We start from the raw sequence: 57,671 nt of genomic DNA, 5'->3' as shown, positions 1-57,671 counted from the left end.
CTGTGGGTTCAGGTATTGCTATTACTGAAAATGGTGATGTTGTTACCGCTTCAATGGACGTTGGCCTGATCCGGTACCCAACAAATGGACAACCCACGTCACTTTTACCAATCGCTACAGACCAATATTTTGATAACGATATGGCGGGACATTTCTGGAATGTTATTGTTCAATCTAAAAAAATAATCGCCACCAGCAGCGCCTGGCAATCTGAAGCAAACCAAATTGTCATCAGCGAAGATAGTGGCGTGACTTGGCAGCGTGTCAGTCAGGGACTTCCTTCTTATTATTCTACAGACTGGCCTATTTGGAGCAAAGGTTATGCTAGAGCTTTAATCGCTGATAAAAATGATCCAAACAAGTTCTATTTAGGCATTGATGGCCATGGTTTATATATTTCAACGAATGGAGGATATGAATGGCAGCGCTCGCTTACTAAGCCTCCAAGTAAACGAATTTATAATGCTTTAGATCAAGATAAATTAAACAATATTTTATACTGGGGTACAGCATCCAATGGGGTTTATAGTACCAACAATGAAGGTGAGACATGGGTTCATACTGGTCTTAAAAAGAAGTATGTATATGACCTTGTAGTTAGTCAGGATGGCGCTGTTTATGCTGGTTCTGCTAATTCTGAACAGGACGGACATGGAGCTGCTGTCTTCAAAAAGCAAAATCCAGAAAGTGAATGGGAACTGGTTAAAGACTTTAACGTCGTAGGTGCTGTTGATGCCATGGTAGTCGATCCACTTAATCCAGAACGAATTGTCGTGAGTTTAACCAATTGGATTCACAAAAACGAAGGTGAATTACATATCAGTAATGATGCTGGTATCAATTGGCAAAAAATTAATGCTGATGTCGGAATTGGTATTGCTGATTTAGTCTTTTCAACTTGTTCTCAGCAATTATTTGTAGCTGGATATTCCCAAGGGATCAGCCAAATAGATATAAGTGATTATTCAGCTATCCAGGATTTAAACGTTAACATTAACAATTTTTATAAATTACAAGATAGTTGGGCTTGGACTTATTACGAAGATGAACAAGCCAGATCCGTATGGAAAAGTGATGCTGCTATAAGCTGGAAAGTTACCGTAGAAAACACTAAAGATATTGCGATCAATTTTGAATCGATAAATAAACCTGGAGAAAGAAAACTACCTGACAACTACCCTGGCTTTATAATAGAAGTTATCGTAAATGGTGAGTCAAAGGCTCAGTTAACTGTGCCCGCCTCAGACACAGAGTGGCAACAATCGTCAATTCTAATTCCTATAGACACTACAGGTGAAAAAATCATACAGCTTAAATGGTTAAATAATATATCTAGCCCTGCAACTGACACCAATTGGGGCTTACGCAAGATTTCGATGAATCAGTAAGTTAAACACTATCAATCCAAAAATGCGCTAATCTAGAAAGAGTAATAGCTCAACAAAATTTATTGAGTGTTTTTTGTGATAAAAAAATCATGTCAAGCCTGCAGTATATGTAAACCTCAAGTCGTTATGGAGTCATACAGATTGTTTCCATTAGCAAATTGTAACGTCATTTCCGTTTGCGTTTTTCTTAAGTCACTTTTCATTATGTAACATCCGCATTTCCATTTTTCGGAATTCAAATTGCAAAAAATGAAATAGCCCTACGTAATAACTGCTCAACATCAAACTTTTATCAAAAATTATGCTCAGTTGAAACTGTCCTTAATTAGCATTAATTGATTAAAAACAAATCAACAACGATTGTTTCATAAAAAGTTCAATCAAGTGTTTCAACTTTGATTCAGGTCAATATTTAATCTATCCATCTCGTTATATTGGGATCAGGCAGTTTGTTCCTCCCAAACGGAATAGGTTATAACATGGATACACATTCAGCTTTATATCATCGGTGTAAAAGCCGTTTAGCAGAACTACGTGATACAGCGCCTCGACAAACCGTAACGTTAGATGAAAAACTAAAAGAAAACGGCATAACAAGACGCGAATTCATGACATGGAGTGCTTCAGTAACCGCATTACTTGCACTTCCCCTTCCTTTTACCAACTTAGTAGCTGAAGCCGCAGAGCTGGCTGACAGAGTTCCACTCATTTGGTTACATATGGCCGAATGTACAGGCTGCTCTGAGTCGCTAATCCGCACTGATACGCCAAACCTCGACAGCTTAATCTTCGATCATATTTCATTGGAATATCACGAAACATTAATGGCAGCTTCTGGCTGGCAAGCTGAAGAAAACCTTGAACATGCCATGGAAGCCTACAAAGGCAACTATTTATTGGCAGTTGAAGGTGCCATTCCAACAGCAAATAACGGTGCATTTCTAACTGTTGGCTGTAAAGGCCACACTGGAATGCAGATTGTCAAAGAGGCCGCTGAAGGTGCTGCGGCGATAATTTCAGTGGGAACTTGCGCAGCATTCGGTGGTGTTCAAGCGGCAGCGCCAAACCCTACGGGTTCCAAAGGTGTTCAAGACGTTATTGATAAACCTGTTATTAATCTAGGCGGTTGCCCGCCAAGTGAAAAAAACATTGTCGGCACTTTGATGTATTTCATCATGTTTGGAAAACTACCTGCGCTTGACATGTTCAATCGACCTAAATGGGCTTATGGTGCACGCGTACATGATAACTGTGAAAGACGTGGACGTTTTGATGCAGGCGAATTCGTTGAAACATTTGGCGATCAAGGCGCAAAAGATGGCTACTGTTTATATAAAGTGGGCTGTAAAGGACCGTACACATACAACAACTGCCCTACTGAACGTTTTAATCATCATACAAGCTGGCCAGTTTTAGCGGGTCACGGCTGTATTGGATGCTCTGAACCTAATTTCTGGGATGACATGGCTGATTTCGAGAAACCATTAGGGAGACAGTTATTGCATGGGATTGATGCAACAGCTGACACCATTGGCGCTGTAATACTAGGCGCAACCGTTGTTGGTATAGGTGCACATGCTGTCGCAAGTCTATTTGCTAAGCCTTTAGAGGAATAACTCATGAACAAACGTGTTGTAATCGATCCTATTACTCGAATCGAAGGTCACCTACGTGTAGAAGTCGAAGTTGATGAAAATAATGTTATTAAAAAGGCTTGGTCTTCTTCTACTTTATGGCGTGGCATTGAAGTTATTTTAAAAGGTCGTACTCCCATGGATGTGGGCCTTATTGTTCAACGTATATGTGGTGTCTGTACTTATTCTCATTATCGCTGTGGAACAGAAGCAGTAGAAAATGCATTAGGTGTGAAAATTCCTTTAAATGCAAAATATTTGCGCTCACTGATGCAAACCTCTTTGTATATGCATGACCATATTGTTCATTTTTATCATTTACATGGTTTAGATTGGGTTGATGTGGTTTCAGCATTGAGCGCGGATCCTGCATTAGCAGCACAAGAGGCAGGTAAATACACTGCAAATCCTATCGCTGCCGGTGAAGGTGATTTACGCGCTGCACAGGAGCGCGTTAAAGGTCTCGTGGATACAGGTAAGTTAGGGCCATTTGCCAATGCCTATTGGGGTAATAGAACCTATCGATTTACCCCAGAGCAAAACTTAATCGCTTTATCACATTATTTAAAAGCGTTAGAAGTTCAACGCGTCGCTGCAGAGATGTTAGCCATTTTCGGTGGCAAATCCCCTCACCCACAATCGCTAGTTGTAGGTGGCGTCACTTCTGTTCGAGACATGTTAAGCCCTGCTCGTTTGCAAGAATGGAAGCAAAAACATGCCATAGTGCAAGATTTTATTATTCGCGCATATAAAGCCGATATTGTGATGGCTGCAGCTGCCTTTGGTAATGAGCCAAGTGTGCTAGGGGGCGTTAATGTTAACAACTTCATGGCAACCAATGACTTTGTGCTGGCTGACGGTCAATACATGTTTGATCAAGGCGTGATAATGGCTGGCGATCTTGCTGGTGTGACAGACATTGACCCAGATTCAATCAAAGAAGATGTTACGCACGCATGGTATGAAGCTGACGGCCCACAACATCCCTATGACGGAACGACCGTACCCGATTATACCGGTTTCGTCGAACGAGAAACTGTATACGGAAAATTACCTACAGTAGATGGCGATGGAAAATATAGCTGGGTTAAATCACCTCGATACAAAGACGAACCCGTTGAAGTTGGTCCTCTGGCATCATTATTGGTGAGTTATGCTCGTGGAAACAAAGTCGTCGTTAGTGCAGTAAACGGATTACTTGAGGCAACAGGCTTACCTATTGGAGCCTTATTTACCACGCTTGGTCGAACAGCTGCTCGGATGCTACAAACTGTTATTGTCGCTGAAGAAGGGTTAAAGACATTTGATGCGATGGTTATCAACATGCAGTCAGATGAAAGTACTTACGTTACGCCTGAGATTGATTCAACGAAAGAGTACGTTGGTCACGCGATGATTGAAGCGCCGCGAGGCATGCTCAGTCATTGGTTAAGGATCAAAGACGGTAAAATTGAAAACTACCAAGCGATTGTCCCTACTACGTGGAATGCTGGGCCGGTAGACGCCAACGGTAAAGTTGGTCCGTATGAAGCTTCGTTAATAGGCTTAGAGCTTGAAGATCCGAGTAAACCACTTGAAGTCATTCGTATAATTCACTCTTTTGATCCTTGTATGGCATGTGCAGTTCACGTCATGGACTACAAAGGCACAAGTTTGGGTGAGTTCCGTATTGACCCTAATGGTCTTTAATCGTTTCGCAAACCAAAGAGGAATTGATTATGACTCAGGTTGCTACCCATCATAGAGAATTAATTTTCTCGCCTGCCATCCGAATATTTCATTGGATTAGGGCATTATCGATTGTAGTACTCATAGCTACTGGATTTTACATTTCTTGGCCATTTTTAGTGGCACCAGAATCATCCGATGTATTAGTGCAAGGATGGATACGTTTTGCCCATGTTATTTTTGGCTTTGCATTAACCAGCGTCACCATAGTGCGTTTTTATTTGTTTTTCTTTGGAAGGAGTTCCATTGAAAGACGTTCAGTTAAAGATGTATTAAGCATTAACAGCTGGATAACCCAAATTAAATCTTACATTTGGATGGGGCACCTTAATAAAGCTGGTGTATATGGTCCACTACAATTCGTCACTTATGTAGGTATTTCATTGGCAGCATTATTCATGTGTATAACGGGTTTAGTGCTTTACGCTAATGTGTATCATGAAGGATTCGGTGGATTAATATGGGAGATTTCAGCTTGGTTTACTGCCCTTATGGGAGGACTGGCACAAGTTAGAATTTGGCACCACATTATCACATGGGCATTTATTGTATTCATGGTTATCCATGTTTACATGGCTGTTTGGTCAGGTATTCGCTTTAAACATAACTCTGTTGACTCAATTGTCTCTGGTTATGATTACCATAAGGATCACTAAGCCTTGTCTACTACTCTACTCATCGGGATAGGAAACGTACTGTACGCTGATGAAGGTATCGGCGTACATTTCGTTAATTATATCCAAGAGAAATATCAGTTTTACCACCCAACAGACAGCATTGATTTACTCGATGGTGGCACACTCGCACAAGGGTTAATCCCTATTCTATGTCGCTACGATAACTTAATTGTTGTTGATACTGTCAACAGTCCAGGAGTTAATCCAGGTGAAGTATATTCTTTTAACTTTGATCAAGCGCCACCGGAAATCGATTGGCAAGGCAGCGCTCATGAAGTTGAGATGCTGCAAACCCTTATCATGATGGAAATGGTTGGCGATAGACCTGATACCCATGTTGTGGGGGTTACACCGACAGTGATAGAACCTATGACGTTGGGACTGACACCTTCTATCCAAGCAGCTGTCCCCACTATGGAAAAAGTATTGCTTAAGCACCTTACTGAACAAGGGTTTACTTATAAGCAAAAAGCTGAAGTCGATATTAACGCACTTATTCCTGATTCATATAAACGCGGAACACTAGCATATGCCTAAAATCAGTTTTAACTTTTTTTGCCATCGCGATATTCCTTTATATGCAGATCTCTGTAATTCATACCTCGCGGATAACCGTTTTGATTTTACTGTTGGCCATAATATTAATAATGGCCAAATCGCTCAACATGCCCAATTCACACCGATACATACTTACTTTATTGAAGTAGAAGCTTCACAGTCTGAATTAGCCCAATTAGCTGATGAAATAGCGGCTAAATTTTTATATTCAATTTGGCTTAAAAGCGCCGAAGTCATTGCTATCGACGTAAGAAAAGGCACTAAAACGTGTTTACAACACCAAGCAGTCCATCAAGGTTATTGCAGTGAATGTGAACCATTGATTTCGAACTTAGATAACAGCTTAGATAAAGACTTATATAAAGGCTTAAATAAAGAAATAGATATAGCCGTTCCTTGCCCCCACTGTTTAGGTGAGCGCAACCTTAAACAGTATGAAATTGGTTTCAATCTGCAAGATATATCAAACCTAGTCAACAGGATACTGCAAGGTGAAGAAGTTTGGATTGGCCAGCAAGATAACTCACTTTGTTTGAGCTTGAATCCCATCATTACTAATCAAACCACAGAATTACATCCTAATCTCTTAGAACTAAGTTCCTTACAGCAAGTGTTGATTACCCACCCAGCTGTTATTTCATCTTCATTTATCATTAAACAGCACCAGTCTCTTGCTTTATCTAGCTTCGAGAAACCTTTTTTAAAGCTTGCCCCGAATAAAAAATCAAACATCGACCGGAGTGAACTGAATCAAGATTTAAATGAAAGCTATTACAATGTGACTTTCGCTGACAGCCGGTTACTCATTCGTGTTGCAGCACTATTAAAAAGACAAAAAATTAATTGGTTATATATCAAAAAGCCACAAAATAACCTTAGCGTGTCTTGGGTCAATAATGTGTGGGTTCAAAACCAAACGACAACTGACATAAACTTTGAAGCCCCCATGCCAAAGCACGATGACAATCGATATCTTCAAGGTAATCTTTTATATAATGTATCGTGGCAAAAAAATACGTTGAAATGTACCGTTACTGAATCAAATGAAACATTAGCTAGCAGTCTGATTCAACATAAACCATTACAAGGTATAGACGCAGCAACTTGTGCTTTACATGCTGGTTTATTAAATACGGGTTGTGTTACTAGCATTAATAGTTCATTAGAGGCTTCATCTAGTCTTAAAAAGCTCGCTTGTATTTATTTATCAAATAGTCAATCAAGCTCTGTGATTACTCAAAATCAGCAAGGCGAAATTAGTTCATTTTTACAAATGCCTACACTGCCACAAAGTGGTCAGCAACTAATTAAAGAGTTATTCGCCTCTGATATGAACACTATATTTAACAAATATTGTGTAGCCTACCCTGAGGTCTTCAAGTTATTAGCTGATTTTACGTTAATTTCAGGGACTCAAGCAGATAGCTTGCAAACCTTTATGGCATACGCAGCGTTAATAGTATTACCTGATGAAGAAGTTAGAAAGAATGGTCCTAGTTCACCATTTTCTAACGCCCCTGTTTGTAATGCCCAAGAGTTAGCAGACAAATTCCACGCATTGGCGCAAAGTTATCATGGCAATAATGCTCCTAGAGTCGATTTTCCGCTGTGTGCGATTAATAGTGAAGATAACAATGCCCTACATAAACGTTCTATTAATTGGCGTAAAACACTCGCAAGTTTAATGAGCTTTAAATTAGCGGGTGCCAACCCTGCCATTTTAGCCTTTGGTTTTTTTGATTCGTTAACCGACTATTTGAGTAACTGGATAGATCATTTAGAACAAGAGCAAGGTATAGATGCGGTAGTGCTAGCTGGAAACGACTTTAGTTATGAAGTCATGGCAAACAGATTGTGTATCCGACTTGGCAAAAACTATCCTTTAGTTGTGAATCGTCAACTTGATTTAGAAGGTGCCAATATTGCTGTTGGTGGTTTGTACCTTGCTAAACGACGTCGATAGGAGCCATTGATGACAATACATAGTGGTTATCGACAACAAGTCAGGTTAAATATAAACGGCATCGTACAAGGGGTTGGGTTTAGACCTTTTGTGTACCGGCTTGCAACTAAATCTAACTTAGTGGGTTCAGTGTTAAATAACCAACAAGGTGTGTGTATTCATTTACAAGGTTTAAATACTGATATCAATAAGGTCGTACATCAACTAAAAGTCAATCCCCCACCTCTCGCACGTATCGACAAGTTGTTAATTAAAGAAGAAGCTATAGATAGCTCACTGCAACACTTTGTTATTGAAACAAGTACAAGTAGTGATGATGCTGTCGTGTCTATTTCTGCCGACAAAAGTGTTTGTGGTGACTGTTTACTGGAAATGCGCGATCCCAAAAACCGTCACTATCAATATCCATTTACCAATTGCACCAATTGCGGACCTCGTTATAGCATCATTAACAATCTGCCTTACGATCGCATCAATACATCAATGGCAAACTTCGTGATGTGCGATGAATGCGCGTATGCCTATAACGATCCTTTAAACCGACGATATCACGCCCAGCCGGTCAGTTGCCCCAAATGTGGGCCACAACTGAACTATATCGACTGTACAGCTAATTCAAACAGTTCTAGTGCTCTTACCAACCAACAAATAATCAGCAAAATTGTTAGTGAACTCAATAATGGAAAAGTTATTGCCATAAAAGGATTAGGTGGGTTTCATATCATTTGTGATGCCACTAATGACAATGCAGTTAAACGTCTTCGTCAGCGCAAACATCGTAAAGCTAAACCTTTAGCCGTTATGGCAACCAATTTACCTAATGCTCGTCAAATGGTTGAAGGTACACCTAAAGAGTGGCAAATCCTTTGCTCAGCAGAAAACCCTATTACACTGATGAAAAAGCGCAGTGATATGGAGATTAACCTAAGTCCTGCGCTTGCGCCTGATATTGATACTTTAGGTATATTTCTGCCATATACACCGCTACACCATCTATTAGTTGAAGCCTTTAGAAAACCGTTAGTTGCAACCAGTGCTAATATTTCTGGCTTACCTATCATTACCGATGGTAATGAAATCAAACAAAAGCTTGGCGAGGTGGTAGACGGAATTGTTGATCATAACAGGCCAATAGTTAATGCCTGCGATGACAGTGTGGTGCAAGTCATTGACGATAAGATCCAAGTCATTCGACTCGCAAGAGGTTATGCACCACTTAGCATCCCTTTAAGCAATAAATTACAGCATCACCTATTAGCTGTTGGCGCTCAACAGAAAAATACCCAGTGTTTTGCGTTTAACGAAAATGCATTTGTAAGTCCACATATTGGTGACTTACATAATCTAGAAACTAATCAATATTTCGAGCAAACAATCAATACTTTTCGCCGCCTTTATCAATTTACACCAGAACAAATCATCGCTGATAAGCACCCAGAATATACATCCTCACAATGGGCTAAGTCACAGGCCAATGAACAAAAACTCCCGCTTGCCAATGTTCAGCATCACTATGCTCACGTATTGAGTGTTCTCGCTGCCAACAATTATGATAAACAAGTCTTAGCATTTAGCTTTGATGGCACAGGGCTTGGAGATGACAACCAATTATGGGGCAGCGAATGTATGCTTGCTGATGCGCATAATTTTGAAATTAAAGCGCACTTTAGAACATTTAAACTGATAGGCGGTGAGCAAGCGATAAAGCAACCAGTACGTATTCTGTTAGCCTTGTTATTCGACACCATGTCTGTTGATGAAATCATGACATTGCCGATTAATGCCATACAGAAAATGGATAAATCAACAGTCAATAATCTTCACAACATGTGGCTTAATAACAGCGCTTGTATTGAATGCCGCTCGGTAGGACGTATTTTCGATGCTGTTGCAGTTGCCCTGAACCTTATCATAGAAAATGATTTTGAAGCACAAGCTGGAATGCTGATAAGCACTCACGCAAATATGGCTATTGAAACAGAACAATATAATGACGCTAACAATCTAATTAGTGCCCCATCGACCTCAGGTAAGTTGTCGATAATCTCAAATGAGGATCTTATTAATGATGTAACTCCCCTCACCAAAACAAAAACAAAAACAAAAACAAAAACAAAAAGTATTCAAATTTTTGAACCTTCACAACTTATCTATCAGTTAATCACACGTTTAATAAACACAAAAAATAGCAACGACCTGCCAGACGTGACTAACCAACTGTGTTTAGAGTTTATCGAAAGTTTAAGCCAAGTTGTTTGCTACATGGCAAAGCTATATCCGAGCTATAAGCTGATTTTATGTGGCGGTGTTTTTCAAAATAAATTGTTATATGAGATGACCTTACAACATCTAAATCATCATTTTAATTATTCACTAGATAAGGTGTTACCAAGCAAATTGGTTCCCATAAATGATGCAGGCATTTCATTAGGACAAATTTGGTATGCCTACCAACAACTGAGCAAATCACAAACCCAGCATTAGAAATTAAAGAGTTTCGATTTACTGATGTTAATCAAAGTATCAAATGAATGACGAGTTAATATTGAATAAACAATAACCAGTACGACAATGGTTAATAGGGTTTTTAAAGGAGTTAAAGTATGTGCCAAGATTGCGGATGTTCATTAACGGATCACTCAAACCTTCATACGAATCCACAGCTTAATGACACCAAAACATTATCTGTTATTCATAAAATCTTAGATAAGAACGATCACGAAGCGCAACATAATCGACAGCACTTTGAAGCGAATAAAGTGACAGCTTTCAATCTCATGAGTAGTCCAGGGAGCGGTAAAACAACCCTACTTGAGCACTTATATGAATACTTACCTAAAAAATATGCGGTAATCGAAGGCGATCTTGAAACCTCAAGGGACGCTGACAGATTAATAGCTAAAGGAATTGAGGCATACCAAGTTCAAACGGGTTCGGCATGTCATTTAGACGCTTTCATGGTGCATCAAGCATTACACCATATCGATCTAAAGCCTATCGATGTTTGTTTTGTAGAAAATGTCGGTAATTTGGTGTGTCCAGCCAGTTATGATGTAGGTACCCACCACAACATCGTCTTATTATCTGTACCTGAAGGTGATGACAAAATTGAAAAATACCCCGTCATGTTCCGCCGCGCAGATCTAGTCCTGATAACTAAAATGGATTTAGTAGAACACTTTAACTTTTCCTTAGTTGAGTGTCGTAAACAACTCGAAAAATTAAACCCTAATGTCACTTTAATGCCTGTTTCAGTAAAAGATCCACAGTCGATTACGGCTGTGGCTCAGTGGATCCTTAAACATCAAGAGGAATTGTAATATGTGCTTATCTGTTCCTTCACAAGTGACTGAATTACATGATGATGCAAGCGTAACCGTTAATACATTAGGTGTTAAGCGACGTGTCAGTGCTCATTTAATGACGGAACCATTAGCAATTGGAGATTTTGTTCTTATCCATATTGGTTTCGTGATGAATAAAATTGATAAAACAGAAGCCAACTTAAGTTTAGCACTCTACAAAGAGATAGTTGAAAAGCTAGCCCTTGAGGAGCAAGCCTAATGATACTCTCTGATTTATACCAGCAGTTCAGAAACCCTGAAACTATAAGAGCTTTGTCGCAATCGATAAAAAAAATCGCAAGTAAAATCGAAACGGATATTAATATCATGGAAGTTTGTGGGGGGCATACTCATACGATAATGAAATATGGTTTGAACCAACTACTACCTGCAAACATCAAATTTATTCACGGCCCTGGTTGTCCTGTTTGTATTATGCCAAAAGAGCGAATAGACCACGCCGCTGCCCTAGCCCAGTTACCCAATACGATTTTACTGACATTAGGTGACATGATTAGAGTACCAGGGTCTAAGGGGAACCTGGCTAAATTTCGGGCTAAAGGCGCAGATATTAGACCGCTTTATGATCCCTTAGATGCGATCACGATTGCCAAAGAGAATCCGAATAAAAAAGTCATTTTCTTTGCTATTGGTTTTGAAACATCTACCCCTATGACTGCAGTATTAATTGATCAAGCAGAGAAACAAAACATTGAAAACCTTTTGTTTCACATCAACCATGTGCTTGTTCCACCCGCCATTGACACTGTCATGGCTGATACAGAGTGTAAGGTTAATGCTTTTATCGGACCTGCTCATGTCAGTGTCATTAGTGGCGCTAAAGTATATCGACCTGCAGTAAAACAATATCAAACACCGCTTGTTGTATCAGGGTTTGAACCAGTTGATGTTATGGAATCAATTTTACGTATCGTTAAACAAAAACATGCCCAAATTGCTGAGCTGGATATTCAATATAGCCGAGCAGTGACTGAAGACGGCAATCTTGCAGCTCAACAGCTAATCAACAAATATTTGACCCTACGAGACAGTTTTAGGTGGCGAGGACTAGGCCCCATTCCCAATTCGGCTTTACGTCTTAAAGATGAATTTTCCCATCGCGATGCTGAAATTATTTATACAACAGTGCTGCCTACAGAAGAAATCAACGATCATAAAGCATGTCAATGTGGTGATATTTTACGGGGCATAGCTAACCCACCTGATTGCAAAGTATTTGGGCGTGGTTGTACTCCTGAAACTCCATTAGGTAGCTGTATGGTGAGCTCTGAAGGCGCTTGTAATGCTTATTATCGATATGCTGGGGTATCTCATGCTTAATAAAAAATTCGAACAAATACAACTTAGTCATGGCGGTGGTGGCAAAGAAATGAATGCATTGATTAACGATATGTTCTTTATTGCGTTTGCGAATCCAATTCTGACATCTCAAGAAGACTCAGCTCAGTTACAACTATCAGGCGCAACGGCTTTTACTACTGATTCTTTTACTGTCGACCCTTTATTTTTTGCTGGTGGCAATATTGGAAAACTAGCCATAGCTGGAACAGTGAATGATCTTGCCATGATGGGCGCACTGCCAGAATATTTAAGTTGTAGTTTTATTATTGAAGAAGGTTTTGCCATAAAGGATCTGCAAACCATTGTGACCAGCATGGCTGAAGAAATGCAACAAAGTGGCGCTCATATTGTTTGCGGTGACACCAAAGTCGTCCCTAAAGGCTGCGCCGATGGCATATTCATCAATACCTCTGGTGTCGGCAAAATTATCAAACAAGGCATATCAGTCAACAATCTTCAAAATGATGATGTGATCATTGTTTCAAGGGATATTGGACGCCACGGTGCTGCAATACTCATGGCCCGTGACAGTTTGTCTTTAGAATCAGATTTAACCAGTGATTGTGCAAGTCTGTGGCCTATTGTTGAGCAACTTATCACAGCAAATATTGACATTCATGCAATGAGAGATGCAACCCGTGGTGGCTTATCTGCAGTATTAAATGAATGGGCAATGGCATCTAATGTTGACATTAGTGTCGATGAAAAATTGATTCCTGTTTCGACCGAAGTGCAAGGTTTATGTGAGCTATATGGTTTTGAACCCTATGATTTAGCCAATGAGGGGACGTTCATCATGGCATTGCCACGAGCCGCAGCAGATAAAGCATTAGAAGTCATGACCCAGTATTGTCATTGCGATCAGGCCAGTATTATTGGTTATGTCACAGACGCGCACAATGGCAAAGTCATTTTAAATACCCCGTGGGGAAGCAGTCGATACTTAGACATTCCTCAAGGTGAATTATTGCCAAGGATTTGCTAATGCATGAATACTCCATCGTCATGTCACTAATGGAACAAATTGAGCAGTTAGCCAAAGATAACCAGGCCACCAGTATTGTGAGGGTTGATATTAAAGTGGGCGTTCTTAGTGGTGTTGAGCCAGATTTACTTCAGCGTGCATTTGATACTTTTAAACTGGAAACAATTTGTAAGTCAGCATTGCTTAACATCAAGCTACAGCCCTTAATAATTAAATGTAGGCAATGTGATAAAGAAACAACGCTTGAACAACGAAATGTTATCTGCCCTTTATGTATGAGTCATAACACTCAAGTGGTTGAAGGTGAAGAAATGATGTTGATGCAATTAGAGATGAATACGTAATAAAACAAACTAGGTACTTAGAATCAATTCTTACAAAAGGAAATTAATAATGAACACTAAATTAATTGCTCTATTATTCGCGACTGCACCGACGGCTGTTTTTGCCCATGAAGGTCATGGTGGTATGGGCTTATTTCATCATTTATATGAACTAGCACCAGCAATTACACTGGTTGCAATCGTCGCATTTGTTATTTATCAAAAACTAAATAAGTAACGATAGATATCTCTCGAAGAGCTCTAGATACAGGGCTCTCTCGTTTTAAAGTAGGTTATTTTTTTGCCCCATCTTTGAAGCAAACTTGTGTTTATTACATTGTAAAATTGAGATACACACAAACTGCAAACGCTTATGTCGAATCGTATTAATCTCCTATCGCTTTTTTTATTCCAACTTTGAACATAAAACAATCAGAGTCATGTCCATTTATGCAAAGCAATGCAAAGCTATGTCACTTTTTACTAATTAATAAAATAATGGGTTATGTTTAATCATGAAGTTCATACAGTTTAATCGAAGCTAATTAAGACATATTCAAGGAAGCGTGATGCCAGAAGAATTGCTAGATGATCCTTTTACTGTAAGTGAAGCTGCAGACTTCATTTCAACTAAAAATGCCATTTCACAAAATAATGCCGTAATTGCAGTAAATCGTTTTGGTCTCGGCGCAAAACCTAACGAATTAACACATGCGGAAAAAGATCCACAAGCCTTTTTGATTAATCAATTAGTCATACCTAAGTTTTTACCCACTCAATATAGTTCTGATTCTATAATGCAGCTTTTAGCAGACTATCAAAAACAGAAACAACGAGATAGAAAAGCGGTTGAAACGAGCACTGTAGGTATAAATATACCCACAGAAACTGCTAACAGTATGTCTATTGATACAAGTATGGCTAACTCAGATGCGACAGACAATGTCAAGGCTGCTCCTCTAAAGCCGAAAAACAAACCGCCATTTAGAAAAGCTTTTATTGAATTAACCACCAGTAGTTTACAGAGCGCAATTGACTCACCGAACTCCCTGAGTTGGCGGCTATTACAATTCTTTTCTAATCACTTCAGCGTTACAGCTCAAGGGCCTTTCATGACAGGACTAGCACCGACGCTAGAACGTGAGGCTATCGCGCCTAATCTATTAGGCTCGTTTGAAGATATGTTGCTTGCTGTTACAGCCCATCCAGCAATGATTAAATATTTAAACAATGAAAAGTCTTTTGGCGCTAATTCAAAATTAGGTAAAAGAGGCAAAGGGTTAAATGAAAATCTCGCCCGTGAAATCCTTGAATTACATTCCTTAGGGGTAAATAGCGGCTATTCACAAACTGATGTGATTGAACTAGCAAAAGGCATTAGTGGATGGAGTATTGCTAACCCAAAACGAGACAAACAAACCGGGTTTATGTTTCGCTCAAATGGCCATGAATCTGGCACAAGAACGTTACTTGGCAAACAGTACCCTCAATCCGGTATTGAACAAGGGCAAACCATGCTGGTAGATATAGCAAGGCATCCTCAAACTGCAAAACATCTTTGTTATAAGTTAGCCAAACACTTTATTGCAGATAAACCTTCCGTGTCATTACAAAATCAATTAGTGAAAACCTGGATTCGCACTAACGGGAATATCAAACAAGTGATGATCACCATGATTAGCTCAACAGAGGCATGGCAACCTATACGGCAGAAGTTTAAAACACCCACAGAGTTTGTTATCTCAGCTTATCGAGCATTTGATATTTCTGTGCCTAAAGGTCGAAAAATGATTCAGTTACTCACGGAGTTAGGTCAGCAGCCTTTTAAAGCTAATTCTCCAGCAGGCTTCAGTGACGATGAGAAAGATTGGAATGGAGCCAATGCGCTGATGACCAAAATTAACTGGTCGGTGAGATTAGCGGAGAGACAACGTAAACAAATGGCAGCAGATTTGATTGTAAATAATTTTGGTCAAACCATGACAGAGTCATCTTATAAGACCATTACCCGAGCTGAAAGTCGCGATCAAGCACTTGCATTACTGCTATTGAGTCCTGAGTTTTTAAGGAGATAACATGGAACGTCGCGAATTTATCAAAGGACTCGGTGCCAGTTTAGTGATGTTAAGTAGTGGAGTATCGACATCAGCACTAGCAACCGATATCAAAACCAATAAAAAGAATCTAGTTTGGGTAATGCTTAGAGGCGCTTTAGACCCATTGCACACTGTAGTTCCGCTAAAAGACGACAACTTACTCACGTTACGGCCTACTCTAGCTAAGAGCGTGATGAAAAGTGCCTTAGCATTAGATAACCAGTTTGGGCTTAATCCCGCTTTAACTCATTTACATAAATGGTACTTAGACAAGCAATTACTGCCTATTGTCGCTGTATCATCAGGTTATGAAAGTCGCTCACATTTTGATGGTCAAGATTACCTCGAAAGCGGCGGTAATTTAAATAACTTAGATTCTGGATGGTTAGCGAGATCTTTAAGTGGTCTTTCTAATTCTGCTATAAGTACGAGTAAATATAGTAAACAAACTTCATCAGCGATTGCCATTGCCAATAGTACGCCAATTAGCTTACGTGGAAGCAACGCTGTTAACACCTGGTACCCAGCAAATATCAAAGCTGCAGATGACGATATTTATCGTCAATTAAATAACTTATATCAAGATGATAAAAGTTTACTGCAGAATTTAACCTATGGGTTAGCACTTCAAGACACTGCCATGATTGATGATAGTAAAAAAACCAGTCGCAAATTTATCGAGTTAGCAAAAGCATGTGGTAATTTCTTAGTAAAGAGTGATGACATTGATTGTGCCATGTTGGAAATGGGTGGCTTTGATACTCACAATAATCAGCATAAGCGTTTATTGAAACAGTTAACTGAATTAGACAGTGGCTTAGCAGCCTTAAAGTCGTCTTTGGGTTCTCAATGGGATGACACTGTTGTGATTGTAGCGACAGAGTTCGGTCGCACCGTAAAAGAAAATGGCACTCAAGGAACCGATCACGGTACAGGCAGTGCAATGTTCATTGCTGGTGGCCAGGTAAAAGGCGGTAAAGTATTAGGTGATTGGCCGGGTCTTAAAACTGAGCAACTATTTAAACAACGTGATTTACAGCCAACAACTAATAGTTTTAGTTGGATAGCCAGTATATTGAAGCAACATTGGCAGTTAAGCGATGACGCCATCGCAAAAGTCCTTCCCTTACATAAGCCATATAGTAATCAAATAATGATGTAAAAATATGCGATAATTTTTCAATCCCTACTTAATACCAAGAGCCAAATACTAAAAAGCCTGACTATCATATTAAATAGTCAGGCTTTTTTTCTATTCACTTCAAAGCCAAATCTTTATGAAGTGGCTTTAATGATGCTAACTCTAAGCTTTAAGCGCTGCATCAATCATAACTTGTGCTTGACTGATTATTTCAGCAAGGTGATCTTCACTTATGAAGCTCTCTGCATATATTTTAAATAGCGCTTCGGTGCCAGATGGACGCGCCGCAAACCAACCATTTTCAGTCGTCACTTTAATACCGCCAATTGCCGCGTTGTTACCAGGCGCATGTGACAAAATAGCAGTAATAGTTTCACCTGCAAGCTCTTTGTCAGTAAAACTGTCGGAAGATAGTTTTTCAAACTTGGCTTTTTTCTTCAAGCTGATCGGGCTATCGATGCGAGTGTAAAAGCTTTCACCAAACTGTTCAGTAAGTTCAACATAACGCTGCGCGGGTGTTTTACCTGTTACGGCCAAAATTTCAGCGGCAAGTAAGGCTAAAATAAAGCCATCTTTATCGGTACACCAAGTGCTACCATCTTTATTTAAAAATGCAGCGCCTGCACTTTCTTCACCACCAAATGCAATTGTGCTATTTGCCAAGCCGTCCACAAACCATTTAAAACCAACTGGCACTTCTAAACATTGACGATTATGAGACTGACAAATTCTGTCAATAATCGCACTTGATACTAATGTTTTACCAATGGCTAAATCTGCAGACCAACCTTTGCGATATGTCAGCAAATAATCAATTGCTACAGCTAAGTAATGATTAGGGTTCATTAATCCAAAACCAGGACACACGATTCCGTGACGGTCGTAATCTGGATCGTTACCCACACAAACATCATAACTCTCACTATGAGCTAACAGACCCGCCATCGCATAAGGGGATGAACAATCCATGCGGATTTTGCCATCTTTATCCAATGTCATAAAACCAAATGACGGATCAACTTTTTCATTAACTAAGGTAATATCTAAACCATGTTGCTTAGCAATATGTTCCCAGTAATAAATACCTGAACCACCTAATGGGTCAACACCAATACGTATTTTAGCTTTAGCAATGGCTTCTAAATCAATCACGCTAGATAACGCATTGACGTAAGGCGCAATGAAATCAACCTCATCAATCCAACCTGAATCGAGTGCAACGCCATAATTAACTTTCTGCACACCAGATAGCTGTTTAGCTAAATATTGATTCGCCTTTGCTTCAATTTGTTTGGTGATGTCAGCTTCCGCTGGACCGCCATGGGGAGGATTGTATTTAATACCGCCATCTTGTGGCGGATTATGTGAAGGGGTAATAATTAACCCATCAGTTAATTCCCCACCATTTGCATTAGCTGCAATAATGGCTTGAGATACAACGGGTGTAGGGGTGAATCCATCGTCTTTTTGAACTTTCACAGCGACTTGATTAGCTGTCAATACTTCAAGTACAGACATATAAGCTGCGTAAGACAATGCATGAGTATCAAAACCAACAACCATAGGCCCTTTTATGCCAGCTTGTTGACGGTAATCAACTACGGCTTGAGTGATTGCCCAAATGTGGTTTTGGTTAAAACTCGACTTTAACGCACTGCCGCGATGTCCAGATGTACCGAAAGTGACTTTCTGTTGCACATCTTCAACGTTGGGGGTGATACGATAATAATAACTCATCAATTTTGGTAAATTGATCAAATCCGTTTGTAACGCCACCTTTCCTGCTCTATTGTGAATCGCCACCCATGTTCTCCCTATTTAGATTTTAAATTCTTTCTGAAATCGATTGTGCCAGTTCTTCATTGCAACCTAATTGCAATAACACTTCTGATAAAATAGTGCGCTTTTTAGCGGTGTTATTATTGGTTGTCACCCAGTAACCGCTCTCGCCAATTTCTTTTGGATTAGCTGATTGACTTGCTGATAATAACTCAGCCTTTGAACGTGCAAAATAAAGACGGCCGCGTCCTTGGATTTTTAAGATTTGTTCGAATGTCTTAGGTGTTAATGCAGACAATGATTCCAACAAGAACATAAATCGCCCTACTGCACCTTTTTGTTGAGCAAGCATATGTTCATGCACAACATCTTTAAAATCGACATCAACATTTTCACTAGTGTCTATGAGGTTTTCAGCTTCAGCAACTGGAACTTTCTCTTCTTTAACTTGAACGTTAGCAACTTGATTGTTTGTAACCGGCTTTATTTCAATGGCGTCATTGGTAGATTCTAAACTAGGGTGACTAATAGCAAGAGGCTCTGCAGGTTCAGATGTTTCAACAGAAAGGTCTAACAATCGGCGTAATATATCTGATGCGCTTTCACCGATACGTTCCGTTTTGCTTGCAATATAACGATAGAGTTCTTCGTCTATCTCAATATATTTCATATTAGTCTGCTTCCTTTGGTCTTAAAAAACGAATGCCGCCTAATGCTTTTAATCTTTTTTGTGCACTTCTTTTAACAAGATGCTGAATAATGGCGGCTAAAGGATCGATTTTGATCGATCAAATTAATCATTACAGTCTACCCATCTGTCGCTGTAGGTTAAAGAGCTAAAGTCACTAAATCGTTCATAATTAGTCAATTTCATTAAATCAATTTGCTGGTGGATTGTTTAATGAACATTTGTTCTAAGAATAAATCACATCAAGTGTTGAAATTTAAGTTAATTTACAGGCAAAATCACCGCCTCAATGATAGTGACAACGGATAAATACTCAATGCATTTTGTTTCATCAGGCGAAGGCCAAGCAGTAATTTTAATTCATGGCTTATTTGGTAATTCAGACAATCTCAAAAACCTAGCCAGTGCATTAGAACAAAACTACCAAGTCATTCGTGTTGATTTGCCTAATCATGGCAATAGTGAGCATTGGCATTCTATGGATTATCCAAGCCTAGCCCAGGAATGTGTTGATCTTTTACAGCAATTAAAATTATCTGAGGCGCATTTTGTCGGTCATTCCATGGGGGGGAAAGTGGCCATGGCGTTAGCTTTATTGCACCCTGAAATGGTCACGAGTTTGGTCGTTGCTGATATTGCCCCTGTCGCATACAGCCCACGCCATCAAAAAGTATTTGCCGGATTAACAAGTTTACCGTTAGCAAATGTTACTTCACGAAAATTTGCTTTAGATCATCTCACTCACGCAGATATTGATCTTGGTACGGCACAATTTTTACTTAAAAATTTACAGAAAACCGATAATGGTTTTGAATGGAAAATGAACTTAGAAGGTTTAATCGAAAATTACCCACATATTATTGGTTGGGACATGCCTGATGCTGTATATCCAAAACCATGTTTTTTCATTCGGGGTGGTGACTCTGAATATGTATTGGCGGAACATACAAGCGCCATTATGAAACAGTTTCCACAAGTAAGCGCAAAAACAATCAATGGCACAGGCCATTGGTTACATGCACAAAAACCTGAAATATTTAATCGTTTAGTGGTTGAATTTATTGATAAGCACCAAAGTTAACTAGCATAAGGCTCAGTTAGGTCGGCATCTGTGTAAATTTAAAAAAATGAACTCTGCAGATATAGCCCACGTATCATCATTGTGGTATATTCCCGCCCTCTTTTAGCCTTAAAGTAAAACTGAAGGTAAAAACATGTTGAATCAATACATGGATCAAATTGAGACTCTCGGTCTAAACTTGTTTTTTGCTTTAATTTTTTTCTTTATCGGCATGGCGATTCACGATGTACTCAAACAAGGCAAAGTGCCTAAGTTTGGTCGATATATCGTTTGGTTAGTATTATTCCTTGGCTGTGCCGGGTTTGTAGCAAAAGGTATTATTCAGATGACCTGGGAAGGCTCAGGCATCGGTTAAACAAAACGATGGCAAAAGAATCAACAGACAGAACAACGATTGACCTGTTTGCTTCTGAAAAACGTCGTGGACGTCCAAGAAGCAATCCCTTAAGTCGGGAACAACAGTTAAAAATCAATAAGCGTAATCAGATCCAACGGGATCGCGCTAATGGATTAAAACGAATAGAGTTAAAGGTGTCACAAGTTTTGTATGACGCCTTGAACGAACAAGCATTGGCCAGTAACATCAGCCGTAGCCAGTTAATCGAATTAATCCTGCAACAACAAATCGACAACTGAACCATATTTTATAATTCGCAAAGCGAACTAGATATTTAAAGGATAGCAAATGGCAACTGTAGGTCTTTTTTTCGGTAGTGACACTGGTAATACCGAGGCTGTAGCCAAAATGATCCAGAAGAAACTGGGTAAGCAAATGGTTGATGTGAAAGACATCGCCAAGAGCACTAAAGAACAAATCGCTGAATTCGATTTAATTTTATTCGGTATTCCAACTTGGTATTACGGTGAAGCACAATGTGATTGGGATGACTTTTTCCCAGAACTCGAGCAAGTAGACTTTACTGACAAATTAGTCGCAATCTTCGGTTGTGGTGACCAAGAAGATTATGCTGAATACTTCCTTGATGCTATGGGCATGGTTGGTGACATCGTTTCTGCACGTGGTGGCATTATCATTGGTAACTGGCCAACTGAAGGTTATGATTTTGAAGCTTCTAAAGGCTTAGTCGATGATAAGCATTTTATTGGTTTAGGTATCGATGAAGATCGTCAGCCTGAATTAACAGAAGAGCGTGTAGACGCTTGGGTTAAACAAATTTACGAAGAAATGTGCTTAGCAGAGTTAGAAGACTAACCACATATCTCATCAGTTATCGGATATCAGTTCGATAGCTTGAATAAAAAAAGCGGCATTAGCCGCTTTTTTTGAATCTAGTTTTTGAATTTAATTGTAGAGGCCGGTTATTCTAATTGCTTATTTAAGTTGCTTATTTAAGTCAATTTTTAAAGTCGATATTGGAATTAATTTTCAAAATCCATAATACCTAATTGCTAGAAAGAGCCAATGGCAGCAAGTTTACAAACTACAACTTCAGTACAAAGGAAAAGGTATATGACAAGCTTGAGTGATTCATTTACTCAAAACCAAGCAACACACTGGGATATCTTTTGTGCTGTGGTTGATAACTATGGTGATATTGGTGTTACTTGGCGTCTAGCAAAACAGTTAGCTGCTGAATATCAAATTGACATTAACTTGTGGGTCGATGATTTGCAAAGCTTCTCACATATTTTACCAGAGCTAGATTGTGAACTCTCACAGCAGTGCTTTTATGGTGTGAATATATTGCAATGGAACTCCCCTCTAGATATACCTTACACCCCTGGTTCACTATTAATAGAAGCTTTCGCCTGTGAATTACCCTCATCAGTAATCGACATAATTGAGTCACAACATAAAACGCATCAGACAATTGAGCCAAATAGTAGGTTAGCAAATAATGTCAGTGAACCACCTGTATGGATAAACCTTGAATACCTTTCGGCTGAAGATTGGGTTGATGGATGCCATGGCCTGCCCTCAATGCAAGCAAGCGGCATTAAAAAATATTTCTATTTCCCAGGATTTAGTCATCACAGTGGTGGATTAATCTGTGAAGAAAATTTATTTAACCAACGTGATAGCTGGCAATCGGATGATAAAAATAAACTAGCCCTGTTTAAGCGGCTTGGTTTAACCGGTATTAATGTAAACGATTACGTTATTAGCGTTTTTAGTTATGAAACTGACGCGCTAACCGCTTTATGCCAGTATTGGATTAATGCAGCTCAGTCTGAAGTTAACACCCAAAAGATACATGCCTTAATTCCCATGGGTAAGAGTCTGCATAGTATTATCAGTTTATTAGGTGTGTCGTTCGACACTATAAAAGCAACCCAACGATTCTCTATGGGTAATTTAACCATACATATATTGCCCATGACAGATCAGACTGAGTTTGATCGTCTTTTATGGAGCTGCGATTTTAATATCGTTCGCGGTGAGGACTCATTTTTAAGGGCGCAATGGGCAGCAAAACCATTTATTTGGCACATATACCCACAAGAAGATGATTATCATCTAGTAAAATTACAGGCTTTTGTTAATATCTACAGCCTGAAACTTGAAAATGATATCGCAAATACTTGGTCTAAAACCAATTTTGCTTTTAATCAGCAAGATACCAATGTCGTTGAACATTGGCAGCAACTCATTTCAGCACAATTGCCACTGCAGCAGCATGCTAAAGATTGGCCGGTTGATGCTAAAAAGGATGCAGATCTCGCTTCACGACTGGTTGAATTTGTGAAAACCAGCTAAGATACTGCGCAATTAAAAATTAATACCTAAAAATAGGAATAAAGTAATGAAAACTGCTCATGAACTCCGTCCTGGTAACGTGATCATGTTAGATGGCAGCCCATGGGTTGTTCAGAAAACTGAAACAACTCGCTCTGGCCGTAACGCTGCAATCGTTAAAATGAAGCTTAAGCATGTTCTACAAGATTCAACCACTGAAACCACCTTCAAAGGTGATGACAAGATGGAAGATATCATCCTAGAACGTTTAGCATGTACTTATTCTTACTACGCTGATCCAATGTACGTATTCATGGATGCTGAGTACAATCAATATGATGTTGAAGCTGATAACTTAGGTGATGCAGCTGCTTATATCGTTGACGGTATGGAAGAAGAGTGTTCAGTAACTTTCTACGAAGGTAAAGCTATCTCTGTTGAGTTACCCGTTACAATCGTACGTGAAGTGACTTACACAGAACCAGCTGCTCGTGGTGATACTTCAGGTAAAGTAATGAAGCCTGCGACTATTACTGGTGGCGGTACTGTGACTGTTGCTGAATTCGTAAAGATTGGCGACATGATTGAAATTGATACTCGTACAAACGAATTCAAAAAGCGCGTTTAATCCACGCTTTTTAGATCAAGATTACGATATGTATAAAAAGCCAGCTCATGCTGGCTTTTTTTATTGTTTTTAATTGGTTAAAGCCAATTTGAGTTCATAAGAGACAATATCTATCCAACAGCCATTTCGAAGATTAATAAACTACCGAGTTACGAATATACAGAATTAAACATCGCTGCAGGTATTAATAAAACATCACCACAGAATAAAACGCTAATTATTGCAAAAAACCTTATAAAAAAACCTTTAAACTAAAGGTTAAATTCGTTATTGTTCGCAGACTTAAGTCGTAATTAGTAATGTTGAGGCAAGTATGCGCCCTATAATCAAATCCAATAAACTCGATAGCGTATGCTATGACATCCGTGGCCCTGTACATAAAGAAGCTCGTCGTCTTGAAGATGAAGGACATCGAATCTTAAAGCTTAACATTGGTAACCCGGCCCCATTTGGATTTGAAGCCCCAGAAGAAATTGTCCGTGATGTTATTTTAAACTTACCCAGTGCTCAAGGTTACTGTGAATCAAAAGGGTTATTCTCAGCTCGTAAGGCCATTGTGCAACATTATCAAGCTCAAGGTATACACGGTATCGACATTGAAGATGTGTATATCGGCAATGGCGCATCAGAACTTATCTGCATGGCATTACAGGGCTTGCTGAATACTGACGATGAAGTACTTATTCCTTCGCCTGATTATCCATTATGGACAGCGGCTGCAAACCTAGCAGGTGGTAAAGCGGTTCATTATCGCTGTGACGAAGAGTCAGATTGGTTCCCAGACTTAGAAGACATCAAAAGTAAAATCACCTCCCGTACACGCGGTATTGTGATCATTAATCCAAATAACCCCACTGGTGCGGTTTACAGTAAAGAGTTGTTATTAGATGTGATCGAACTTTGTCGCCAACATGACATCATTTTATTTGCCGATGAAATTTACGACAAGATTTTATACGATGACGCAGTACACACCCATGCGGCGTCGCTTTCAGACGATATTTTAACGGTTACTTTTAACGGCCTTTCAAAAGCATATCGCGCCGCAGGTTTCCGAGTTGGCTGGATGGTACTAAGCGGAAATTTAAAGTCTGCTGCTAATTACATTGAAGGGTTAGATATGTTGGCCTCAATGCGTTTATGCTCGAATGTGCCCAATCAACATGCCATTCAAACTGCATTAGGCGGTTATCAGAGTATTAATGAGTTAATACTGCCAAATGGGCGCTTAACAGCCCAACGAGATGTATGTTTTGATGCGCTTAATAGTATTCCTGGAGTCAGTGTTAAAAAACCCAAAGGCGCCTTGTATGCATTCCCTAAGTTAGACATGAAAAAATTTAACTTGCGCGATGATGAACGATTAGTACTCGATCTATTGAAATCACAAAAGATTTTATTAGTACAAGGAACGGCTTTTAACTGGCCAGAACCAGATCATGTTCGAGTGGTGTTCTTACCACATAAAGAAGACTTATCTAAGGCGCTCACCGACTTTGGGAACTTTTTAGAAGATTATTCCCAGTAAACCACAGATATTAAGTTGGTAGTACAACCCATTAAAACAAAAGCCACTCAGTTCTCTAAGTGGCTTTTTGTTGTCATATGCGCTTAATTTTATTCTTGAGGCGTTATAAACTGCAATCGTTAATCATTACAAAAGCGGACTAAATAGATAAAAGACTTGCTCTATAAAACGTTTATACATAGGACGTTGCTGCCACTCTTCATCGGTCAAAATATCTGAGTCATCCATATAGGCTTGTACAAGTTGCCCTAACCTTGCGGCGAATTTGACATCATCCACAGCTAAGGTTAATTCAAAGTTTAACCATAAGCTGCGCATGTCCATATTCACAGTACCAATTAAGCAGTGCTCCTCATCAATCAGTACTGACTTGGTATGTAATAAACCACCATTAAATTGATGAATCGTCACTCCTGCTGCTAATAACTCTGTAAAAAAGGAGCTGCTAGCCCATTTCACCATAGTAGAATCATTTTTACGTGGAATGATGATGTTAACATCCACTCCCCGCAATGAAGCTGTCACTAGCGCATCTAGCAATTGCTCGCTGGGAACAAAGTAAGGAGTAGTAATAATAATTTTATGCTCTGCTTGATACAGACTTTGCAATAATACTTGATGAATAACTTCTTCCGGCATACCAGGCCCTGACGGGATAGCCTGAACTAAAGAGGATGTATCTGTACAATGCGCCTCAGGTGGCATTTCCGGTAAAATTCGCTCATTAGTTTCAACTTCCCAGTCCCAAGCACTTACGGTATTCATAACCGGCACAACTGGGCCAGTAATTCTAACCATAATGTCAATCCACTCACCTACACCATCAGATTGTTTAAAGCATTTGGGATCAACTAAATTCATAGAGCCGGTATAACCAACCGTGTTATCTATAACCACTATTTTACGGTGCAAGCGTAAATCCATTCTTCTAAAGAACATTCTTAGTGGGCTAACTTTCAATGCAGCAACAACATTAATCCCAGCATTTCTCATTTTTGAAGGCCAAGATGATTTGAAAAACAAACGACTACCCGCAGCATCTAGTAGTAGCTTAACTGAAACACCTCTGTTTGATGCATTGATGAGTGCTATAGCGACTTCATCAGCTAGTCCTCCAGGATGCCAAATATAAAACTCCATATCGATTAGCGATTCGGCATGATTAATATCACTAATAATCGAGTTCAGTATTTGTTCAGGTGTTTGTTGCAGCGCTATTTCGTTTGCTGTTAACGAAGGAATATTTAATTGCACATCACATAATTTACTTATCGAACTCGCATAATCACTTTGACGCTCAGGTTGATGTGCGTTGTGCTGATATAAAGCTGAAAACCAATCAGCATAAGGTTTATACATGGCTTTAGAACGGCTAGAACGCGCTTTGCCAAGGTGTAATTCACCAAATAATAAGTAAGCAATAACCCCCACAAAAGGCAGGAAGTAAATGATCAATAACCACGAAAAAGAAACCCCAACACTTCTGCGTTTAATCACAATGCGCGTTGCAACACCGCCCAGAATTAACCAATAAAGGAAAACACCGAGCACTGCAATTATTTGGGTTATTTGATCCATAGGTATTTGATTCGCCCTAAGCTTTATAGTGAATTTGTTATAAATTAATAGTAGAGTTTGATTGTACTGAATATTCGATCAAACGTCATAATTTGCGTAGCTTTATAGGTGCTATTCTATTTAAAGTGCTAATAAACATCACAATAATAAGGTCTTTATTATTAAACGTGTCATATATCCTTTATTGTTCATCATCATAATCGGCACCTTGTTGTCTTATATGTATGTAATTTCGACGTTTAATGGTCAACCGGAGATAATGATGAGTGAACAGCCGCCTTTTTTTGTATCTCAGTGCTCTAGTCAGGCTTCTGAATCTGCCCCGATTGATAGACAAGGTAAACTAAATGTTGCTGTTTGGAATATTTATAAACAGCAAAAAATTGATTGGCAGCCTGTACTAACAGAATTAACCCAACAAAACGACTTAGTATTACTTCAAGAAGCGAAGCTAAACAGTACCTTTGTTCAATATCTTGATGACCATCAGTTTCATGTATTGATGGCTAAAGGCTTCAAGTTAATGAATGTGCCAATGGGAGTCATGAATCTATCGACACAACCGGCTAATGAAGCCTGCGCCTATCAAACAACCGAGCCACTCATTCGTTTTGCTAAATCAACCTTAGTCAGCCGTTACCCGCTCTCATCAGGTGAACAGCTATTAGTTATTAATTTACATGGTGTGAATTTTGATATGCGATTAAGTAGTTTTGAAGCCCAGTTCAAACAAATTCTGCATAAGGTCACAATGCATCGAGGGCCGGTGATTTTAGCTGGGGATTTCAATACATGGCGTGAAGGTCGGATGAATATTGTCACACAGTTAGCGCAAGGTTTACGACTAGAAGAAGCCCATTACAAAGTCGACTTTAGAAAACGCGTATTCGGGCTACCTTTAGATCACCTATATTATCGTGGTTTGCATTTAACGGGTGCTAATTCAGATAAAACCACAGCATCTGATCATAATCCGATACAAACTCAGTTCGAATTACGTTAAGCCTCTACTCGCAACTTAAAATACTTTAAAGCAAATCAGCCGCGACTCATCACAGGTAAAACGATAAAAATCCTGTTCACGGTCTTGCTTGCCAGCAAACACCATCATGGCTTTTTTATCTGTACCTTTCACTAACTCTCTTATTTGGGTTAGCCTTTGTGTAAAATTATTAAAGACTGTTTTACTCCATTCTGTAGTATTGATTTCGACAAAATAGGGGCGTAAATTCTTTTTCTTACCGTCACTTTCTTGCCACCAACCAGCTGACAGTTTCACAATAATCTGATCATCAATAATTTCTGGTTTCTCCCAGGACAAGCTACTAAAAAAGACCTTTGTCTCAGGTTTCTCAGATTGAAAACGAAATTTTTGTTTACCTATCGGGTTTTGTATTTTATGAAAAACCTGCTGATATTGATGACCACTAATCCCAACAAACGTTAGCTCACGATCGCGATCGAAGGGAAAATTAAAATATTGGTCCACTAAGGTTTGAAAAGAACTGGTCACATAGTTTTGCTTGCTGTTAGCTCGATTGGCATTATCAAATTGTTTTTTAATCACGCCATGCTGTGCTTGTATATCACTAGCTGAACTTTTCTCTGTTTTAACTGATTTAGCAGCCGTTAAATTGAAACGATTTGGATAGGCTAATGGAAAGCCTTCATCAGTTGAAATCCTAGCCGTTTTAGCTTGTTCGCGTATTTTAGAGGTTGCTTTGGCATAACAACCAACAAGGTGTTCGCTGTTTTTACCTGTTTTAAAGTAGGGTTTACGCAGATTAACTGCTTTTTTGTATGAACATGGTATTAAACTAACCCCGCACTCGTCACATACAAACTGATAAGATTTAACGTCGTCGATTAAATACAAATCTTCATTTGTGACAGTCTTTTGTAATTCAACACAACGGGCATCATCCATCTTAGTACTCTATATTTATTCCAATAACTAAGAGTAAAGCTATGCAGATATGAGATCAAATTATAGTGTTAATTTATTGAATAAAAACAAATTGATTATCTGGCAGTTCGACTGCAACTACAGTAATGTTATAACTATAAGAGGATTACCATCTTCCGTATTCAGCGAGTCACACTCTCTAGGGGACGCATATGAAATCAAGTACTTTTATGGCATGGATCACCCGTATGCCTTTACTCGAACGCTGGGCTTTAATGCACTGCTTCCAAAAAGAAAACGTGTCAGAGCATTGCCATCAAGTCGCAGTCATTGCACATTTATTGGTTGTCATCAAAAACAAACGGTTTAATGGCAATTTGAACCCTGAAAAAGCCGCCACTATTGCCCTTTATCATGAAGTCTCAGAAACCAAGCTCCAAGATATCAATTCAAATACCAAGTATCACAGCCCTGAATTTACTAAAGCCTTTAAAAAGTTAGAAAATTTAGCAGAGAAAGAATGTTTAGCCTCGCTGCCTGAAGATTTAAGAGAAGAGATGGAACCTTTACTGGTCCAGTCTGAAGTTGATCCTGAATACAAAGCCATCGTAAAAGCAGCAGATATATTGCAGGTATACGTTAAAACCATGAATGAGCTTAGGTTTAACAATGACGAATTTCATCACGTCAAAGACAACTTAGATAAAAAACTCAACGAAATACAGCAGCAGCTACCCGAAGTAAAATGCTTTATCGATATCTTTTTAGACAGTTGCACATCAACCTTAGATAAACTGACTGAAAATGATCCACATATTTAATACCTTGTTACTTTAGCGATAACCCTTCTAACGTAATGAGCTCATGTATTAATTCACTTGATAACAGGAATGACAATGCCAGATACGATTTCATATAAACAACCTGATACCAATGAACCCCATAATCCTTGGCATGATCGACGCTTGGGTGAAGATAAGTTAAGACGCAACGATCATCGCAGCCCTTTTCAACGTGACCGAGCACGAATTTTACATTCAGCTGCATTTAGAAGATTACAAGCAAAAACCCAAGTTCACGGCATCGGCATGAACGACTTTTTCCGAACAAGATTGACTCATTCACTTGAAGTATCGCAAATAGGAACAGGGATCGCTGCGCAACTAAAACGAAAACACCCCCATGTTAACGATTTACTCGATTCAATGAGTTTGATTGAATCCTTGTGTTTAGCCCATGATATTGGCCACCCACCTTTTGGCCACGGTGGAGAAGTCGCACTCAACTACATGATGCGAAACCATGGAGGCTTTGAAGGAAACGGGCAAACCTTTCGTATCTTGGCAAGGCTTGAGCCCTACACCCAATATTGGGGAATGAACCTATCAAGACGTACGCTGTTAGGGATCCTTAAATACCCTGCTCTATACAGTCAATTACATGTAGATCTAGGTACTGAAGAAATTAAAAGCCATCGTCAGCTTAAACCGTCACAATGGCCACCGGTTAAAAGTTTATTCGATGATGATAAAGACATTTATGATTGGGTGTTGGCAGGTTTATCTGTTAAAGACAGAAACCGTTTTGTGAGTTCAAAACCCAGTAAAACCGACACTTACCCGCATAATAGAACTCAATATAAATCATTTGATTGTTCCATCATGGAATTAGCTGATGATATCGCTTACGCAGTACACGATCTAGAAGACGCTATCGTCATGGGAATTGTATCCCCAGCGCAGTGGCAACAAGACGTCGCAAGTCACTTATCTCAAAGTGAAGATGAATGGCTTAGCAACGAATTTAAAACGATAGCAGACAAGCTATTTTCACCGCATCATCACTTAAGAAAAGATGCCATTGGCACGTTAGTGAATGGTTTTGTAACTGATATCATTGTTGTCGAAGATACTCAATTTGAAGAACCTTTATTGAGATACAATGCCAAGCTTCAGCCAGCATTCGCAGATGCGTTAAATACATTAAAACAGTTCGTGTTTAAGTATGTTATCCGTAAACCAGAAATACAAATGCTAGAGTACAAAGGCCAACAAATTGTCATGGAGCTGTTTGAAGCATTTGAATCAGATCCTTTAAGGTTATTGCCACTTAATACCCAGGAGCGTTGGCAACATGCTAAAGATAATAATTTAAATGAAATGCGCGTTATCGCTGATTATATATCCGGTATGACTGATGAATTTGCAGGACGATTACATCAACAACTTTTCGGTCCTAAATCAGCAGGAATTTTTGAAATTAGCCTAGAACGTTGATATTTTGCTGAATACACAACTAAACAGCAAAGACATCAAAACTCATTTCACTTTTATGATTAGCCTATTCAACCAAGTTAGAAGTTGAATGGGCGGATCTGACTCTATCCATACACACTATCTCTTTCACGCTACCTCTTTCACACTAGCTTTTGCACACTTCCTCCGGCTAAATATCTTCTACTCACTATGCCAATCTTTCATTCTCAATGTTTGAGCCTTATTTATAAAGAAACTTATACTTATACTTATACTTATACTGAAGCTTAAACAAGTAATTTGGCCAATGCTAATAGCTCTTATCTAATAACCCTTATCTAACAGCCCTTATCTAATAGCCTTCATGTAGACTTCAACTTTCAGTTGATTTGACTGTCATTAATCTTTAAACAACAACGTTTAGGTTTACTATGTGACCTAGCCTTTATTTACAAACCAAACAACGTAATAAAATTACCAATAAGCATCATTTTGTGGGTTTGATCACGATAACTATGCCCCTAAAGAGGTAATTTTATAACAAGGATTAAGAATTCTTACCTATAAACAAAATGATTTAAAGATATTTGAGAGTCGTTACCTAAAACTGTTTAGTTAACTATTTTTAAAGGAAGTGATTATGACTGTCACCAACACTGAGCAACTTAACCAGTTAGTGGACCGCGTATCAAAAGCGCAAAAAGAGTTTGCTAATTTCAGCCAAGAACAGGTTGATAAAATCTTTAGAGCTGCAGCCCTCGCTGCAACTGATGCGCGTATTTCATTAGCCAAAATGGCAGCCAATGAAACCAATATGGGTTTGTTAGAAGACAAAGTAATTAAAAACCACTTTGCATCAGAGTATATTTATAACAAATATAAAGATGATAAAACCTGTGGCATCATTGCTGAAGATGTGACGTTCGGCACCATTACAATTGCCGAGCCTGTAGGCATTATTTGCGGCATCGTACCAACTACCAACCCAACATCTACTGCAATCTTTAAAGCATTAATCAGCCTTAAAACACGTAACGGGATCATCTTCTCACCTCACCCTCGTGCAAAAGAGTCGACGACTACTGCAGCAAGAATCGTGCTTGAAGCTGCTATTGAAGCAGGTGCACCCAAAGACATTATCGGTTGGATTGATGAACCATCAGTGGCTTTATCAAATCAATTAATGACCCACGAGCAAATCAATCTAATTCTCGCAACTGGTGGCCCAGGTATGGTGAAAGCGGCTTATTCATCAGGAAAACCAGCCATTGGAGTTGGCGCTGGTAATACCCCTATCGTTATTGATGAAACAGCCGATATTAAGCGCGCAGTTAGCTCAATTTTAATGTCTAAAACCTTTGATTACGGCGTGGTTTGTGCGTCAGAGCAAGCTGTTGTAGTCGTTGATAGTATTTATGAGCAAGTAAAAGAAAGATTCGCCAGCCACGGCGGTTATATCTTGTCCGTTGCCGAAACAAAAGCGATGCAAGATGTGATCCTGAAGAATGGCAATTTAAATGCAGATATTGTCGGTCAAAGTGCATCAACCATTGCAGATATGGCGGGCATAGATGTACCAAGCTGGACCAAAGTACTTATCGGTGAAGTGACTGACATTAGTGATGCCGAAGCTTTTGCCCATGAAAAACTATCGCCTCTTTTAGGTATGTATCGCGCAACTGACTTTAATGATGCAATGGATAAAGCTGAAGCTTTAGTCACCCTAGGTGGTATTGGCCACACATCAGGTTTGTATACAGACCAAGACGGTCAAACCGAGCGTGTTAAAGCCTTTGGCTTTAGAATGAAAACAGCCCGCATTTTAATTAACACACCCGCGTCGCAAGGGGGTATTGGTGATTTATATAACTTTAAGTTAGCACCATCACTGACCTTAGGTTGTGGCTCTTGGGGTGGTAATTCTATCTCTGAAAATGTCGGACCGAGCCATTTAATTAATAAGAAAACCGTCGCTAAAAGGGCTGAGAATATGTTGTGGCATAAACTTCCTTCATCTATTTATTTTCGTCGCGGCAGCTTACCTATTGCACTGGAAGAGTTGGAAACTAAAAAGCGCGCCTTAATCGTTACCGACAAGTTCCTATTTAATAATGGTTACTGTGATGAAACAATTAAAATTCTTAAAGCACAGGGTTTAGAAACTGAAGTCTTTTACGAAGTCGAAGCAGATCCAACTTTAGCTATCGTCAAACAAGGCGCTAAAGTCGCACAAAGTTTTCAACCAGATGTGATCATTGCTTTGGGCGGTGGTTCGCCAATGGATGCTGCCAAAATCATTTGGGTATTATATGAGCATCCAGATGTAGATTTTGCCGATTTAGCACTGCGCTTTATGGACATTCGTAAACGTATTTACAAATTCCCTAAGTTAGGTGTAAAAGCGCAAATGGTCGCGATACCAACTACGTCAGGAACAGGCTCAGAAGTAACTCCATTTGCGGTAGTCACAGATGAAGTTTCTGGTATGAAATACCCTATTGCCGATTATCAACTCACGCCTAACATTGCGATTGTCGATCCAAACTTAGTCATGGATATGCCAAAATCACTCACAGCATTTGGTGGTATCGATGCTGTGACTCACGCACTTGAAGCTTATGTCAGTGTGATGGCTAATGAGTTTAGTGACGGGCAAGCTTTGCAGGCACTAGACTTACTGGTTGAATATTTACCAGCAGCATATGAACAAGGTGCAAATGCACCAGTGGCACGTGAAAAAGTCCATAATGGCGCAACTATCGCCGGTATTGCATTTGCAAATGCATTCCTTGGAATTTGTCACTCTATGGCACATAAACTAGGGGCAGAATTCCACCTAGCACATGGTTTAGCAAACGCATTATTGATCAGTAATGTTATTAGATTTAACGCCACAGATATGCCAACAAAACAAGCATCATTTAGCCAATACGATCGCCCTAAAGCACTTTGCCGTTATGCGACCATAGCTGAACATTTAAAAATTGAAGGCGTCGACACTGCAGATACTGACAGTGAAAAAGTTGAGTTATTAATTGCTAAAATTGATCAATTAAAGTCTGTAGTGGGCATTCCAGCCTCTATTCAAGAAGCGGGTGTTAATGAGGCTGATTTCTTAGCAAAATTAGATGAATTAGCAGAACATGCTTTTGATGACCAATGTACTGGTGCTAACCCACGTTACCCATTAATCAAAGAGCTAAAACAGATTTTACTCGATAGCTTTTACGGTATAGAGTATCAAGATAAACAGGCATAGTCATAGTCAAAGTACTCAGTCTGAATAGGTTATGTTTTACTATTCAGCTTTCAATAATGAAACGCTAATCAATTGATTGGCGTTTTTTCATTTTTGACAGTTCATTTAATTAATCTAATCAATCACTGTTTATTGTTAATCCATTGCTGTTTTCTTGCCCTTCTGATTAACTAGTCAGCTAACACAACAATCATGTGGGTCAGAATGGAACGTCGTTTACTTCTAAAAACTGTATTAACTGGTAGTGCTATATTAACGGTTGCAGGCGTAACCACTTGGATTGCCATAGATACCGAAGAAGGTCCGTTAACTATTGAGTATACGTTGAAGCGCATTGCTGAAATGAAACAGCATTTACTGAATTTACAGACAAACGATTCAAGAATTTTAACGACTGGTAATTGGGAACTTAGCCAAATTTTAAATCATTGTGCTCAAAGTGTTGAATACTCTATCAGCGGATACCCAGAGCATAAATCTGAGTTATTCAAAAACACCCTCGGTAGCTTCGCGTTTTCAGCATTTGCCGCAAAAGGGAAAATGAGTCATAACCTGAGCGAAGCAATACCAGGCGCACCACTACTCACCCCTAAAGATATTGATATGGCTTTAAATCGTCTGCAACTGTCATTAACTGACTTCCAGCAACACGCAGGTAAGCTGCAACCACACTTCGCTTATGGCGAATTAACGAAATCAGAATATGAATTAGCACATGTGATGCACTTTAATAACCATTTAAAAGAAATTATGGTGGTCTAATTTAAATACACCTAACTTAAATACACCTAACTGAGTAAGCGAGTAATTAACTCATTAAAACTGACTTAATGAAAAAAATAATAAATGAATTAAGTGCATTCATTTACCGCGGTAGAAAATTTTAAGCTTCACAACTTTTAACAGCACTAGCAGATACCGCTCTTTGTTGGCACAGCCAAGCACCTGCGCGTTTAGGATCGTTTTTATCCCTATTACACCGCTTAACGCCATCATCTATAAAGCTTGGCGAACTCATGGTTTTAATAAACAAGTTAGACTGACCTTTAGCTTTACTTTTCAAATCCGCTAAAATTAACTTAGTTGAATTTCGTACCGCTTTATCACAATTTAATTGCGATAAACCTGCAGCGCTGCTGTGAGAACCACTGGTCTTCATATTATTAACGACGGCAACATCAATCTCTTCAACCTGTAAATTTTTAGGTTCATGCTGAGAGAAATGCACCACTCCAGCCTCATCTACCCATTTATAAATTTCTGCAGACACTGGGTAGGAGAGCACTATTAATAAGCTAGTGGATATGAGCGAAGGCTTAATATTTAATTTTATCATTTGTAAATCGTATAATAATTATAAATAGTAACCCTAACTTACTGAAAGTAAATTCAAAAATAAATAGCTCTTTAGGGTGTCTAATTCAATTTTACGGTAATTATGACCGTATAGGTAAAGGCATACATATTTTATTAACTATTATGAATAGCACTGATTAACTTATGTGGTTCATTTACGCCAAGATAAATGGCATCAATACCGTTGACAGGATTTGTAAGTAAAATACGGACATTAGGTACACCACTGAAATTGTAACGCTTAATATGTTCACTTCGAGCAATCACATCGTGATTGATATTAATTGAGGTGATGTTAGACAGACTAATCGTAAATTGGTTAAACACCCCATAGCGCACATATAATGTTTGTTGGTCAATGCTGATAGGACGACGTGACATCGCGCGATACTCTGCAATGAAAAAAGCCAAACTAAAACAGGTTAAACCAGTAATGATGTTTGCAGCAAAAGGTGACCATATAAAATGAATCAGTAAATGCATTAAGGGGATTTCAAAAGCAATCATTAACATAAAACCAAGTGCATTCGATTGATTAGCATCCTTAAGGTGATAATAAAAATGTTGCTCCCCTTTATAGCTACTTGGTTTAATAAAACGACTGCAAAAAACAAAACTCCATACTCGCGTTTCAAGCATTAGCACACTGGCCAGTATGCCATTGCCTACGAGGTTTATAATTGAATTTTCAATAGCTATATCAGGATCTTAACCGCTTTTTACGGCTTGCCTAATAGCAAGTATTACGCACAAAATAGCACTTAACTCTATGATAAAAAATCCCGTGATTAGTACATAGCGTAAATCTGTTAAGTGTAGCCATAAGACTTGATTTTCAGCTGGAATAAAATAACTACCGAGAGCGACAAACAGCGCAAAGTAACTTAATGACTTGAGCAAGGCTAACTTATTGGATTTTACACACACAAAACAAATTAATGGCATTGTCACCATCATATCAATCAGTAAAAGCCATTCACTTTTTACTCTGCCAAAATCGTTTAGCCACATATCATGGGTATAAAAATACCACCAAGCTATCGACATGCAAACGAAGCAAACAAAAGGAAGCTTTAGTATTAACTTGTGCTTTGTCATGGTGGATATATTCCTTTATAAACACATTATTTAGTATTGTTACCATTAGTCATTAATAGCTGAATTAATTACTCTCGCCTTAGATAAATAAAACAATCCGTGGCTTGTTTAACATCATCAACCAGATAATCTTTAGTATGTTTTTCAACAAGCTCAAAACCTTGCGCTTGGCATAGTTTAATCACATCTTCAGATTGAAAATAGTGCATATGCACGCGGTCACCCACTGCTGATTCTTGGGTAACGGAATTCTGATAATCATCTTCCATAAAGCTAATAAACAATTAACTGTTGGCAGCTAATACATTAGCTAAATCAGTAATAAATTGTGTTAACTCGAATTGCTCTAAATAAGGGATACAAAACGCACATATAGCAATATTAAATGTATCAGCTGAAGATTGAGGGCGTAAATCATTCAAGTCACGCATATCTCTAACATGATAATGACATTGCGGATTGTTTTGCTTAGCAAGCTTAATCATCGCTGGTGCAAGGTCAAAACCGGCAATAGCAATATTGAGTTTTTCGTTATCTGTGGAGCGCCAGTTCAATAAGTATTGGCTAATATTACCTGGGCCGCAACCAACCTCTAGTATGGTTGATCTATGCAATGTTTGTTCTTCAAAGATTAGTCCACATAACTTATCTAAACTGTCGCTATATAAATCACAGTCCATGTATTTATCTTGATATTTTTGGGCCATTTTATTAAACGTTGAGACAGTCTCATTGACCTTATCCATATAATTATTCAGTCCATTTAGTCAGCTTACAGAAACAAAAATATTCAATTCACAGTGGGTAAAAGATTAACCAATATTACAATTTTTGGATATAAAAAAACCACCCTAAGGTGGTTTTTACAATCATTGCGTATCTAGAACTAAACTAGTGCAAGTGCAAGTGCAATAATTAAAGTGCGCTAATCGCGTCTTTACATAACTGAGTAATACGTTCCCAGTCACCCTGCTCCATTGCATCAGTTGGCGCAATCCAGCTTCCACCAATACAATCAACGTTTGGCAGGGCCAAGTAATTTTTGTAACTCGATGGTGTAATACCACCCGTTGGACAAAAACGAATATTAGCTAAAGGCCCCGAGAAAGCTTTAAGCGCATTCACGCCGCCAGACGCTTCTGCAGGGAAGAATTTAAAGTGGGTATAACCCAGCTCCATTCCAACCATAACTTCAGAAATACTCGCAACACCAGGAATTAAAGGCACATTACCTTTTTTCGCAGCTTCAAGTAATCCTTTTGTAGCACCAGGGGTAATGATAAATTGTGAACCTGCATCAATGGCTTGCTGAAGATGAAGTTCATTTAAAATTGTACCTGCACCCACAATCGCTTCTGGCACTTCTTTAGCAATTAATTCAATTGCTTCTAAAGCACACTCTGTGCGTAAGGTAATCTCTAAAACACTTATGCCACCCGCAACCAATGCTTTCGCTAACGGTACAGCATGCTCAATTTTATTGATAACCATTACAGGAACAATCGGACTGCGTTTAAAAATATCTTGCGGCTGTATTGTCCAGTTATTCTCAAGCATTCGTTAATCTTCCTTAAAATTAGTAAATTTCGTCAATGGCACTGGTACTGCGAGCGCCTGTTTCAGGACTGCTTAAACTATTTCGAAGTGCACCAAATAGTTCGCGTCCCATGCCATAACTTGAATGATGTAAATCCACTTTACCGGCAACACGTGCAGCTAAGGTTGCTTCATCCACAAGTAAACTTAATTCGCCAGTTTCGGCATTAACACGGATTAAATCGCCATCTTCTACTTTGGCAATCATTCCACCATCTAACGCTTCTGGCGTTAAATGAATTGCAGCAGGTACTTTACCCGACGCACCAGACATACGTCCGTCGGTGACTAATGCAACTTTAAATCCTTTGTCTTGGAGCGTGCCAAGGTACGGCGTGAGTTTGTGTAATTCAGGCATACCATTAGCTTTAGGTCCTTGTCCTTTAACAACAACGACACAATCTCTGTCTAATTCACCCGCTTGGAAAATGGCATCAAGTTTGTTTTGATCGTCAATAACAACGGCAGGACCTTCAACAATACGGTTACCGTTAGGTACTGCAGAGACTTTAATCACTGCACGGCCTAAATTACCTTTAACCAATTTTAAACCACCATTATTTTGGAATGGTGTAGCAACGTTGGTTAAAACTTCTTTGTCTAGACTTTCAATCGGTCCATCTACCCAGGTTAGCTTGCCATCAAGAATACGTGGTTCTTGAGTGTATTTACGTAGTCCGAAACCTGCGACGGTATTAACATCTTCGTGAATAAGGCCAGCATCCAGTAATTCTTTAACTAAAAATGCCATTCCGCCTGCAGCGTGGAAATGGTTAATATCTGCATGACCATTCGGATACACTTTCGCCATTAATGGCACACAGTCTGATAAATCAGAAAAGTCATCCCAGTTAACAATGATGCCAGCTGCACGAGCGGCGGCAACAATATGCATTGTTAGGTTAGTTGACCCACCTGTTGCAAGAATACCGACAATACCGTTAACCACTGATTTCTCATTAACGACTTCGCCAATTGGTGTGTATTGGGTGCCCATTTCGGTTAAACGACACACTTGCTTGGCAGCCATAGCGGTTAATTCATCACGTAATGGATCGTCTGGATTCACAAAAGATGACCCAGGAAGCTGCAGCCCCATGATTTCAAGCATTAACTGGTTTGAGTTTGCAGTACCGTAGAAAGTACATGTCCCCGCACTATGGTAAGAGCTTGATTCAGCTTCAAGCAATGCAGCACGATCAACTTTACCTTGGGCAAATTGCTGACGTACTCGTGCTTTTTCTTTATTTGGAATACCCGACTTCATTGGCCCTGCTGGGACAAACATCATAGGCAAATGACCAAAGCTCAGTGCACCAATCAATAAACCAGGTACGATTTTGTCACAAATACCCAGCAGTAATGCACCGTCAAACATATTGTGAGAAAGACCTACTGCAGTTGACATAGCAATGACTTCACGGCTAAGTAAGCTGAGTTCCATGCCAGGCTGACCTTGAGTCACACCATCACACATTGCAGGAACACCTGCTGCAACTTGTGCAACACTACCGACTTCCTGACACGCTTTCTTTAAAAATTCTGGATAAGTCTCATATGGTTGATGTGCAGAAAGCATGTCATTAAACGCAGTAACAATACCAATATTGGCTTTTGTTAATTGACGCAATGATTCTTTATCTGCAGGCTGACAAGCAGCAAAACCATGAGCTAAATTACCGCAGCTTAATGCACTGCGATGAACACCTTTGGCACTGGCATCATTTAATGCCGCTAAATATTTTTTACGAGAATCTTTGCTGCGTTCGATAATTCTATCGGTTACAGCTTGAACTACTGAGTGCATAATGGACTCCTTTAAGCGCTATAGAACACATCAACGGGCGTCTTGCGCTGCGCTAATACTGCTCTGATAGGCATTTCGTTCACATCGTCATTTTCTAACGCTTGGCGATATACGGATAATTTTGACTCACCTACAAGGTGAAGATAGATTTGACGGCTGTTTAAGATTGCACCTTTAGATAAAGTAATACGTGCATGTGGCGCTGTCGTTGGATTAACCGCTGCACACAAAGACTCGGTGGTAAATGCATTATCTAATTCAGCGCTGCACGGGAACCAAGAACAGGTGTGTCCATCTGTTCCCATACCTAAAACAACGACATCAAAAGGTTTAGGGAAATTAGCTAATGACTCAATGGTCATATCACAGCCTTTCTCTGGGCTATCAAACATGTTTTTTAAACCGCGAAATTTTGCATTTGCTGCACGATTTTGTAATAGATGTTCACGGACTAAACGCTCATTTGAGTCATTGGCTTCAGCATCAACCCAACGTTCGTCAGCCAATGTAATGTATACATCAGCCCAATCAATGGCTTTATTACTGAGTAATTTGAATAATTTCAACGGTGTTGAGCCACCAGAAACAACTAAGCTAGCTTTACCTCGGCTATCAACTGCGTCTTGTAATTGGCTAGCAATTTTATCAGCAAGCTTTGCTTCTAAATCGCTAGGTGTATCAAATGATTTAAATACAGATTCTTTTATCATCATCAATCCTTACTCGTCCCAAGAACGGCCGTCTTTAGTAATAAGAGCAACTGAAGCAACTGGGCCCCAAGTGCCTGCTGGGTAAGGCTTTGGCTTTTCGCCGCCGTTTTCCCAAGAATTCATGATGCCGTCAACCCAAGTCCATGCTTCTTCAACTTCATCACGACGAACGAATAAGGCTTGGTTACCAATCATGGCTTCTAATAACAAACGTTCATAAGCATCAGCAATGCGTTCGTTTTTGAAAGTATCGGTGAAACTTAAATCAAGCTTGGTAGTTTGAATGCGCTGTTTCTCTTCCAAACCAGGCACTTTATTCATCATTTGAATTTCAACGCCTTCATGAGGCTGTAGACGAATCGTTAATTTATTTGGAGGCAAATTACGCATGCTGTCGCGATACAAGTTCAACGGTGGATTTTTAAAGTAAACCACAATTTCAGAACTCTTAAATGGCATACGCTTACCACTACGTAAGTAGAAAGGTACGCCAGCCCAACGCCAGTTATCAATATCAACACGCAGTGCTACAAAAGTTTCAGTGCTTGATTTAACGTTTGCACCTTCTTCTTCAAGGTAACCAGGTACTGGGCTACCTTTTAAGAAACCAGCGGTGTATTGACCGCGCACAGAATTCTCAAAAACGTTATATGGTGTGATTGGACGCAATGATTTAAGGACTTTTACCTTTTCATCACGAATGCTGTCAGCATCAAGATTGACTGGAGGATCCATTGCAACAAGGGTTAACACTTGTAATAAATGGTTTTGGATCATGTCACGCATTTGACCTGCAGTATCAAAATAACCCCAGCGGCCTTCAATACCCACTTCTTCAGCGACAGTGATTTGTACATGATCAATGGTTCGGTTATCCCACTTCGATGCAAATAAAGAATTTGCAAAACGAAGTGCTATCAGATTTTGTACTGTTTCTTTACCTAAGTAATGGTCAATACGATAAACCTGATTTTCATTGAAATACTCAGATACTTTATTATTGATAACTTTTGAAGACTCAAGACAAGTACCAATTGGCTTTTCAAGCACGATACGCGTATCAGAGTGAATAAGGTTTTGTTCATTAAGACAACGACAGATATCGCCGAAGATAGAAGGAGGTGTTGCAAAATAACTTACCATGACTCGCTTAGTAGGCTCTAATAAGTCATGGAATGCTTTATAGCCTTCAGCTTCTGTAAAGTTAGTGCCGATGTAATGGCAACGAGCAATAAATCTTTCTAGGGTTTCTTCACACAATTCGTCTTTAACAAATGTGTTTAACGCTTTATGTACTAAGGCGACAAACTCTTCATGAGTGAAGGCATCTTTAGCGACACCAATCACTTTCGTATCTTTATCTAGCAGGTTTGCTTTATCTAATTGATAAAGTGAAGGCAGTAATTTACGTCTCGCGAGATCGCCCTTCGTACCAAAAAGTACAAAATCGCAAGCCTTAGCCCCTGATGATGAGTTACTCATTGCTTTACATACTCCTTTATATTGTGTGCTCATTGGCTATTATTTTGTGCTGCCGATGATTTAAAACACACTTTTGTTGTAATATAACAACAGAATTAGATTTGTGCATCTATATTTTGAAAATATTCGTTTGTCTTGTATCTAGCCTTTTTAACATAAAACCTGATAGTATTTTGGTGATTAAATTACTCTACTATCTCTTTATAGTTACAGAATAACTCAGTAAACTGACTACATAACGTTTATAGAAGTACGAAAATTACTTCATTCACTATTAAAATGTAATTTATGATATAAAATTACATCATCCATTTTAGCGGACAATTGCTTATGAATACCCTTGAAAAGGTGCAAAAGAGCCTTACACAATTTAGTAAGTCAGAGCGTAAAGTGGCAGAAGTTATCTTATCTTCTCCACAAACAGCTATCCACTCTAGTATAGCTACGCTTGCGAAAATGGCTGACGTCAGTGAGCCAACGGTGAATCGCTTTTGTCGCCGTCTAGATACTAAAGGCTTTCCTGATTTTAAATTACATCTAGCGCAAAGTCTTGCTAACGGTACGCCTTATGTTAGCCGTCATGTCGAAGAAGATGATTCTCCAGAATCATATACAACAAAAATCTTCGAATCTTCAATGGCATCCCTTGATACAGCACGTCAAAGCCTAGATGTAGTAGCAGTTAACAAAGCAGTCGATATCCTGACTCAAGCTAAAACCATCTCGTTTTTCGGCCTAGGTGCTTCATCTTCTGTTGCTCACGATGCGCAAAATAAATTTTTCCGCTTTAATGTTCCAGTTATATGCTTTGATGATGTACTGATGCAACGAATGAGCTGCATTGGCTGTGATGAAGGTGATGTGGTCGTACTAATTTCACATACTGGACGTACCAAATCATTAATTGAAATAGCCCGTATTGCACGTGAGAACGGCGCTGCCGTGATTGGTATTACTGCACGTAATTCCCCTCTTTCACACGAATGTACTCTACCAGTGACGATGGAAGTGCCAGAAGATACAGATATGTATTTGCCTATGGCATCTCGTTTAGCACAGCTCGTCACAATTGATGTTCTGGCAACCGGGTTTACCCTTCGCAGAGGCCCACGTTTTCGAGATAATTTGAAGCGTGTTAAGGAAGTTTTAAAAGAATCACGAGTTAATAAAGATCTTACTATTTAAATATTTCCTTTAAATGACAAGACTGAAAAGCCGAACAGTATTAACTGTTCGGCCTTTTTTTTGTCTAAAGATCGATTATGTCACAAAAATAAAACACAAAAACCGTTCTTTTTGTTTGTAACTTTCCTACATAATGCCAAAATCTCTGTTAATATAGTTTCATTATATGTACCGAATTCTTTTTCTTTAAATTAACGGAGTATCTTATGTTCCGCAGAACTAAAATCGTTACTACACTTGGCCCTGCAACTGATCGTGATGACAATTTACGTAAAATCATCGCAGCGGGTGCGAATGTGGTGCGTCTTAACTTCTCACATGGTTCACCAGAAGATCATCTTAAACGTGCTACTGACGCTCGTAACATCGCTAAAGAGTTAGGCGTTCATGTCGCAGTATTAGGTGACTTACAAGGCCCTAAAATTCGTGTTTCTACTTTCAAAGATAACAAAAAAATTCAACTGAATTTAGGTGACATCTTTGTTTTAGATGCGGCATTAGGCAAAGGCGAAGGTGACGAAAAGCAAGTTGGTATTGATTATAAAGAGTTACCAAACGACGTTGTTATCGGTGACATCTTAATGCTTGATGATGGTCGTGTTCAACTTCGAGTTGATTCAGTAGATGGTCAAAAAGTTTTCACTACTGTTACTGTTGCTGGTCCTCTATCAAACAATAAAGGTATCAATAAGCAAGGTGGCGGTTTAACTGCACCAGCATTAACTGAAAAAGATAAAGCTGACATTTTAACAGCTGCTCAAATTCAAGTTGATTACCTTGCCGTTTCATTTCCACGTACTGGTGCAGATTTAGATTTAGCTCGTAAACTTGCAGAACAAGCTGGTAGCTATGCATTAATCGTATCAAAAGTGGAACGTGCTGAAGCTGTTGGTACTGACGAAGCAATGGACGATGTTATTAAAGCATCTGATGCTGTAATGGTTGCTCGTGGTGACTTAGGTGTTGAAATTGGCGATGCTGCATTAGTGGCTGTTCAAAAGAAACTCATTAAGCGCTCACGTCAACTTAATAAAGTTGTTATTACAGCGACGCAAATGATGGAATCAATGATTTCAAGTCCTATGCCAACACGTGCAGAAGTAATGGATGTAGCTAACGCTGTATTAGATGGCACAGATGCGGTAATGCTTTCAGCTGAAACTGCTGCCGGTGACTTCCCAGAAGAAACTGTGTTAGCAATGAGCAACGTTTGTAAAGGTGCAGAACAACATCCTTCAGTGATGTCTTCTAAACATAGATTGGATCAAAAGTTCAATTCTATCGAAGAAACTATCGCCCTTTCTACTATGTATGCAGCTAACCACCTTGAAGGTGTTAAAGCGATTATCAGTTTGACTGAATCTGGTGAGACAACTAAATTAATGTCTCGTATCAGTTCATCATTACCTATTTTTGCGCTGTCACGTCATCAAAAGACGTTAGCAAAGCTTGCATTGTTCCGTGGTGTGATGCCGGTTCAGTTTGACTCTACAGCAGTCGCAGCAGATGCATTAGCTTCTGAAGCACTAAAAGCTGTCGCTAAAGCTGGTTACCTTAAATCAGGTGACATGGTCTTAATGACTAAAGGTGATGCGATGGAAACAGTTGGCGGCACAAACACTTGTAAAGTGTTAGTCGTAGCTTAGTTGATTTTGTAACTACATTTACATCAAGCTCAATGGCAATTAACTCGCTATTTAGCTTCATAAAAAAACCACCTCAATGAGGTGGTTTTTTATTACGTGTGTTTTAATCTTTCAAATAGCATTAATTATAGTGATTCAAAATCATTCACATTAATCGCAGCTAAACGTTTTGTATCAGCATCAACCAATTGGTCGTACTCTTGCTGATCAATAACATTGTTTTCTAACGCTTCACTGAAACTAGTTAGAGCAGGTAGTTTTGGCGTGAGTTCACCTGCCTTCTGTGCTTTTCTCAAGCGAGCATATAAATGCTTACACTCAATCTTTGCAAGAAAAGCTTGTTCAACTTCAGCAATACCACTCTTATCCCCTTCAAAATCAGCACATAAGAAAGTAATACGATCCCTTGCTGGTGATGGTTGTAAGAAGTTGTCTGCTAATGTCGTCGCTTGTTTATCTGATGGCGCATTAAAATGATTGCCTAATGGGAATATAATCACTTTCAATAATATGCCAACAAGCTTACTTGGGAAGTTACGTGTTGCTTCATGAAGCGCTTTAGCCGCAAGATGTAAACGTTCTGTCATTACATAATGCACAATCGGCAAATCGTCTTGTTGACGGCCATTGTCTTCAAATTGCTTTAAAGTGGCAGATGCTAAATAAAGTTGGCTAAGTACATCACCCATACGCGCAGAAATCATTTCTTTACGCTTTAAGTCACCACCCATTATTAGCATAGACAAATCCGTCATGATGGCTAACCCCGATGATAATCGGCTCATGTCTTTGTAATACTGCTGCGTGGTACCACTCACTGGCGATGAATTAGTTTTACTGGCTGTTAATGCATTAAAGAACGCCATAGCACCATTACGTGCTGCGTAGCCCATATGACCCATCAACAAAGCATCAAAACGGTTAATTGCTGCTTTTTGATCTTCCATCGCTGCAGTTTCCATTTCAGCAAGGACATAAGGATGACAACGTGTTGCTCCTTGACCAAAAATCATCAGAGAACGAGTGAGGATGTTTGCGCCTTCAACCGTTATCGAAATTGGGCTAGACATGTATGCATGACCTAAGTAGTTTTTAGCGCCAAGCTGAATGCCCTTACCTGATTGAATATCCATTGCATCTTCAACCACATCTCGACCCAGTTCAGTCATATGGTATTTGGCAATAGCCGTTACTACTGACGGTTTAACCTTAAGGTCAATACCTGTTGTCGTTAAACAACGCGCGGCTTCAAGTTGATAAGTATTAGCAATGATACGGGCTAAAGCTTCTTGTACGCCTTCAAACTTACCAATTGGCATGCCAAATTGTTGTCTGACATAACTGTAAGCAGTTGTTGTTTTGGTCGCCATTTGCGCTGATGCCGTGGCAAGTGCAGGTAGAGAAATACCGCGACCAGCTGATAAACACTCAACCAACATTCTCCAACCTTTACCGGCAAATTGAGGGCCACCAATAATCCAATCAAGGGGGATAAATACATCTTTACCTGTGGTGGTGCCATTCATAAATGCCATCATGAGTGGGTTATGGCGACGGCCAATTTCAACCCCTTCATGATCGGTAGGAATTAACGCACAAGTAATACCAATGTTTTGTTCATCACCCAATAAACCTTCAGGATCGCGCATTTGAAACGCTAATCCGAGTACGGTCGCAACAGGTGCTAAAGTGATATAGCGCTTATCCCAAGTTAAACTTAATCCTAGGGTATCTTCACCATTAAACTCACGACGACAAACGATACCAACATCTGGAATAGCACCAGCATCTGAACCTGCCTCAGGGCCAGTTAACGCAAAACACGGTAATTCTTCACCAACCGCTAATGCTGGTAACCAACGCTCTTTTTGCTCTTGAGTACCATAGTGAGTCAATAATTCACCAGGACCCAGTGAATTAGGTACCATAACTGTCACAGCAGCACTGATACTTCTGGTAGCAATTTTACTTACAATAGTTGAATTCGCATAAGCAGAGAACTCACGACCACCAAACTTTTTAGGGATGATTAAGGCGAAAAAACCTTCTTTTTTAAAGTAATCCCATAATTCAGGAGGTAGATCTTTACGATTATGAACAATGTCATAATCGTCAATCATTGTGAGAGCTGTCATCACTTGATTGTTAATAAAGTCTTGTTCTTCAGCAGAGAGTGTTGGTTTGCCGTAGTTATGTAACGTATTCCAGTTAGGGTTACCACGGAATAACTCACCTTCCCACCACACATCGCCAGCTTCCATAGCTTCTTTTTCAGTACTTGAGAGCGGTGGTAACACTTTTTTGAAAAAACTAAAAACAGGACGCGTAATAAAACGCATCCTTAAATTTCGGACACCAAATAGCACAATCAGTGCTATTAAAACTAGTATGAGGACAGTCATGTTAATCCCTTATTCCTTTGCTAAAATGGGTACTGAAACGCCAGCTGCCATATATGGTATGACTTTACGTATAATTGCTTCGGTATCGTTATGTTCACCATAATCTGCTGCAGCAATTTCATTTAATGCATCTGCAGAAGCCATAGTGAAAACAATTGTGCCTAAGGTAAAGTGTAGACGCCAAAACATTTCTGCAGGCGGAATATGCGGCGCACTTGCTGAAACCGCTTTTACGAACGCTTCTAAATATTGTCCATAATGCGTTGTGATAAACCAACGCAAATGACCTTGACTCTCAATATAACCACGACCTAACAACTGTAGAAAAATCGTTGTTCCGCCATGACGTACCAGATTGAGTTCCAGCAAGGGCTTAATTAGCGATGAAAATATTTCATTCAAATTAGCAAGTTCTGGATTTTTAAATAACCTTTGTATTTCAGCTGCTGCACTAGGCATAAACACATCTAAGTAGCGTGCTAACACTGCTCGAATGAGTTCTTTCTTTGAACCAAAATGATAGTTAACGGATGCCAAATTGACTTCAGCTTTACTGGTAATTAACCTTAACGATGTTTCTGAAAAGCCTCTTTCGGCAAATAATTTTTCAGCGGCATCAAGAATTCTTGTTTTTGTATCTGTTCTGCTTGCCATTCCATGACCCATTTCAATTAAAACACTCGTTTAAATTAAACATTGAGCGCACACTTGTCAATCTAATTTACTGTTAACAGACTAAGTTAATAGCAGGTTTATAGGCATCACAGCGGGTTCTGTTAACTTATATGCAATATAAGCCTTATTTATGTAAACTAACGCCGACAATAAAAACAAGGAAAACGATAAGATGAAACACCCTTTTAAACAGCCGTCCAAAATTGCATTGGTTATTTCAATTGCATTAGGGCTTACTGCCTGCCAACAAGCAGAAGAAGAAATCATCACTTCAACAGCGGAAGTTCAAAATACTGTTATTAAAGCAACATCAACAATTGATAGTGAATCAGCAATTAAGTTTATTAATCAAGCAGAAACTGAGTTGGCTCAATTGTCTATAGAAGGCGCTCGTACTGAATGGGTATATAGTAACTTTATTACTGAAGATACAGCAGCACTCTCAGCTGCTATTGGTGAGAAAATGACTTCTCGCTCAGTTAGCTTTGCTACCGAAGCTGCCAAATATGCCAATGTAGAACTCGATCCAGTCAATGCCCGTAAGTTACATATTCTACGCAGTAGCCTTGTTTTGCCCGCACCTCTCGATCCAGTAAAGAATGCAGAACTTGCACAAATCAGCTCAGAATTAAACGGCTTATATGGCAAAGGGAAATACTGTTTTGATGATGGACGTTGTCTCACGCAGCCTGAACTTTCAGCGTTAATGGCTGAGTCTCAAGATCCCGCTGTATTATTAGAGGCTTGGCAAGGTTGGCGTGAAATAGCTAAGCCGATGCGCCCTTTGTTTGAACGAGAAGTTGAACTTGCTAATGAAGGCGCTAGAGACTTAGGTTTTGCTGATCTATCTGAATTATGGCGTAGTCAATATGATATGAAACCAGACGACTTTTCTGCAGAACTCGATAGATTATGGGGTGACATTAAGCCTTTATATGATTCTCTACATTGTTACGTACGTGGCGAGTTAAACGAGCAATATGGTGATGACATCGCACCTAAGCAAGGTCCAATTCCTGCTCATCTATTGGGTAACATGTGGGCACAGCAATGGGGAACCATATACAATTCAGTGGCACCTGAAGATGCTGATCCTGGTTATGATGTAACAGCCCTACTTGCTGCAAATAATTATGACGAAATTAAAATGGTTGAACAAGCTGAAGGCTTTTTCTCATCCCTTGGTTTCGATGAATTACCAGATACTTTTTGGACACGTTCCCTTTTTGTTCAACCCAAAGATCGTGATGTCGTTTGTCATGCATCGGCTTGGGATTTAGACAACGAAGATGATATTCGTATTAAAATGTGTATTCAAAAAACTGCTGAAGACTTTACTGTTATTCATCATGAGCTTGGCCACAATTATTATCAACGCGCCTATAAAAACCAGCCTCATTTATTTAAAGGCTCTGCCAATGATGGTTTCCATGAAGCTATTGGCGATACCATCGCATTATCAATCACTCCAAGCTACTTAAAACAAATAGGCTTACTTGACGAGGTACCTGATGCTTCGAAAGACATAGGCCTATTATTAAAACAAGCACTCGATAAAATTGCTTTTATGCCATTTGGCTTAATGATTGATCAGTGGCGCTGGAAAGTCTTCAATGGCGAAATATCACCTGAACAATACAATCAAGCTTGGTGGGATTTACGTGAAAAATATCAAGGTGTTGCTGCACCGATAGCACGTACAGAAGCCGATTTCGATCCCGGAGCTAAATACCACGTACCAGGTAACGTGCCTTATACACGCTATTTCTTAGCTCATGTACTTCAATTCCAATTTCACAAATCGTTATGTGACATTGCTGGTAATGAAGGCCCTGTCCACCGATGCAGTATTTACGGCAACAAAGAAGCTGGCGATAAGTTAAATCAAATGCTAGAAGCTGGACTCAGTCAGCCTTGGCCTGAAGCACTGAATATTGTTACTGGTACTAAGTCAATGGATGCTAAAGCGGTATTGGATTATTTTGCGCCATTGCAGGTTTGGCTTGATGAGCAGAATAAAACCGAAAATCGTCAATGCGGTTGGTAATCGAGTCAATATAGATACACCTATTGGTTTTGGTAAATAATCAAAACATTAAAGAGCACCTAATTAAGGTGCTCTTTTTGTAGCTACAATAATATTTAGCCTTAAATCAATTCTAGGCACATTAACCTGATGACTGCTAATGTCAGTCTTTGCATATCCTAATCAATTAATATAAATCGAATACAAATACCAACAACATAACCTTTTGCTTCTTCAATCACACAAAATCTCATTTATCCCTTTACTGAACACAACGCCACAATTTAACCAGATCAAAACAAATGAGAAACAGGTGAGCAACCAAAACCTACACACCTTTTAACGACATTAATATAACACCTGTTGTTATTTTGACTTATACGATCTAGATCACATAAACAGCCGTTTATGAGACAAGTCTTTGTGGTAATTTACGTTCGATTACAAAGTGAATGGAGTTACTTGTGCAGCGAATGCGTAGGTGATCCTATTACATCAACAATCCACATTCGGATTTTTGTTGATTTCAATACCGTTAAACACCCGCCTTCGCTTAAAAATATAATTAATCATTCAATTATTAATTAGCCCTTCTTCATTCTAAGTATTGTTTTCTTGAATTATTCAGGAGCAAGGAGTTTTGTGTGAAAAAAAGTAACTATGTAAAACTAAGAAATGGTCGAGCTAAACGGATCCGTAAAGGTTCGACATTAAATTATGCTAACCACAAAACTAGCATTCACTTTCTCTTCATCACTATGGCAGTGTTGTATTTCGTCATGTAAGTGCAAAGCCGGTTCAATGATGCCTTTTGTGAATAATTCAGCAACAACAAACAACATGTAAGCTACTGTTAATTAACTTATTAGTTTCGACTTTAAACATTTTATAACCATCAGCTTTGCTTTATACAATATCTTTTATGAAATGTCTCACTAGTTCACATTTATGGATAAAACATAGTTATTTTTTTAGATGAAAATGACAAAGTTATTAATGGAATCAATTTCAAAAGCACTCAAACCTCAGTACTACTAACTAATATTTGAACGTGAGTGATTGTTAATTAATGACTGTTATTAGTGATTGTTATTAGTGATTGTTATTAGTGATTGTTATTAGTGATTGTCACCAATGGTTGTTGATTACAATTTTTTGCTTAAAAAGATTTAATCATTAGCTGTGATTGAATGCTTCTATTGAGAAGAATATTGACTCCGATCGGTGTATCTAAGCCGCAATATCCTTTGTTTTACTTAATACAATTTAATGATCTCCAGGAGTTATGGTCGAGTCTACAAGACATCAAACCTAATCCCGCAGCCTTCTAAAACATTAAATCGGTTTCAAACAATGAAACCTAGGCACAACATGAACAAGAAAAGTTATCAAAAACACAGAAATGAACGTTCAAAACGTTTAAATAACGAAAGCAGTGATAAAGCAAACAACACAACCACAATCATTATATTTGTGATTCTTATCGGTGTACTTGGCTATTTACTGATATAACTGCAGCAAAGATAAACAACACGTAAAGCCCTTTCCCACGGGCTTTATTAATCACATATTCCTAACGACATAAGCATTATCTAAAGCCGCTGCCTTTACGATTGGTTTCACTTGCTACTACGCGTTGCTGTTCAGATTTGACTAACATCACAAACAAAGCTCCTGTTCCACCTTGTTCGCGGGTTGCACTGTGAAAAGCTTGTACCTCTTCTAACTGAACTAACCAATGATTAACAGCCGACTTCATCAATCCAGCAAAAGGTTTGCTTTTAAACCCTTTGCCGTGAATAACTAATATATTTCTCTCACCTCGCCCATAGGCTTGTAGAACAGCATCGATTAACAATTCACGTGCTTGAACCAAACGATAAGCATGCAGATCTATTACAGATTTAGTTTTATATTTACCTAAACGTAAATGACGAAACACTTCTTCTTGGACACCATTGATTTTATAGCTAATGATCTCCTCTGGTTCAATCGGTAGTATCAAAGCAGGATCAACAGTAAGTTTATCCAAATACTCGTTTTGTGCTGCCGCAGCTCGTCTTGCTAACTGTGAGTCAGTCGGCAAATGAGTGGGTTGATTAAAATGACTATCATTGACCTTAAGTGGCTTAACACCTGCCATTTCTTCCCAAAATAAATCACTGTCTTCTTGCTGCATCATCAACTCCTACACAATTTGTAAAGATTCCACGCTTTTGCTGCGGATTATAATAATTTATAGTGTCATCCATATCTTGAACTGCATACGCATTCATTTAAAACTCATTTTAAGAGCATTATATTTACATGAGCCATATAAAACTTTTGTTTATTTTCGTTTTATCTTTTTTCAGTCACTTTTCAACTGCTGAAACAATGACAGACAACGACTTAATTAATGCTAACTATAAAGTCTTTTCTTCAGGATTTGAAAAATTAGATCTCAACATCATTGATCAAATTTATGCTGATGATGCCGTTTACATTTCAGAAACCTTCGATAAAGAAATTGTGGCAGGTAAAGAAAATATCTTATCCTTGTATAAAGTCTTTTTTAAGAAAATTGCTAAAAAATCAGCCCATATCGATGTCGATTTTAGAGTCATCAACCGAGAATTGACCGATGAAAATGCAACCGATGTAGGTTATTACTTAGTGCGTTTCCATCCCCGTAAAGAAACTGGCGAACCAACAAGTGTATTCTCAGGAAAGTTTGTTCTCGTGTCTCGCAAAGTTGGTGAGCAACAATGGCAGTTTATTGTTGATTCAAATACTAAAGTTAAACCTGATTTCTACTTCTCTGCAAAACCAAGTTCAAACTTATACTACGGGCGTCAATTTAATCCGCTAATAGAATCGCATGAAGAAACCACGGCTTTACATGAAAATCATCAAGAGTCTGACGAACACGACCATTAATTTGTTCATGTTTAGTCAATAAAATCGCAATTAGAAATGCCATAACGACGGTGGATCGATAAAGATATTCTGTTACGCTTTAAAAATCTGTACCATTGTCATTTCAATACTAATCAATAAAATGCCAGCAGATCATTAGCCATTAACATGACAATAAACATTCAATCTCCTTGCCCTTGCGGCAGAACACTCACTTACGCCCAGTGTTGCCAGCCATTTCACTTAAAAGTTAACACTGCAAATGATGTAGAAACACTCATGCGCTCTCGTTATTGCGCTTTTGTTCTACAGCATCATCAATATTTAATCGACACCCACCAGCCTGACTACTTAAACGGCTTAACCATTGAACTTCTAGCGCAAGGCGCAGATGACACTGAATGGTTAGGATTAGACGTAGAAGAATCGCAAAATGATTTGGTCGAAGGCACAGTCACTTTTAAAGCATGGTATATAAACAATAATGACATCGATGCTATTTACGAGTGTTCACAATTTCAGAAGTTGAATGGCATGTGGTATTACACAGAAGGAGAACAAAGAGCGGCTGAGTTACCCAAACGAAATGATAAGTGCGTTTGCTACAGTGGAAAAAAGTTTAAAGCTTGTTGCATGCGAAAAATTGTCTAACGTTAAAGTTTTAAAGTGACATCAATGCTTAATGAACCGCTGTATTTTGCTCAAAAATGAACTTTGAAAATTCGTTTTCTCTTATAGCGGGACTGTATAAATACCCTTGTGCATGATGGCAACTACTATCTTCGAGGAATATTTCCTGCTCTTTAGTTTCAACCCCTTCCGCTGTCAATGATATGTTCAAGGCTTTGGCCATTGCGATAATTGCGCTAACTATCTCTCGGCTTTCATGGCTAGTGGTTAAATCTGATATAAATGAACGATCTATTTTTAACTTAGTAATAGGAAATTGCTTTAGATAACGCATAGAGCTATAGCCCGTACCAAAGTCGTCAATGGCTAAGCCTACACCCAAGTCAGCTAATTCTTGACACAAACGAGTGGCATGTCGAATATCACCCATTAATTCAGTTTCTGTTATTTCTAGAATCAAACTCTGTGGTTTTATTCTATAACGAGTGACTAAATTCCAAACTTGCTCGAATAAATTGCCACTGAAGAACTGTCTTGCTGCAACGTTAACATGCATCACTATGTCGACATCTTTACGCTGCCATAAATTAAGCTGTTTACAAGCCGCTTCGAGAACCCAGTCACCGATAGCATTAATCATTCCTGATTGTTCTGCTATTTCAATGAACGCACCAGGATAAAGTATGCCCTTTTTAGGGTGATGCCAGCGTATTAACGCCTCAGCACCAATATACTTGTGGTTTTTTAAATCCATTAACGGCTGATAATAGAGTTCAAATTGCCTACCACGGATAGCAGACATTAAATCTCTTTCTATATCAGCATTATTTTTAAACGTGGCTAATAAATCATCATTGAATATCTGAAAATTCAACATGGCTTTCTTCTTGGCATATTGCAGTGCAATATCAGCACAAGATAAAGGTGAGAATTGTGATGCAACAGCAGCGACATCCACAACCGCGATGGCTGCTTTAGGATCAACTTTTTCGCGACCGATAACAGAAGGAACAGCTAGCTTTTGATAAAGCTTAAAAACAACTTCTTCAAGAATTTCTGTTGATTCAAGATCAGGTAACAAAACGGCAAACTCATCACTGCCTACACGTGCAACATCAATGGCATTATTACTTAGTGCGAAGTGTTTTAATCTACGTGCAACTTCAGTTAACAGTGCATCACCTTGCTCATGACCACTGGTGTCATTAAAACGTTTGAAGCCCATCAAATCGATTAGAAACAGTATACCGTTTGAAGCTCGGTCAAGTTGCTGGGTGAAATGCAGCCGATTATGCAAGCCTGTTAAAGTACAATTCCAAGCAAGGTTTTCTAATTCGTCTTTATGTCGACGCTGCTCAGAAACATTAATACAAGAAACCAAGGCATAATAATTACCTTGCTCTGTTACAAAGCGGTTGGCTTGATACTGTACCCAGTATTTAGTGTTATCGACTCTCTCCAGCTCTGCTTCACCTTGAATCGTTTCACCAGCAATTAATTTTTCAGTGAGTTCATTGGCAAGTTCACGTTTACCACGGAAAAAATCTAAAGTAATTAACTCGTTATCTTGAACAATTTCGCGAGCAAGCCCTGTCATCTTTTCATGAGCAGGATTGACGTACTCAATGATCTGAGTTTTCAGATTGATTAACATCAGTACATGCTTAGCTTGTTCTGTCGCACTATGAAACAAAGTTAGTCGTTCATTATTGTCATAGGCATAACGCGTTGCGAGGGTCAGTGCTAATTGATCTGCAAATTGACATGCAAATTCTATGTTTGGTATGGATAATTCAACTTGGTGATCAAACTCAATACAAAGTAGACCTTCGATATGGCCATTTATTCGGATGGCCACATCAAGATTAGATTCAATTCCAGTTTGTTTATAATAGTCAGAAAAACAGCTTAAACGCTTATCAGTTGCTGAAATGCTACTGGCAATGTGTCTATAACGGCGGATTTCTTCAAAATATGATTCAGAGGCAAAATTATCATGACGTAATTGCTTAATCGCATCACTAATAGCGACTACAGGGGAAAGGCAGGCAACAACTTTTTGCTCAAGTGCTTTATTTCGTAGAGAAATAACAGACACACAAGTGGCATTAAAATGCTTCAACAGCAATTTACAGACTAATTCAGAGGTTCCGGTGAAGTCCCCCTTTTCTTTAGCCACAGAGTTTACAATTAACTCTAATAAGTGTTGCTCAGTTTGCTTCATTATTATTCCCAAAAAGACAGCATAGCAATCGGGTTGACCTCATTCTTAGGAGGTCTTTATCCATTTAAAATCAGGGTAATTATCATACCCATAAGTGTTATACAGAAAAAAACCTGTACATAGGAATAAACAAAAGGTCTATCCCAAAAGTATTAGTGTTACGAAGGTTACACTTACGGCATAAAATTGCAAGATGTAACCCTTAAATTTAGGTTGTAACCAAGATTTTTCGCTTTTACAGACTGTTTTCTAACTGAAAAATCATTTTCTCAGCTGTAAATTCAAACTCAATAAACACCGTTATGTGATTGTCGGTTTCATCAAAACGAGTGTTAACAGAGTCAAAACGTGTTTCTGCTTTTTCAATAATCGCCTGAGCATCCGCTAAGGCTGTTTCGCCTTCAACTTGCAAAATCAACTGCGTATCTTGTTCATCGATCACAGTACCGATATCAACAAATGAACCACAATCATTACAGCTATCACTAACTTGAACGTCTTGCTTAGTAATCGTTTTAATCATATTAATCGCCTTTCACTGCTATAAAGCGTCAGCATAACGTAAAACTGTCATTTATTATCTAGCTAGTTCACACAATTAGCAGAACATAATATTCAACAAATGTGACAACAACAATCATTACAGTTTAAAAATCAAGCAACTGCATAAAGCTGGTTTGCTAAAGTCTCACTTATTTTACGCTGAGTGGCTAATTGATCTAAAAAATGAATTTGATTTATTTCTGTAATTTCTGGAACTGATTGTTGGTGTTTTAATTTAGTAAGCTCATCGCAATTAGCCAAAACGATTTGCATTTCATCCTCATATTGCCCGCGAGTCACTAATGCTTCGGGTTTTAAAGCTTGTTGTAAATGAAACTGCGATACCCCGCCGCGTTGAAAATCAGTGGCGTGATCTATAGCTTGCTGTTGTGATAAATCACATACGAGTTGTTGAGCTTGAGGTAACTGAAAAGTTTTGTATAGTTTTTCATCGACATTGAGTTCTTTATCAAGTTGAAATTGTGACATGTCACGAGCATCAACAGACAACATAGATAAAAGAAGGCCAAATTCACCACGACGATCATGTTCAATCGCATCATTTAAACGATTGCCCAGTTGTAGTTCATTGACTAAAGGAAACTCAATTTGCATATGAAAACATCATTAATTACTGCGATTGTTATTTTATCGACCACTTGAACAAATACTTGAGAGTTATTTTCGATTTTGGCTTTACTTATATTTAATTCGTGACTATTATTCTCGCCGCAATTGAGGAGGGGTTCCCGAGTGGCCAAAGGGATCAGACTGTAAATCTGACGGCTCAGCCT

General features: G+C 39.0%; 53 protein-coding genes (1 of these 53 running past the window's edge). 34 read left to right on the top strand and 19 right to left on the bottom strand.

Features of this window, described 5'->3' with window-relative positions; all coding sequences use genetic code 11:
- From LMH66_RS03925 to LMH66_RS03855, 15 genes are all read left to right on the top strand, one after another.
- Positions 1–1,388, top strand: the 3' portion of a protein-coding gene (locus LMH66_RS03925; RefSeq protein ID WP_229368620.1) for a sialidase family protein. It extends 1,099 nt beyond the left edge of the window; 1,388 of the gene's 2,487 nt are visible here — the last part of the coding sequence; the start codon falls outside the window, past its left edge; it ends in the stop codon at positions 1,386–1,388.
- A gap of 479 nt (positions 1,389–1,867) precedes the next feature.
- Positions 1,868–3,004, top strand: coding sequence for a nickel-dependent hydrogenase small subunit (gene hyaA / locus LMH66_RS03920; protein ID WP_229368619.1), 1,137 nt, complete (start codon positions 1,868–1,870; stop codon positions 3,002–3,004).
- A gap of 3 nt (positions 3,005–3,007) precedes the next feature.
- Positions 3,008–4,711, top strand: coding sequence for a nickel-dependent hydrogenase large subunit (hyaB, locus tag LMH66_RS03915; protein ID WP_229368618.1), 1,704 nt, complete (start codon positions 3,008–3,010; stop codon positions 4,709–4,711).
- A 29-nt stretch (positions 4,712–4,740) separates the two neighbouring features.
- Positions 4,741–5,406, top strand: a complete 666-nt coding sequence (cybH, locus tag LMH66_RS03910; protein WP_229368617.1) for a Ni/Fe-hydrogenase, b-type cytochrome subunit — start codon at positions 4,741–4,743, stop codon at positions 5,404–5,406.
- A gap of 3 nt (positions 5,407–5,409) precedes the next feature.
- The gene (locus LMH66_RS03905; protein WP_229368616.1) at positions 5,410–5,964 is read left to right on the top strand and encodes a HyaD/HybD family hydrogenase maturation endopeptidase; all 555 of its coding nucleotides are present in this window, start codon (positions 5,410–5,412) and stop codon (positions 5,962–5,964) included.
- Positions 5,957–7,948, top strand: coding sequence for a hypothetical protein (locus LMH66_RS03900; protein WP_229368615.1), 1,992 nt, complete (start codon positions 5,957–5,959; stop codon positions 7,946–7,948). The genes LMH66_RS03905 and LMH66_RS03900 overlap by 8 nt, the downstream gene beginning before the upstream one ends.
- Positions 7,949–7,957: 9 nt before the next feature.
- Complete coding sequence (gene hypF, locus LMH66_RS03895; RefSeq protein ID WP_229368614.1) at positions 7,958–10,432, top strand: carbamoyltransferase HypF; 2,475 nt, start codon at positions 7,958–7,960, stop codon at positions 10,430–10,432.
- A gap of 119 nt (positions 10,433–10,551) precedes the next feature.
- Positions 10,552–11,268 carry a hydrogenase nickel incorporation protein HypB gene (gene hypB / locus LMH66_RS03890; protein WP_229368613.1) on the top strand — a complete coding sequence of 239 codons (717 nt, stop codon included), beginning with the start codon at positions 10,552–10,554 and terminating at the stop codon, positions 11,266–11,268.
- A gap of 1 nt (position 11,269) precedes the next feature.
- Positions 11,270–11,512, top strand: coding sequence for a HypC/HybG/HupF family hydrogenase formation chaperone (locus LMH66_RS03885; RefSeq protein WP_229368612.1), 243 nt, complete (start codon positions 11,270–11,272; stop codon positions 11,510–11,512).
- Complete coding sequence (gene hypD, locus LMH66_RS03880) at positions 11,512–12,633, top strand: hydrogenase formation protein HypD (RefSeq protein ID WP_229368611.1); 1,122 nt, start codon at positions 11,512–11,514, stop codon at positions 12,631–12,633. The genes LMH66_RS03885 and hypD overlap by 1 nt, the downstream gene beginning before the upstream one ends.
- A complete protein-coding gene (gene hypE / locus LMH66_RS03875; RefSeq protein ID WP_229368699.1) occupies positions 12,626–13,639 on the top strand; it encodes a hydrogenase expression/formation protein HypE in 1,014 nt (337 codons plus the stop codon). The genes hypD and hypE overlap by 8 nt, the downstream gene beginning before the upstream one ends.
- Complete coding sequence (gene hypA / locus LMH66_RS03870) at positions 13,639–13,983, top strand: hydrogenase maturation nickel metallochaperone HypA (RefSeq protein ID WP_102527259.1); 345 nt, start codon at positions 13,639–13,641, stop codon at positions 13,981–13,983. Before hypE ends, hypA begins: the two co-directional genes overlap by 1 nt.
- A 49-nt stretch (positions 13,984–14,032) precedes the next feature.
- Positions 14,033–14,200: a hypothetical protein gene (locus LMH66_RS03865; protein ID WP_229368610.1), complete on the top strand. Its 168-nt coding sequence runs from the start codon at positions 14,033–14,035 to the stop codon at positions 14,198–14,200.
- Positions 14,201–14,531: 331 nt separating this feature from the next.
- Complete coding sequence (locus LMH66_RS03860; protein WP_229368609.1) at positions 14,532–16,037, top strand: DUF1800 domain-containing protein; 1,506 nt, start codon at positions 14,532–14,534, stop codon at positions 16,035–16,037.
- 1 nt (position 16,038) lies between these two features.
- Positions 16,039–17,220 carry a DUF1501 domain-containing protein gene (locus tag LMH66_RS03855; RefSeq protein WP_229368608.1) on the top strand — a complete coding sequence of 394 codons (1,182 nt, stop codon included), beginning with the start codon at positions 16,039–16,041 and terminating at the stop codon, positions 17,218–17,220.
- 141 nt (positions 17,221–17,361) lie between these two features.
- On the opposite strand, the gene pgm is transcribed toward LMH66_RS03855, so the two are convergent.
- The gene (gene pgm / locus LMH66_RS03850; protein WP_229368607.1) at positions 17,362–19,002 is read right to left on the bottom strand and encodes a phosphoglucomutase (alpha-D-glucose-1,6-bisphosphate-dependent); all 1,641 of its coding nucleotides are present in this window, start codon (positions 19,000–19,002) and stop codon (positions 17,362–17,364) included.
- Between the two features lie 22 nt (positions 19,003–19,024).
- A complete protein-coding gene (gene seqA, locus LMH66_RS03845) occupies positions 19,025–19,648 on the bottom strand; it encodes a replication initiation negative regulator SeqA (protein WP_102527255.1) in 624 nt (207 codons plus the stop codon).
- Between the two features lie 334 nt (positions 19,649–19,982).
- On the opposite strand from seqA, the gene LMH66_RS03840 reads away from it, so the two are divergent.
- The 7 genes from LMH66_RS03840 to LMH66_RS03810 all read left to right on the top strand — a co-directional run bounded on the left by LMH66_RS03840 (position 19,983) and on the right by LMH66_RS03810 (position 25,601).
- The gene (locus tag LMH66_RS03840) at positions 19,983–20,747 is read left to right on the top strand and encodes an alpha/beta fold hydrolase (RefSeq protein ID WP_229368606.1); all 765 of its coding nucleotides are present in this window, start codon (positions 19,983–19,985) and stop codon (positions 20,745–20,747) included.
- Between the two features lie 133 nt (positions 20,748–20,880).
- Positions 20,881–21,102 carry a DUF2788 domain-containing protein gene (locus LMH66_RS03835; protein ID WP_102527253.1) on the top strand — a complete coding sequence of 74 codons (222 nt, stop codon included), beginning with the start codon at positions 20,881–20,883 and terminating at the stop codon, positions 21,100–21,102.
- A gap of 8 nt (positions 21,103–21,110) precedes the next feature.
- Entirely contained in the window at positions 21,111–21,383 is a 273-nt protein-coding gene (ybfE, locus tag LMH66_RS03830) for a LexA regulated protein (protein ID WP_055023987.1), read from the top strand.
- Positions 21,384–21,432: 49 nt separating this feature from the next.
- Positions 21,433–21,960, top strand: coding sequence for a flavodoxin FldA (gene fldA / locus LMH66_RS03825; RefSeq protein ID WP_102527252.1), 528 nt, complete (start codon positions 21,433–21,435; stop codon positions 21,958–21,960).
- A gap of 258 nt (positions 21,961–22,218) precedes the next feature.
- Positions 22,219–23,466 (top strand): elongation factor P maturation arginine rhamnosyltransferase EarP, encoded by a 1,248-nt coding sequence (earP, locus tag LMH66_RS03820; protein ID WP_229368605.1) that lies wholly within the window; start codon positions 22,219–22,221, stop codon positions 23,464–23,466.
- Between the two features lie 46 nt (positions 23,467–23,512).
- Complete coding sequence (gene efp, locus LMH66_RS03815; protein WP_102527250.1) at positions 23,513–24,073, top strand: elongation factor P; 561 nt, start codon at positions 23,513–23,515, stop codon at positions 24,071–24,073.
- 313 nt (positions 24,074–24,386) lie between these two features.
- A complete protein-coding gene (locus LMH66_RS03810) occupies positions 24,387–25,601 on the top strand; it encodes a pyridoxal phosphate-dependent aminotransferase (RefSeq protein WP_229368604.1) in 1,215 nt (404 codons plus the stop codon).
- A 126-nt stretch (positions 25,602–25,727) separates the two neighbouring features.
- On the opposite strand, the gene cls is transcribed toward LMH66_RS03810, so the two are convergent.
- The gene (cls, locus tag LMH66_RS03805) at positions 25,728–27,179 is read right to left on the bottom strand and encodes a cardiolipin synthase (RefSeq protein WP_229368603.1); all 1,452 of its coding nucleotides are present in this window, start codon (positions 27,177–27,179) and stop codon (positions 25,728–25,730) included.
- A 157-nt stretch (positions 27,180–27,336) separates the two neighbouring features.
- On the opposite strand from cls, the gene LMH66_RS03800 reads away from it, so the two are divergent.
- Entirely contained in the window at positions 27,337–28,182 is an 846-nt protein-coding gene (locus LMH66_RS03800) for an endonuclease/exonuclease/phosphatase family protein (RefSeq protein WP_324295155.1), read from the top strand.
- Positions 28,183–28,197: 15 nt separating this feature from the next.
- Here LMH66_RS03800 and LMH66_RS03795 read toward each other — a convergent pair whose 3' ends face one another.
- Positions 28,198–29,106 (bottom strand): hypothetical protein, encoded by a 909-nt coding sequence (locus LMH66_RS03795; protein ID WP_229368602.1) that lies wholly within the window; start codon positions 29,104–29,106, stop codon positions 28,198–28,200.
- Between the two features lie 191 nt (positions 29,107–29,297).
- Here LMH66_RS03795 and yfbR point away from each other — a divergent pair, with 191 nt between their 5' ends.
- From yfbR to LMH66_RS03775, 4 genes are all read left to right on the top strand, one after another.
- Positions 29,298–29,906: a 5'-deoxynucleotidase gene (yfbR, locus tag LMH66_RS03790; RefSeq protein ID WP_229368601.1), complete on the top strand. Its 609-nt coding sequence runs from the start codon at positions 29,298–29,300 to the stop codon at positions 29,904–29,906.
- A 75-nt stretch (positions 29,907–29,981) separates the two neighbouring features.
- Complete coding sequence (locus LMH66_RS03785) at positions 29,982–31,361, top strand: anti-phage deoxyguanosine triphosphatase (protein ID WP_229368600.1); 1,380 nt, start codon at positions 29,982–29,984, stop codon at positions 31,359–31,361.
- Between the two features lie 619 nt (positions 31,362–31,980).
- Entirely contained in the window at positions 31,981–34,599 is a 2,619-nt protein-coding gene (gene adhE, locus LMH66_RS03780; protein ID WP_229368599.1) for a bifunctional acetaldehyde-CoA/alcohol dehydrogenase, read from the top strand.
- Between the two features lie 204 nt (positions 34,600–34,803).
- Complete coding sequence (locus LMH66_RS03775; protein WP_229368598.1) at positions 34,804–35,361, top strand: DUF1569 domain-containing protein; 558 nt, start codon at positions 34,804–34,806, stop codon at positions 35,359–35,361.
- A 121-nt stretch (positions 35,362–35,482) separates the two neighbouring features.
- On the opposite strand, the gene LMH66_RS03770 is transcribed toward LMH66_RS03775, so the two are convergent.
- The 9 genes from LMH66_RS03770 to zwf all read right to left on the bottom strand — a co-directional run bounded on the left by LMH66_RS03770 (position 35,483) and on the right by zwf (position 42,648).
- On the bottom strand, positions 35,483–35,935 hold the full coding sequence (locus LMH66_RS03770) for a DUF4124 domain-containing protein (protein ID WP_229368597.1): 453 nt from the start codon (positions 35,933–35,935) through the stop codon (positions 35,483–35,485).
- A 134-nt stretch (positions 35,936–36,069) separates the two neighbouring features.
- On the bottom strand, positions 36,070–36,594 hold the full coding sequence (locus LMH66_RS03765; RefSeq protein ID WP_229368596.1) for a hypothetical protein: 525 nt from the start codon (positions 36,592–36,594) through the stop codon (positions 36,070–36,072).
- 69 nt (positions 36,595–36,663) lie between these two features.
- Positions 36,664–37,053, bottom strand: a complete 390-nt coding sequence (locus tag LMH66_RS03760; RefSeq protein ID WP_229368595.1) for a hypothetical protein — start codon at positions 37,051–37,053, stop codon at positions 36,664–36,666.
- A gap of 68 nt (positions 37,054–37,121) precedes the next feature.
- A complete protein-coding gene (locus tag LMH66_RS03755; protein ID WP_229368594.1) occupies positions 37,122–37,337 on the bottom strand; it encodes a hypothetical protein in 216 nt (71 codons plus the stop codon).
- The gene (locus tag LMH66_RS03750) at positions 37,338–37,799 is read right to left on the bottom strand and encodes a class I SAM-dependent DNA methyltransferase (protein WP_229368593.1); all 462 of its coding nucleotides are present in this window, start codon (positions 37,797–37,799) and stop codon (positions 37,338–37,340) included.
- Between the two features lie 169 nt (positions 37,800–37,968).
- The gene (locus LMH66_RS03745; RefSeq protein ID WP_229368592.1) at positions 37,969–38,610 is read right to left on the bottom strand and encodes a bifunctional 4-hydroxy-2-oxoglutarate aldolase/2-dehydro-3-deoxy-phosphogluconate aldolase; all 642 of its coding nucleotides are present in this window, start codon (positions 38,608–38,610) and stop codon (positions 37,969–37,971) included.
- A 19-nt stretch (positions 38,611–38,629) separates the two neighbouring features.
- Positions 38,630–40,456, bottom strand: a complete 1,827-nt coding sequence (gene edd / locus LMH66_RS03740) for a phosphogluconate dehydratase (RefSeq protein ID WP_229368591.1) — start codon at positions 40,454–40,456, stop codon at positions 38,630–38,632.
- 11 nt (positions 40,457–40,467) lie between these two features.
- Positions 40,468–41,166 (bottom strand): 6-phosphogluconolactonase, encoded by a 699-nt coding sequence (gene pgl, locus LMH66_RS03735; protein ID WP_229368590.1) that lies wholly within the window; start codon positions 41,164–41,166, stop codon positions 40,468–40,470.
- Positions 41,167–41,175: 9 nt separating this feature from the next.
- Positions 41,176–42,648, bottom strand: coding sequence for a glucose-6-phosphate dehydrogenase (gene zwf, locus LMH66_RS03730; protein ID WP_229368589.1), 1,473 nt, complete (start codon positions 42,646–42,648; stop codon positions 41,176–41,178).
- A gap of 330 nt (positions 42,649–42,978) precedes the next feature.
- Here zwf and LMH66_RS03725 point away from each other — a divergent pair, with 330 nt between their 5' ends.
- Positions 42,979–43,833 (top strand): MurR/RpiR family transcriptional regulator, encoded by an 855-nt coding sequence (locus LMH66_RS03725; RefSeq protein WP_076541003.1) that lies wholly within the window; start codon positions 42,979–42,981, stop codon positions 43,831–43,833.
- A 206-nt stretch (positions 43,834–44,039) separates the two neighbouring features.
- Positions 44,040–45,479, top strand: a complete 1,440-nt coding sequence (gene pyk / locus LMH66_RS03720; protein WP_229368588.1) for a pyruvate kinase — start codon at positions 44,040–44,042, stop codon at positions 45,477–45,479.
- Positions 45,480–45,604: 125 nt separating this feature from the next.
- Here pyk and LMH66_RS03715 read toward each other — a convergent pair whose 3' ends face one another.
- Both LMH66_RS03715 and LMH66_RS03710 read right to left on the bottom strand, forming a co-directional pair.
- Complete coding sequence (locus LMH66_RS03715) at positions 45,605–47,881, bottom strand: acyl-CoA dehydrogenase (protein WP_229368587.1); 2,277 nt, start codon at positions 47,879–47,881, stop codon at positions 45,605–45,607.
- A gap of 9 nt (positions 47,882–47,890) precedes the next feature.
- Positions 47,891–48,535 (bottom strand): TetR/AcrR family transcriptional regulator, encoded by a 645-nt coding sequence (locus LMH66_RS03710; RefSeq protein ID WP_229368586.1) that lies wholly within the window; start codon positions 48,533–48,535, stop codon positions 47,891–47,893.
- 193 nt (positions 48,536–48,728) lie between these two features.
- Here LMH66_RS03710 and LMH66_RS03705 point away from each other — a divergent pair, with 193 nt between their 5' ends.
- From LMH66_RS03705 to LMH66_RS03695, 3 genes are all read left to right on the top strand, one after another.
- Positions 48,729–50,603, top strand: coding sequence for a M2 family metallopeptidase (locus LMH66_RS03705; protein ID WP_229368585.1), 1,875 nt, complete (start codon positions 48,729–48,731; stop codon positions 50,601–50,603).
- A gap of 623 nt (positions 50,604–51,226) precedes the next feature.
- Positions 51,227–51,367 carry a hypothetical protein gene (locus tag LMH66_RS03700; protein WP_157936199.1) on the top strand — a complete coding sequence of 47 codons (141 nt, stop codon included), beginning with the start codon at positions 51,227–51,229 and terminating at the stop codon, positions 51,365–51,367.
- 586 nt (positions 51,368–51,953) lie between these two features.
- Complete coding sequence (locus LMH66_RS03695) at positions 51,954–52,094, top strand: hypothetical protein (RefSeq protein ID WP_229368584.1); 141 nt, start codon at positions 51,954–51,956, stop codon at positions 52,092–52,094.
- Between the two features lie 76 nt (positions 52,095–52,170).
- Here the strand turns inward: LMH66_RS03695 and smrA are convergent, their stop codons facing one another.
- Positions 52,171–52,761 (bottom strand): DNA endonuclease SmrA, encoded by a 591-nt coding sequence (smrA, locus tag LMH66_RS03690; protein ID WP_229368583.1) that lies wholly within the window; start codon positions 52,759–52,761, stop codon positions 52,171–52,173.
- A gap of 128 nt (positions 52,762–52,889) precedes the next feature.
- On the opposite strand from smrA, the gene LMH66_RS03685 reads away from it, so the two are divergent.
- Entirely contained in the window at positions 52,890–53,501 is a 612-nt protein-coding gene (locus tag LMH66_RS03685; RefSeq protein WP_229368582.1) for a YybH family protein, read from the top strand.
- Positions 53,502–53,648: 147 nt separating this feature from the next.
- On the top strand, positions 53,649–54,131 hold the full coding sequence (locus tag LMH66_RS03680) for a YchJ family protein (RefSeq protein ID WP_229368581.1): 483 nt from the start codon (positions 53,649–53,651) through the stop codon (positions 54,129–54,131).
- A gap of 28 nt (positions 54,132–54,159) precedes the next feature.
- Here the strand turns inward: LMH66_RS03680 and LMH66_RS03675 are convergent, their stop codons facing one another.
- From LMH66_RS03675 to LMH66_RS03665, 3 genes are all read right to left on the bottom strand, one after another.
- The gene (locus LMH66_RS03675; RefSeq protein WP_229368697.1) at positions 54,160–56,337 is read right to left on the bottom strand and encodes an EAL domain-containing protein; all 2,178 of its coding nucleotides are present in this window, start codon (positions 56,335–56,337) and stop codon (positions 54,160–54,162) included.
- Between the two features lie 232 nt (positions 56,338–56,569).
- A complete protein-coding gene (locus LMH66_RS03670; RefSeq protein WP_102527228.1) occupies positions 56,570–56,857 on the bottom strand; it encodes a DUF406 family protein in 288 nt (95 codons plus the stop codon).
- Positions 56,858–56,988: 131 nt separating this feature from the next.
- Positions 56,989–57,492, bottom strand: coding sequence for a VC2046/SO_2500 family protein (locus LMH66_RS03665; protein ID WP_229368580.1), 504 nt, complete (start codon positions 57,490–57,492; stop codon positions 56,989–56,991).
- Between the last annotated feature and the right edge of the window lie 179 nt (positions 57,493–57,671).

The organism is Shewanella sp. 10N.7, assembly GCF_020806285.1.
Lineage (GTDB): Bacteria > Pseudomonadota > Gammaproteobacteria > Enterobacterales > Shewanellaceae > Shewanella > Shewanella electrodiphila.
This window is presented reverse-complemented; position numbering and strand designations above follow the sequence as displayed.

What these genes read in the sequence shown, in the direction of transcription:
- hyaA (WP_229368619.1), top strand. Translation starts at nt 1,868, where the DNA reads ATGGATACACATTCAGCTTTATATCATCGGTGTAAAAGCCGTTTAGCA.
- hyaB (WP_229368618.1), top strand. Translation starts at nt 3,008, where the DNA reads ATGAACAAACGTGTTGTAATCGATCCTATTACTCGAATCGAAGGTCAC.
- cybH (WP_229368617.1), top strand. Translation starts at nt 4,741, where the DNA reads ATGACTCAGGTTGCTACCCATCATAGAGAATTAATTTTCTCGCCTGCC.
- LMH66_RS03900 (WP_229368615.1), top strand. Translation starts at nt 5,957, where the DNA reads ATGCCTAAAATCAGTTTTAACTTTTTTTGCCATCGCGATATTCCTTTA.
- hypF (WP_229368614.1), top strand. Translation starts at nt 7,958, where the DNA reads ATGACAATACATAGTGGTTATCGACAACAAGTCAGGTTAAATATAAAC.
- hypB (WP_229368613.1), top strand. Translation starts at nt 10,552, where the DNA reads ATGTGCCAAGATTGCGGATGTTCATTAACGGATCACTCAAACCTTCAT.
- LMH66_RS03885 (WP_229368612.1), top strand. Translation starts at nt 11,270, where the DNA reads ATGTGCTTATCTGTTCCTTCACAAGTGACTGAATTACATGATGATGCA.
- hypD (WP_229368611.1), top strand. Translation starts at nt 11,512, where the DNA reads ATGATACTCTCTGATTTATACCAGCAGTTCAGAAACCCTGAAACTATA.
- hypE (WP_229368699.1), top strand. Translation starts at nt 12,626, where the DNA reads ATGCTTAATAAAAAATTCGAACAAATACAACTTAGTCATGGCGGTGGT.
- hypA (WP_102527259.1), top strand. Translation starts at nt 13,639, where the DNA reads ATGCATGAATACTCCATCGTCATGTCACTAATGGAACAAATTGAGCAG.
- LMH66_RS03865 (WP_229368610.1), top strand. Translation starts at nt 14,033, where the DNA reads ATGAACACTAAATTAATTGCTCTATTATTCGCGACTGCACCGACGGCT.
- LMH66_RS03860 (WP_229368609.1), top strand. Translation starts at nt 14,532, where the DNA reads ATGCCAGAAGAATTGCTAGATGATCCTTTTACTGTAAGTGAAGCTGCA.
- LMH66_RS03855 (WP_229368608.1), top strand. Translation starts at nt 16,039, where the DNA reads ATGGAACGTCGCGAATTTATCAAAGGACTCGGTGCCAGTTTAGTGATG.
- seqA (WP_102527255.1), bottom strand. Translation starts at nt 19,648, where the DNA reads ATGAAATATATTGAGATAGACGAAGAACTCTATCGTTATATTGCAAGC.
- LMH66_RS03840 (WP_229368606.1), top strand. Translation starts at nt 19,983, where the DNA reads ATGCATTTTGTTTCATCAGGCGAAGGCCAAGCAGTAATTTTAATTCAT.
- LMH66_RS03835 (WP_102527253.1), top strand. Translation starts at nt 20,881, where the DNA reads ATGTTGAATCAATACATGGATCAAATTGAGACTCTCGGTCTAAACTTG.
- ybfE (WP_055023987.1), top strand. Translation starts at nt 21,111, where the DNA reads ATGGCAAAAGAATCAACAGACAGAACAACGATTGACCTGTTTGCTTCT.
- fldA (WP_102527252.1), top strand. Translation starts at nt 21,433, where the DNA reads ATGGCAACTGTAGGTCTTTTTTTCGGTAGTGACACTGGTAATACCGAG.
- earP (WP_229368605.1), top strand. Translation starts at nt 22,219, where the DNA reads ATGACAAGCTTGAGTGATTCATTTACTCAAAACCAAGCAACACACTGG.
- efp (WP_102527250.1), top strand. Translation starts at nt 23,513, where the DNA reads ATGAAAACTGCTCATGAACTCCGTCCTGGTAACGTGATCATGTTAGAT.
- LMH66_RS03810 (WP_229368604.1), top strand. Translation starts at nt 24,387, where the DNA reads ATGCGCCCTATAATCAAATCCAATAAACTCGATAGCGTATGCTATGAC.
- cls (WP_229368603.1), bottom strand. Translation starts at nt 27,179, where the DNA reads ATGGATCAAATAACCCAAATAATTGCAGTGCTCGGTGTTTTCCTTTAT.
- LMH66_RS03795 (WP_229368602.1), bottom strand. Translation starts at nt 29,106, where the DNA reads ATGGATGATGCCCGTTGTGTTGAATTACAAAAGACTGTCACAAATGAA.
- yfbR (WP_229368601.1), top strand. Translation starts at nt 29,298, where the DNA reads ATGAAATCAAGTACTTTTATGGCATGGATCACCCGTATGCCTTTACTC.
- LMH66_RS03785 (WP_229368600.1), top strand. Translation starts at nt 29,982, where the DNA reads ATGCCAGATACGATTTCATATAAACAACCTGATACCAATGAACCCCAT.
- adhE (WP_229368599.1), top strand. Translation starts at nt 31,981, where the DNA reads ATGACTGTCACCAACACTGAGCAACTTAACCAGTTAGTGGACCGCGTA.
- LMH66_RS03775 (WP_229368598.1), top strand. Translation starts at nt 34,804, where the DNA reads ATGGAACGTCGTTTACTTCTAAAAACTGTATTAACTGGTAGTGCTATA.
- LMH66_RS03770 (WP_229368597.1), bottom strand. Translation starts at nt 35,935, where the DNA reads ATGATAAAATTAAATATTAAGCCTTCGCTCATATCCACTAGCTTATTA.
- LMH66_RS03765 (WP_229368596.1), bottom strand. Translation starts at nt 36,594, where the DNA reads ATGCTTGAAACGCGAGTATGGAGTTTTGTTTTTTGCAGTCGTTTTATT.
- LMH66_RS03760 (WP_229368595.1), bottom strand. Translation starts at nt 37,053, where the DNA reads ATGACAAAGCACAAGTTAATACTAAAGCTTCCTTTTGTTTGCTTCGTT.
- LMH66_RS03750 (WP_229368593.1), bottom strand. Translation starts at nt 37,799, where the DNA reads ATGGATAAGGTCAATGAGACTGTCTCAACGTTTAATAAAATGGCCCAA.
- LMH66_RS03745 (WP_229368592.1), bottom strand. Translation starts at nt 38,610, where the DNA reads ATGCTTGAGAATAACTGGACAATACAGCCGCAAGATATTTTTAAACGC.
- edd (WP_229368591.1), bottom strand. Translation starts at nt 40,456, where the DNA reads ATGCACTCAGTAGTTCAAGCTGTAACCGATAGAATTATCGAACGCAGC.
- pgl (WP_229368590.1), bottom strand. Translation starts at nt 41,166, where the DNA reads ATGATAAAAGAATCTGTATTTAAATCATTTGATACACCTAGCGATTTA.
- zwf (WP_229368589.1), bottom strand. Translation starts at nt 42,648, where the DNA reads ATGAGTAACTCATCATCAGGGGCTAAGGCTTGCGATTTTGTACTTTTT.
- LMH66_RS03725 (WP_076541003.1), top strand. Translation starts at nt 42,979, where the DNA reads ATGAATACCCTTGAAAAGGTGCAAAAGAGCCTTACACAATTTAGTAAG.
- pyk (WP_229368588.1), top strand. Translation starts at nt 44,040, where the DNA reads ATGTTCCGCAGAACTAAAATCGTTACTACACTTGGCCCTGCAACTGAT.
- LMH66_RS03715 (WP_229368587.1), bottom strand. Translation starts at nt 47,881, where the DNA reads ATGACTGTCCTCATACTAGTTTTAATAGCACTGATTGTGCTATTTGGT.
- LMH66_RS03710 (WP_229368586.1), bottom strand. Translation starts at nt 48,535, where the DNA reads ATGGCAAGCAGAACAGATACAAAAACAAGAATTCTTGATGCCGCTGAA.
- LMH66_RS03705 (WP_229368585.1), top strand. Translation starts at nt 48,729, where the DNA reads ATGAAACACCCTTTTAAACAGCCGTCCAAAATTGCATTGGTTATTTCA.
- LMH66_RS03695 (WP_229368584.1), top strand. Translation starts at nt 51,954, where the DNA reads ATGAACAAGAAAAGTTATCAAAAACACAGAAATGAACGTTCAAAACGT.
- smrA (WP_229368583.1), bottom strand. Translation starts at nt 52,761, where the DNA reads ATGCAGCAAGAAGACAGTGATTTATTTTGGGAAGAAATGGCAGGTGTT.
- LMH66_RS03685 (WP_229368582.1), top strand. Translation starts at nt 52,890, where the DNA reads ATGAGCCATATAAAACTTTTGTTTATTTTCGTTTTATCTTTTTTCAGT.
- LMH66_RS03680 (WP_229368581.1), top strand. Translation starts at nt 53,649, where the DNA reads ATGACAATAAACATTCAATCTCCTTGCCCTTGCGGCAGAACACTCACT.
- LMH66_RS03670 (WP_102527228.1), bottom strand. Translation starts at nt 56,857, where the DNA reads ATGATTAAAACGATTACTAAGCAAGACGTTCAAGTTAGTGATAGCTGT.
- LMH66_RS03665 (WP_229368580.1), bottom strand. Translation starts at nt 57,492, where the DNA reads ATGCAAATTGAGTTTCCTTTAGTCAATGAACTACAACTGGGCAATCGT.